The 54215-nt window shown below is 71.8% G+C and carries 46 protein-coding genes; 24 read left to right on the top strand and 22 right to left on the bottom strand.

What is annotated here, in order from left to right:
- From AC2CHE_RS17270 to AC2CHE_RS17260, 3 genes are all read right to left on the bottom strand, one after another.
- A partial coding sequence (locus AC2CHE_RS17270) for an ATP-dependent helicase (protein WP_484505911.1) occupies positions 1–2644 on the bottom strand: 2644 nt, incomplete at its 3' end.
- A gap of 217 nt (positions 2645–2861) precedes the next feature.
- Positions 2862–3407 (bottom strand): LOG family protein, encoded by a 546-nt coding sequence (locus AC2CHE_RS17265; RefSeq protein WP_484505910.1) that lies wholly within the window; start codon positions 3405–3407, stop codon positions 2862–2864.
- Between the two features lie 3 nt (positions 3408–3410).
- Positions 3411–4298 (bottom strand): LOG family protein, encoded by an 888-nt coding sequence (locus AC2CHE_RS17260; protein WP_484505909.1) that lies wholly within the window; start codon positions 4296–4298, stop codon positions 3411–3413.
- A gap of 139 nt (positions 4299–4437) precedes the next feature.
- Here AC2CHE_RS17260 and AC2CHE_RS17255 point away from each other — a divergent pair, with 139 nt between their 5' ends.
- Positions 4438–4590: a hypothetical protein gene (locus AC2CHE_RS17255; protein ID WP_281564620.1), complete on the top strand. Its 153-nt coding sequence runs from the start codon at positions 4438–4440 to the stop codon at positions 4588–4590.
- A gap of 42 nt (positions 4591–4632) precedes the next feature.
- Here the strand turns inward: AC2CHE_RS17255 and dapE are convergent, their stop codons facing one another.
- Complete coding sequence (gene dapE / locus AC2CHE_RS17250; protein ID WP_484505908.1) at positions 4633–5703, bottom strand: succinyl-diaminopimelate desuccinylase; 1071 nt, start codon at positions 5701–5703, stop codon at positions 4633–4635.
- A gap of 128 nt (positions 5704–5831) precedes the next feature.
- Here dapE and dapD point away from each other — a divergent pair, with 128 nt between their 5' ends.
- Positions 5832–6791, top strand: coding sequence for a 2,3,4,5-tetrahydropyridine-2,6-dicarboxylate N-succinyltransferase (gene dapD, locus AC2CHE_RS17245; protein ID WP_484505907.1), 960 nt, complete (start codon positions 5832–5834; stop codon positions 6789–6791).
- Between the two features lie 47 nt (positions 6792–6838).
- Here the strand turns inward: dapD and AC2CHE_RS17240 are convergent, their stop codons facing one another.
- The gene (locus tag AC2CHE_RS17240; protein WP_484505906.1) at positions 6839–10168 is read right to left on the bottom strand and encodes a S8 family serine peptidase; all 3330 of its coding nucleotides are present in this window, start codon (positions 10166–10168) and stop codon (positions 6839–6841) included.
- Positions 10169–10410: 242 nt separating this feature from the next.
- Here AC2CHE_RS17240 and AC2CHE_RS17235 point away from each other — a divergent pair, with 242 nt between their 5' ends.
- Positions 10411–13041: a hypothetical protein gene (locus tag AC2CHE_RS17235; RefSeq protein ID WP_484505905.1), complete on the top strand. Its 2631-nt coding sequence runs from the start codon at positions 10411–10413 to the stop codon at positions 13039–13041.
- On the opposite strand, the gene AC2CHE_RS17230 is transcribed toward AC2CHE_RS17235, so the two are convergent.
- The 5 genes from AC2CHE_RS17230 to fdxA all read right to left on the bottom strand — a co-directional run bounded on the left by AC2CHE_RS17230 (position 13018) and on the right by fdxA (position 16958).
- The gene (locus AC2CHE_RS17230) at positions 13018–13665 is read right to left on the bottom strand and encodes a nucleoside/nucleotide kinase family protein (RefSeq protein WP_484505904.1); all 648 of its coding nucleotides are present in this window, start codon (positions 13663–13665) and stop codon (positions 13018–13020) included. The two genes, AC2CHE_RS17235 and AC2CHE_RS17230, sit on opposite strands and share 24 nt — an antisense overlap.
- Positions 13665–14312 (bottom strand): SIMPL domain-containing protein, encoded by a 648-nt coding sequence (locus AC2CHE_RS17225; protein WP_484505903.1) that lies wholly within the window; start codon positions 14310–14312, stop codon positions 13665–13667. Before AC2CHE_RS17225 ends, AC2CHE_RS17230 begins: the two co-directional genes overlap by 1 nt.
- Positions 14313–14360: 48 nt before the next feature.
- Positions 14361–15371, bottom strand: coding sequence for a prephenate dehydrogenase (locus AC2CHE_RS17220; RefSeq protein WP_484505902.1), 1011 nt, complete (start codon positions 15369–15371; stop codon positions 14361–14363).
- A gap of 160 nt (positions 15372–15531) precedes the next feature.
- A complete protein-coding gene (gene dapC, locus AC2CHE_RS17215; RefSeq protein ID WP_484505915.1) occupies positions 15532–16635 on the bottom strand; it encodes a succinyldiaminopimelate transaminase in 1104 nt (367 codons plus the stop codon).
- Positions 16632–16958, bottom strand: a complete 327-nt coding sequence (gene fdxA / locus AC2CHE_RS17210) for a ferredoxin (protein ID WP_484505901.1) — start codon at positions 16956–16958, stop codon at positions 16632–16634. Before fdxA ends, dapC begins: the two co-directional genes overlap by 4 nt.
- A gap of 80 nt (positions 16959–17038) precedes the next feature.
- Here fdxA and AC2CHE_RS17205 point away from each other — a divergent pair, with 80 nt between their 5' ends.
- Entirely contained in the window at positions 17039–18046 is a 1008-nt protein-coding gene (locus AC2CHE_RS17205; protein WP_484505900.1) for a GNAT family N-acetyltransferase, read from the top strand.
- A gap of 9 nt (positions 18047–18055) precedes the next feature.
- Here AC2CHE_RS17205 and AC2CHE_RS17200 read toward each other — a convergent pair whose 3' ends face one another.
- The 3 genes from AC2CHE_RS17200 to mshB all read right to left on the bottom strand — a co-directional run bounded on the left by AC2CHE_RS17200 (position 18056) and on the right by mshB (position 20010).
- Complete coding sequence (locus AC2CHE_RS17200) at positions 18056–18520, bottom strand: hypothetical protein (RefSeq protein ID WP_484505899.1); 465 nt, start codon at positions 18518–18520, stop codon at positions 18056–18058.
- Between the two features lie 78 nt (positions 18521–18598).
- Positions 18599–19036, bottom strand: a complete 438-nt coding sequence (locus AC2CHE_RS17195; protein ID WP_484505914.1) for a hypothetical protein — start codon at positions 19034–19036, stop codon at positions 18599–18601.
- A gap of 14 nt (positions 19037–19050) precedes the next feature.
- Positions 19051–20010 (bottom strand): N-acetyl-1-D-myo-inositol-2-amino-2-deoxy-alpha-D-glucopyranoside deacetylase, encoded by a 960-nt coding sequence (gene mshB / locus AC2CHE_RS17190; RefSeq protein WP_484505898.1) that lies wholly within the window; start codon positions 20008–20010, stop codon positions 19051–19053.
- An 86-nt stretch (positions 20011–20096) separates the two neighbouring features.
- On the opposite strand from mshB, the gene AC2CHE_RS17185 reads away from it, so the two are divergent.
- From AC2CHE_RS17185 to AC2CHE_RS17155, 7 genes are all read left to right on the top strand, one after another.
- Entirely contained in the window at positions 20097–22244 is a 2148-nt protein-coding gene (locus tag AC2CHE_RS17185) for a S9 family peptidase (protein WP_484505897.1), read from the top strand.
- Positions 22245–22481: 237 nt separating this feature from the next.
- Complete coding sequence (locus AC2CHE_RS17180) at positions 22482–23918, top strand: TldD/PmbA family protein (RefSeq protein ID WP_484505896.1); 1437 nt, start codon at positions 22482–22484, stop codon at positions 23916–23918.
- A gap of 73 nt (positions 23919–23991) precedes the next feature.
- Positions 23992–25395, top strand: coding sequence for a TldD/PmbA family protein (locus AC2CHE_RS17175; RefSeq protein ID WP_484505895.1), 1404 nt, complete (start codon positions 23992–23994; stop codon positions 25393–25395).
- A 256-nt stretch (positions 25396–25651) separates the two neighbouring features.
- Positions 25652–26458 (top strand): hypothetical protein, encoded by an 807-nt coding sequence (locus AC2CHE_RS17170; protein WP_484505894.1) that lies wholly within the window; start codon positions 25652–25654, stop codon positions 26456–26458.
- 11 nt (positions 26459–26469) lie between these two features.
- On the top strand, positions 26470–28431 hold the full coding sequence (locus AC2CHE_RS17165; RefSeq protein WP_484505893.1) for a fumarate reductase/succinate dehydrogenase flavoprotein subunit: 1962 nt from the start codon (positions 26470–26472) through the stop codon (positions 28429–28431).
- A gap of 3 nt (positions 28432–28434) precedes the next feature.
- Positions 28435–29541, top strand: coding sequence for a succinate dehydrogenase/fumarate reductase iron-sulfur subunit (locus AC2CHE_RS17160; RefSeq protein ID WP_484505892.1), 1107 nt, complete (start codon positions 28435–28437; stop codon positions 29539–29541).
- A 197-nt stretch (positions 29542–29738) separates the two neighbouring features.
- A complete protein-coding gene (locus AC2CHE_RS17155; RefSeq protein WP_484505891.1) occupies positions 29739–30617 on the top strand; it encodes a hypothetical protein in 879 nt (292 codons plus the stop codon).
- A gap of 51 nt (positions 30618–30668) precedes the next feature.
- Here AC2CHE_RS17155 and AC2CHE_RS17150 read toward each other — a convergent pair whose 3' ends face one another.
- A complete protein-coding gene (locus AC2CHE_RS17150; protein WP_484505890.1) occupies positions 30669–31142 on the bottom strand; it encodes a (deoxy)nucleoside triphosphate pyrophosphohydrolase in 474 nt (157 codons plus the stop codon).
- Positions 31143–31325: 183 nt separating this feature from the next.
- On the opposite strand from AC2CHE_RS17150, the gene AC2CHE_RS17145 reads away from it, so the two are divergent.
- The 3 genes from AC2CHE_RS17145 to AC2CHE_RS17135 all read left to right on the top strand — a co-directional run bounded on the left by AC2CHE_RS17145 (position 31326) and on the right by AC2CHE_RS17135 (position 32458).
- Positions 31326–31631 (top strand): 4a-hydroxytetrahydrobiopterin dehydratase, encoded by a 306-nt coding sequence (locus tag AC2CHE_RS17145; protein ID WP_484505889.1) that lies wholly within the window; start codon positions 31326–31328, stop codon positions 31629–31631.
- Between the two features lie 39 nt (positions 31632–31670).
- Positions 31671–32033: a PH domain-containing protein gene (locus AC2CHE_RS17140; RefSeq protein WP_484505888.1), complete on the top strand. Its 363-nt coding sequence runs from the start codon at positions 31671–31673 to the stop codon at positions 32031–32033.
- 245 nt (positions 32034–32278) lie between these two features.
- Positions 32279–32458, top strand: a complete 180-nt coding sequence (locus AC2CHE_RS17135; RefSeq protein WP_484505887.1) for a hypothetical protein — start codon at positions 32279–32281, stop codon at positions 32456–32458.
- Between the two features lie 146 nt (positions 32459–32604).
- Here the strand turns inward: AC2CHE_RS17135 and ychF are convergent, their stop codons facing one another.
- Together ychF and AC2CHE_RS17125 are read right to left on the bottom strand one after the other, a co-directional pair.
- Entirely contained in the window at positions 32605–33690 is a 1086-nt protein-coding gene (ychF, locus tag AC2CHE_RS17130; RefSeq protein ID WP_484505886.1) for a redox-regulated ATPase YchF, read from the bottom strand.
- 100 nt (positions 33691–33790) lie between these two features.
- Entirely contained in the window at positions 33791–34273 is a 483-nt protein-coding gene (locus AC2CHE_RS17125; RefSeq protein WP_484505885.1) for a hypothetical protein, read from the bottom strand.
- A gap of 153 nt (positions 34274–34426) precedes the next feature.
- On the opposite strand from AC2CHE_RS17125, the gene AC2CHE_RS17120 reads away from it, so the two are divergent.
- From AC2CHE_RS17120 to valS, 5 genes are all read left to right on the top strand, one after another.
- Entirely contained in the window at positions 34427–35920 is a 1494-nt protein-coding gene (locus tag AC2CHE_RS17120; protein ID WP_484505884.1) for a DNA-3-methyladenine glycosylase 2 family protein, read from the top strand.
- Positions 35921–36010: 90 nt separating this feature from the next.
- Positions 36011–36535, top strand: a complete 525-nt coding sequence (locus AC2CHE_RS17115) for a methylated-DNA--[protein]-cysteine S-methyltransferase (protein WP_484505883.1) — start codon at positions 36011–36013, stop codon at positions 36533–36535.
- A 163-nt stretch (positions 36536–36698) separates the two neighbouring features.
- Positions 36699–38549 carry an ABC transporter ATP-binding protein gene (locus AC2CHE_RS17110; protein ID WP_484505882.1) on the top strand — a complete coding sequence of 617 codons (1851 nt, stop codon included), beginning with the start codon at positions 36699–36701 and terminating at the stop codon, positions 38547–38549.
- A complete protein-coding gene (locus tag AC2CHE_RS17105; protein WP_484505881.1) occupies positions 38546–40423 on the top strand; it encodes an ABC transporter ATP-binding protein in 1878 nt (625 codons plus the stop codon). The genes AC2CHE_RS17110 and AC2CHE_RS17105 overlap by 4 nt, the downstream gene beginning before the upstream one ends.
- Before the next feature lie 58 nt (positions 40424–40481).
- On the top strand, positions 40482–43046 hold the full coding sequence (gene valS / locus AC2CHE_RS17100) for a valine--tRNA ligase (protein ID WP_484505880.1): 2565 nt from the start codon (positions 40482–40484) through the stop codon (positions 43044–43046).
- Between the two features lie 119 nt (positions 43047–43165).
- On the opposite strand, the gene AC2CHE_RS17095 is transcribed toward valS, so the two are convergent.
- From AC2CHE_RS17095 to AC2CHE_RS17080, 4 genes are read right to left on the bottom strand one after another with little or no spacing between them, the layout of a single operon-like run.
- Positions 43166–43876 carry an ABC transporter permease gene (locus AC2CHE_RS17095; protein ID WP_484505879.1) on the bottom strand — a complete coding sequence of 237 codons (711 nt, stop codon included), beginning with the start codon at positions 43874–43876 and terminating at the stop codon, positions 43166–43168.
- Positions 43876–44817: an ABC transporter ATP-binding protein gene (locus AC2CHE_RS17090; RefSeq protein WP_484505913.1), complete on the bottom strand. Its 942-nt coding sequence runs from the start codon at positions 44815–44817 to the stop codon at positions 43876–43878. Before AC2CHE_RS17090 ends, AC2CHE_RS17095 begins: the two co-directional genes overlap by 1 nt.
- 2 nt (positions 44818–44819) lie before the next feature.
- Positions 44820–45701: an ABC transporter permease gene (locus AC2CHE_RS17085; RefSeq protein ID WP_484505878.1), complete on the bottom strand. Its 882-nt coding sequence runs from the start codon at positions 45699–45701 to the stop codon at positions 44820–44822.
- The gene (locus tag AC2CHE_RS17080; RefSeq protein WP_484505877.1) at positions 45694–46608 is read right to left on the bottom strand and encodes an ABC transporter ATP-binding protein; all 915 of its coding nucleotides are present in this window, start codon (positions 46606–46608) and stop codon (positions 45694–45696) included. Before AC2CHE_RS17080 ends, AC2CHE_RS17085 begins: the two co-directional genes overlap by 8 nt.
- 173 nt (positions 46609–46781) lie before the next feature.
- Between AC2CHE_RS17080 and AC2CHE_RS17075 the strand changes: the two genes are divergently transcribed.
- The 4 genes from AC2CHE_RS17075 (at position 46782) to galT (ending at position 50962) form a co-directional block, all read left to right on the top strand.
- Entirely contained in the window at positions 46782–47348 is a 567-nt protein-coding gene (locus tag AC2CHE_RS17075; RefSeq protein ID WP_484505876.1) for a DM13 domain-containing protein, read from the top strand.
- A 128-nt stretch (positions 47349–47476) separates the two neighbouring features.
- Positions 47477–49006 (top strand): adenylyl-sulfate kinase, encoded by a 1530-nt coding sequence (gene cysC, locus AC2CHE_RS17070; RefSeq protein WP_484505875.1) that lies wholly within the window; start codon positions 47477–47479, stop codon positions 49004–49006.
- A gap of 94 nt (positions 49007–49100) precedes the next feature.
- A complete protein-coding gene (locus tag AC2CHE_RS17065) occupies positions 49101–49889 on the top strand; it encodes a DeoR/GlpR family DNA-binding transcription regulator (protein ID WP_484505874.1) in 789 nt (262 codons plus the stop codon).
- Entirely contained in the window at positions 49886–50962 is a 1077-nt protein-coding gene (galT, locus tag AC2CHE_RS17060) for a galactose-1-phosphate uridylyltransferase (protein ID WP_484505873.1), read from the top strand. The genes AC2CHE_RS17065 and galT overlap by 4 nt, the downstream gene beginning before the upstream one ends.
- A 332-nt stretch (positions 50963–51294) precedes the next feature.
- Here galT and AC2CHE_RS17055 read toward each other — a convergent pair whose 3' ends face one another.
- Both AC2CHE_RS17055 and AC2CHE_RS17050 read right to left on the bottom strand, forming a co-directional pair.
- Positions 51295–52512, bottom strand: a complete 1218-nt coding sequence (locus tag AC2CHE_RS17055) for an NADP-dependent isocitrate dehydrogenase (RefSeq protein WP_484505872.1) — start codon at positions 52510–52512, stop codon at positions 51295–51297.
- A 182-nt stretch (positions 52513–52694) separates the two neighbouring features.
- A complete protein-coding gene (locus AC2CHE_RS17050) occupies positions 52695–53093 on the bottom strand; it encodes a VOC family protein (RefSeq protein ID WP_484505912.1) in 399 nt (132 codons plus the stop codon).
- 82 nt (positions 53094–53175) lie between these two features.
- Here AC2CHE_RS17050 and AC2CHE_RS17045 point away from each other — a divergent pair, with 82 nt between their 5' ends.
- Positions 53176–53961: a TetR/AcrR family transcriptional regulator gene (locus tag AC2CHE_RS17045; protein ID WP_484505871.1), complete on the top strand. Its 786-nt coding sequence runs from the start codon at positions 53176–53178 to the stop codon at positions 53959–53961.
- The last annotated feature ends 254 nt before the right edge of the window (positions 53962–54215 follow it).

Here is a 54215-nt window from a genome sequence, read left to right as displayed (position 1 = left end):
GGGCTAGCGGCGCCGCCGGATCGGCGACCGCGGTTCGCAGCTCCGCCACCAACGCGGGCAGCGTGAGCGCCCGGGGCGGCCGGCTCAACGGCAGCCGACGCGGCGCGGCGTGCCCGGCCTCGGTGGCATACGTCGGTTCGTCATCGTCCGGGACGCCCTCCGCCGGAGTGCCGGCGGGAAGCGGTTCGTTCGGCGGCGGGGGCGGCGGATCGGCGGCGCCGCCCGGGCCGTCGGTGGAGCCCAGCTCGTAGAGGAACCGGCTGGGTTGCTCCTCGTGGTCGTCGCCGCCCACCGACGCGGAGGCGACCGCGCTGACCAGCAGCCGCCGCCGAGCACGGGTCACCGCGACGTGGAACAGCCGCCGCTCCTCGTCGAGCAGCGCCGAGGTCTGCCCGACCACGACGGCCACCGCGGCAGCACCATCCCCTCGGCCGGCCAGCACGTCGACCAGGCGCTCCGAGCCGAGCAGGCTGCCGCGCAGTCGCAGGTCCGGCCAGACGCCCTCCTGCACCCCGGCCACCGCGACCAGGTCCCACTCGAGTCCTTTGGCCGCGTGCGCGGTGAGCAACCGTACGGCGTCGCCCCGGTCTGCCGTCGGTGCGAGCGTGTCGGCCGGCAGCTCCTGACCGAGCACGTGATCGAGGAAGACCTCGGTACGCGCGCCCGGCAGCCGATCGGTGAACCGGGCGGCGGCGTCGAAGAGGACCAGCACGGCGTCCAGGTCACGGTCGGCCGCCTCGGCCCGGCGACGCCGCGCGAGATCGCCCTCGCCGGCCACGGTCGGGCCTCGGGTCAGCGCGGCCGACCACAGCTCGGCCAGCCCACTGGCCCGCCAGACCGCCCAGAGAACCTCCTCGGCGGTGGCGGCCGGCCGGTCGGCCGCCTCCCGGGCGACGGCCAGCAATCCGGCCACCGTCTGCGCCGGCTCGGCCCACCGCCGTTCGACTCCGGCCAGCTCGGCCGGTTCGCGGAGCGCCTCGATGATCAGCTCTCCGGAGGGTCGGCGGTCGCCCCGGGCCAGGGCGAGGGCACGCAGACCCTGACGCAGCCGTCGCTCCGCCAGCGGGTCGGCGCGACCGAACGGCGAGTGCAGCAGCGCGACCGCGGCCTCCTCGTCGAGTCGCTCCGGCTCCAGGCCGCAGCGCAACAGGAGCAGCAGCGGCGCGACCGCCGGTTGCAGGTGCAGCGGAAGATCCTCACCGTGCACCACGGTCGGCACGCCGGCCGCGTGCAGCGCCCGACGCAGCCCGGGCAGCTGCCGGGCGGTGGAGCGGACCAGCACCGCCATCCGCGCCCACGGCACGCCGTCGAGCAGGTGCGCCTCCCGCAACGCGTGCGCCAACCACGCCGCCTCACTCGTGGTGGAGGAGAACGTGCGTACCTCCACCGTCCCCGGCGGAGCATCCGGCAGCGGTCGTAGCTGCCGGTGTGCGGCCGGTCCGCGCAGCCGTCGGGCCAGCCGGGTCGTGGCGGCCAGCAGCCGCTCGCCCGCGCGGTAGCTGGTGGTCAGCAGCACCTGTGCGGCCGGTGCGCCCGAGGCGGTGCGGAACCGGTGCGGGAAACTCGTCACGCCGCCCGGGTCGGACCCTCGGAACGCGTACGTGGACGAGTCGGGATCGGCGAAGGCGACCAGGGGAAGACCGCCGCCGGCCACCGTGTCCAGCAGCTCCAGCTGCGCGGGATCGGTGTCGGCCAGCTCGTCGACGTAGACGTACGCCAGCCGGCGCCGCTCGGCGGCGAGCAGCTCCGGATCGTCGCGCAGCATCCCGGTGGCAGCCCGGACCAGCTCCGCCGGGTCGTAGGCGACCGAGCCTCGGTTGGCCACGTCACGCAGGGCCAGCACGGCCACGTACTGCCGGAGGAACCGGGCGGCGGCCGGCCAGTCGGCGCGGCCGAGCCGCTCACCGAGCCGGGCCAGCTCGACCGGGCCCACCCCCCGCTCGGCGGCACGCATCAGCAGGTCGCGCAGTTGAGCGGCGAACGCCCGGGTACGCAGCGCCGGCCGCAGGTCCGCCGGCCAACCGACCTGGTCGTCGTCGGGCTCCGCGTCGGGCTCCGCACCGACGACGTCGAGCAGCTCGCGAATGATCAGATCCTGCTCCGGGCCGGTGAGCAGCCGGGGCGACGGTTCGCCGCGCTCGGCGGCGGCCCGCCGCAGCAGACCGAAGGCGTACGCGGGAAAGGTGCGCACCAGCGGCTCGCGCAGCACCCGCTGCCCGGTCGCGGCGATCCGCGCCTCGATCCGGTGCCGCAGATCGGCGGCACCACGTCGGCTGAAGGTGAGCACCAGGATCCGCTCCGGGTCGACTCCCTCGGTCACCCGGGCGGTGACCGCCTCGACGAGGGTCCGGGTCTTACCCGTGCCCGGCCCGCCCACCACGAGCATCGGACCGGCGGTGTGCGCGACGACCTCCGCCTGCCGCGGATCGACCTGCCCCGGCCCGACACGACCGGTCGCGGCCCGATCCGGGACCGCGTGATCCGGGGCAGCCCGGTCCGGTCCGGCGTGGCCAGGTCCAACCTGGTCGGGCGCAACCCGACTAGGCCGAGCCTGCGGATGAGCGGCGTCCGAGGGCGGGGCGACGGACGGGCCGCTCCCCTCGGTCGGCCCGGCGGGCCGACGCACCAACCGGTACGCCTGCATCCCGCCATCCCATCACGGCCCTGCGACACCGCCCGACCCGCCACACCTGCTCCGGTCGGTGTTCGGCGCTCGGGGTGCGGCAAGGTGGGGCTTTCGCCCGGCGGGAAGACCCGGTCGCCGCGTCCCGAAGCCGATCAGCCGCCAGGTCAGCCGGGGGCAGCGGGGTCGCCCAGCGGGGCGGCGGGCCTGCCAGCGGGCGCCGCCACGGCCCAGGCGGTCAGGTGAGGTGGGATTCGATCAGGTCCAGCGCACCGGGGACGGTGTCGACCGACCGCAGGAGGTCGAAGCCGGCGGGCTTGAGGAAGCTCTGGTCGGTCAGGTTCCGCAGCCACTCCAGCAGCGGGTCGTAGAAGCCGTCGGTGTCGACCAGCACCATCGGCTTGTGGTGCAGGGCGAGCGTCGCGGTGGTCCAGACCTCGAAGAGTTCGTCGAGCGTGCCGAGCCCGCCGGGCAGGGTCAGGAAGGCGTCCGACTTCTCGAGCATCAGAATCTTCCGACTGGCCATCGAGTCGGTGACCAGCAGTTCGTCGGAGGCGAGGTCGGCGACCTCCAGGTCGACCAGCGCCTGCGGGATCACGCCGACCGTACGACCTCCCGCGGCGCGTGCGCCGTTGACCAGCGCACCCATCATCCCGACGCAGCCCCCGCCGCTGACCAGCGTGTGCCCGCGCCGGGCGATTTCCGCACCGGTGTCGGCCGCCAGGTCCAACCAACGCTTGTCGAGTGTCCGGGAGGAGGCGCAGAAGACGCAGATCGCGGCCATCGGTCAGCGCCCCGCAGGGTCGTCGGTCGAACCGTCCGCCGTGGCGCGCCCGTTGACGGTGGCCGCCTCGTCGGCGGCGGCCTGCTGGTCGGCGGCGGCGCGGGCGACGGCTTCCTCGCGTACGGTCTCCTGCTCGGCGCTGAGGGCGGCCTCGGCCTCCACGATGTGCCGCACCGCCGCCGCGACATCGTCGGTGACGCAGATCAGCTCCAGATCGACCGGGCCGATCTTGCCTTCGGCGGCCATCGTGTCACGCAGCCAGTCGAGCAGCCCCTGCCAGTAGTCCGCGCCCATCAGCACCACCGGAAACCGGGTGACCTTCCCGGTCTGCACCAGGGTGAGCGCCTCGAAGAGTTCGTCCATGGTGCCGAACCCACCGGGCAGCACCACGAACGCCTGGGCGTACTTGACGAACATGGTCTTGCGGGCGAAGAAGTAGCGGAAGTCGATGGCCAGGTCGACCCACTCGTTGATGCCCTGCTCGAAGGGGAGTTCGATGCCGAGGCCGACGGAGTGGCCGCCGGCCTCGCTGGCCCCCCGGTTGACCGCCTCCATCACGCCCGGGCCGCCGCCGGTGATCACCGCGTAGCCGGCCCGGGCCAGCGCCGCGCCCAGCGCCTCGGCGAGCTGACACTCGGGGCTGTCCGGTTTGCTGCGCGCCGACCCGAAGACGCTGACCGCCGGCGGCAGGTCGGCGAGGGTGTCGAAGCCCTCCACGAACTCGGAGAGGATGCGCAGCGCCCGCCAGGCATCCTTCGTCTTCCAGTCGGCCCGCGCCCGGGAGTCCAGCAGGTGTTGATCTGCGGTACTATTGGTGATTGATTGGCGACGGAGTGTCACGGCGCCGCGATGCCGCTCCTGTTCTCGTTCGCGCCGGTTGCTCTGGTTCATGGAAGCAACCGTAGTGGAGTCCGGCCGGATAACCCGGCAAACACTTTGTGATCATGTGCAACCAAATCGCTTTCCCGTACGTCTTACTATTCACATACCGGGTATGCCCCGGCGCGCAGGCTTCGGGGGAGGAGACAGCGTGATCAGCAACAACGAACGGATCCGGATCCGCCGCCAGATGCAGCGGCGCATCCGCGACGTGGTGGCCGAGCGCCGCCGCACCCGCCTGCTCGACAAGCCACCCGAGCCGCCGGCCGATCCGGCTGCCGAGTCCCACCTGAGCGCCGTCTGACGTCCGAGCACCCACCCCCTCGCGAGGCCGACGCCGGGACGATCAGGCGGCAAGCCAGCGATGCAGCGTCGCCGCACCGTCGCGGATCTTGCTGATCTCGACGTGCTCGTCGGGGTGGTGGGCCAGGTTCGGATCACCCGGGCCGAAGTTGAGCGCCGGAATCCCCATCGCCGCGAACCGGGCCACGTCGGTCCAACCCAGCTTGCCGATGGGTGCGGCACCCACCGCCGCCACAAATTCCCGGGCGGGGGCGGCCTCCAGTCCGGGCAGCGCGCCGGCCGCACAGTCGGTCACGGTCAGCTCGTAGTCCGCGAAGACCTCGCGCAGGTGCGCCTCGGCCTCGGCCGGCGTACGGTCCGGCGCGAAGCGGTAGTTCACCTCGATCTCGCACCGGTCCGGCACCACGTTCCCGGCGACCCCGCCGTGGATGCGGGTCGCGTTCATGCCCTCCCGGTAATCACACCCGTCGATGGTCACCCGCCGGGCCTGATACGTCGACAGGCGGCGGAGCACCTCACCCGCACCATGCACCGCATTGATGCCGTGCCAGGAACGGGCCGAGTGGGCCCGAACCCCGGTGGTCACCACCACGGCCCGCATGGTGCCCTGGCAGCCGGCCTCGACGATGCCGTACGTCGGCTCCAACAGCAGCGCGAAGTCGGCCTCCAGCCAGTCCGGGTGCGCCTGCGCGACCAGGTGCAGGCCGTTGTACCTCGACTCGATCTCCTCGGCCTCGTAGAAGAAGTAGGTCACGTCGTAGCGTGGCTCGGGCAGGCTCGTCGCGAGATGCAGTGCGTAGGCGACCCCGGACTTCATGTCCGAGGTGCCGCAGCCGTACATCAGGTCGCCGCGCAGGGTCGACGGGAAGTTGTTGTTCAGCGGCACCGTGTCCAGGTGGCCGGCGAGCACCACCCGGGAGGCCCGCCCCAGGTCGGTACGGGCCATCACCGTGTTGCCGTACCGGTGGGTGGTCAGGTGCGGGACCGCCCGCAGAACCTCCTCGACGCAGTCGGCGATGGCCTTCTCGTTGAGGGACACGGACTCGATGTCGACCAGCACGCGGGTCAACGCCACCGGATCGGCGAGGACCTCGGGGGTAAGCGGGTTCTCCATGGTCCGCACGGTACCGTCACAACCGGCGACCGCGAGACGCGAGCCCTTCGGCGCAGCGCGAGGAGTGGGCCGGCGAGCCCCGCAGTCGCGAGCAGCAGCCAGCCCGCAGGCGAACGAGAGGTGAGTAAGTGACGTCCACACAATCCGCGTGGGGCATCGGCCTGGCCACCGTCACCGCCGAGGACCAGGTGCTTGACGCCTGGTACCCGACCGGCAAGCTGGGCCTCGGCGAGCTGCCGCTGGTCGCCGGTGAGGACAAGGCCGACGTGCTGGACCTGCCGCCCGGCGCGATCGGCGACCGGGCCCTGCCGGGTCTGCGTACCGTCCAGGTGGTCACCGTCATCGGCTCGCTGGACGATCCGATCAAGGACGCGGCGGACGCGTACCTGCGGCTGCACCTGCTCTCCCACCGCCTGGTGCGGCCCAACGAGATCAACCTCGACGGCATCTTCGGCAAGCTGGCCAACGTGGCCTGGACCACCGCCGGGCCGTGCCCACCGGAGCGGGTGGACGAGCTGCGCGTCGTCGAGCGGGCCGCCGGCCGCCACCTCGGGGTGTACGGGGTGGACAAGTTCCCGCGGATGACCGACTACGTGGTGCCCTCGGGGGTGCGGATCGCCGACGCCGACCGGGTCCGGCTCGGCGCACACCTCGCCGCCGGCACCACCGTCATGCACGAGGGCTTCGTCAACTTCAACGCCGGCACGCTCGGCGCCTCGATGGTCGAGGGGCGCATCGTGCAGGGCGTGGTGGTCGGTGACGGTTCGGACATCGGCGGCGGCGCCTCCATCATGGGCACCCTCTCCGGCGGCGGCACCGACAAGGTACGCATCGGCGAGCGCAGCCTGGTCGGCGCCAACGCCGGGGTCGGCATCTCACTCGGCGACGACTGTGTGGTCGAGGCGGGTTGCTACGTCACCGCCGCCTCGAAGATCAGCCTTCCGGACGGCCGGGTCGTCAAGGCCCGCGAACTCTCCGGCGTCGACGGGTTGCTGTTCTGGCGCAACTCGGTCTCCGGCGCGTTGGAGGCCCGCCCCCGCACCGGCCGGGGCATCAAACTGAACGCCGACCTGCACGCCAACGACTGAGCCTCCCGGTGGGGCGGGCGCGATGACGCCCGCCCCACCGGCACGGCTCACCGCAGGCGGTACGCCTGGATGATCCGCTGGGTGACGGTGTTGCCGTCGGTGTCGCGGGCGGTGGCCCGCAGCGACACGTGGCCGGTGCCGCGTGGGTGCTGCACGGTGGCCTGCCAGCCGCTAGCGACCTTGCGTAGCTTGGCGCGCTGCCAGCGCTCTCCGCCGTCGTAGGAGACGTCGACGGTCAGCGACGCCGTCTTCGCCGTCGGTGCGCCGGATTGGCGCTGCACCGCGACCGGAATCACGAAGGACCGGCCCGCCGCAGCCGCGTTCCGCTCGTCCAGTCGCGGCGCGAAGCGGATCGCCGAAGCGGGCAGGCGGAGCGGGTCGTCGCCGCGTACGTGCCGGGACCGGAAGGTCCAGGCGGTGGCGACCTCGGTACTCAGATCGGTGACGGTGCGCTTCGCGGAGGTCTCCAGCCGGTACCTGGCTGGCGCGGCCGGCACCTCGAACTGACCCCAGCCCGGGTCCGTGGTCTCGGCGACCAGCTTGCCGTTGCGGTACAGGGCGGTACGCGAGGCTTCCGTCAGCGAGCTACCCAGATGTCCGGCCGCGTCGCTGTGCAGCGGCACGGACAGGTTGATCAGGTCGCCCTGCCGGGTCAGGCCCTCGTCCGGCCAGCGCGGCACCGGGAACGACGGTCCGTGGGGTGCCCCGTTCCAGACCTCCCGGTAGTTGCGTCCGCCCCGGTACGCCGTCGGTTCCGAGAAGAGCACGGCGACCGGTTCGAGCCAGGACGAGTCATCGCTCCGCGTGCCGAACCACAGCTCGGTGCTCCAGCGCACCTGCCTGGTGTTGTAGTACTCGACCCGGTGGCCCGGCACCGCCACCGGCGGCCCGATCGCCCAGCCGCCCAGGTCGGGCTCGAACAGGGCGAAGGACATCCGGTCGGCGAGCGTGCCGGGATAGCCGTCCCGGAACGTCTGCTTGACGGTGGCCAGGTCACTGTCCCGGTAGTTCCGGGTCAACCCGGCAGGCATCCGACCCGGGACCATCTCGGCGAGGGCGTAGAGGTACGGGCTGCTGGCCGCCTCCAGGTCGGCGAACTGGCTGCTGAACACGGCGAAGAAGTGGTCTGCCGCAGTCCGCCCGCCGACCTGGCCGGTGAACAGCCCGCCGAAGTCGTCGGCTACCGCGCCGAACCCGGCCGACCCTTCGTCGAGCAGGAAGTTCGCGTCGACGGCGACGAGTGCCGGCGTCGCCGACCGGTCCGGCACGGTCATCCGCACCGGCTTCGCCGTGCGTGCGTCCACCACGACCTCGGCGTCCGACTCCACCACCAGCTCCGGCTGGGCCATCAGCACCAGTTCCTCGCCGGCCTCGTCGAACAGGAAGCTGGCCAACCCGTACCGCCCCTTCGGCACCCGCACCTCGGCGGTGCCGTCAGGGTCGGACACGAAGATGTCGGTGAAGTCGTCCAACCCGAGCAGGAAGCTCGCGTAGTCGTCCGGCACGGCACCCTCGCGGCTCAGGTGACGCAGGGTCAGCGTGTAGCTCTCCATCTCCTTGTGCACGGCCAGCGGGGTGACCGCCACCAGCTCGCCGGCGCGGGCGACCACCCGGCCGGTGTAGTGCCCGTCCGGGCTGTCGACACCGGTGTCGACCGTGACCGTGGCGGACGCGGAACCACCGGCCGGCACCTGGATCTGCTGCGCACCGAGCGTGAACACGCCGGCCGGCGCGGGTTCCCCGTCCGGTCCCGTGGCCTCGATGCTGAGATCCAGGGTGAGCGGCGCGGTTCCGGTGTTGCGCCAGGTCACCTCGCGCTGGATCGGTTCGTCGTCGTCGTGCGGCCACAGCGTCCGGCCGAACGAGACGCTCGCCGGCTCACTCACCACCGACTGGGTGATGGCACGCGCCACGTCGACCCGGCCAGCGCCCTGCTGGTACGCGGTCAGTTCCGGATGTGGTCGGGCCGAGGCCATCAGGGTGGCCTTGAGCCGCTGCGCCGTCGCGTCGGTGTGCTGCTGGGCGAGCAGCGCCGCCGCACCGGCGACGTGTGGTGCCGACATCGACGTGCCGGAGAGCGAGACGTACTGCTCGCCGACCGGCTCACCGAGCTGCGTGCCCTGCCCTCGGGCGGCGACGATGTCCACTCCCGGCGCGGTGATGTCCGGCTTGAGGGCGTCGTCACCGACCCGTGGGCCCCGGCTGGAGAAGTCGGCGAGCTGGTCGTCGCGGTCGACCGCGCCGACGGCGAGCGCGGCGTCGGCGCTGGCCGGCGAGCCGACCGTCCCGGCCCGTCCGGCGTTGCCGGCGGAGATCACGAAGAGGGCACCCGTCTGCTCGGTGAGCGTGTTCACCGCCTCCTCCAGCGGATCCACCTCCGGGGTGTCCGTACCGCCCAGGCTGAGGTTGACCACGTCGGCCTCGGCCTCGGTGGCGGCCCACTGCATGCCGGCCAGGATGGCCGACTCGGTGCAGCCGTACTCCTCGCAGACCTTGCCGGAGAGCAGGGTCGCGTCGGGTGCCACACCTCGGTTGCGGCCGTCCGAGGCGGCGCCGCTGCCCGCGATGATCGAGGCGACGTGGGTGCCGTGCCCCACGGTGTCACCCGGGTTCGTCTCCTCGGTGAAGTTCCTCGACTCGGCGACTCGGCCGGTGAGGTCCGGATGCGCGGCATCGACACCGGTGTCCAGCACCGCGACGCGTACCCCCTGGCCGGTGAAGCCGGCCTGGTGGGCGGCGGGCGCCCCGATCTGCGGCACGCTGTGTTCCAGCGTCAGCTGCCGCCGACCGTCGAGCCAGATCCGCTCGACACCCCCCGCCGCGTCGATCCGGGCGCCGCTGGCACCGGCGAGCGTGGCCCACAGCTGGCCCACGCGTTGCTTGTCCGCGCTGGCCGCGACGCCGGCGATGGCCGCCAGGTCGCGGGTAACTGTCACTCCTTCGGGCGCGCCGGCCCGTCGGGCGGTCGACCCGTAGGTCATGAGCAGGGGCAGTTCGTCGCGGTGCGCGTCGTCGTAGCCGGCGGCGATCAGCCCGGCCACGTCGAAGAGCCGGCGGTCGACCCGCCCGTCGCGGATCAACGGCAGGGCGTCCTGCGGCATCACCCAGAGTTGGTCCCGCTCCCGGCGGGTGACGAAACGGACGCCATCGCGTCCCTCAGCCGGGCGTACGCTCGCCCCGGTGGCGGTGACCGTGACCTGGTCGCCGGTGATCAGGGTGACGGTGGCGGGTCCACGGCCGGCGTCGGGTCGGCCGCTCGGGACAGGGGTGGGCGGGGCCACGGTCGGCGTCGCCGGTGCGGCCGTGACCGCCGCCGGTACGCCGAGCACCAGACCCAGCACGAGTCCGGTGGCGGTCAGTCTGCTCCTTCGTCGCAACTGAATCCTCCTCTGAAGCGTCTATATCGATGCAGGACACATCGACCTCCTTCAGGGTTGCGTACTGAGTATGCAAAAGGGAGTCAAGAATTCGACGAAGTTGAGTCCTCTCCGCGGCGGTGCCAGGCATGATCGGACGCATCGACAAGCCCTCCTAGCTGCACAGACACCGGCAGGACGAGTGGCATCCGGGGCACCGCATCGGGCACTGTAGGTGACAGGTGCGTCACCGGGAGGCTCACATGGGAGGCCGGATCCTCGAACTACGCGTGCACGGCGTGTCCAACACACCGCCCGCCGAGACGCTGGGCCTGACGGCCGAAACCGGGTGTGAGTCACCTCAGCCACGGCTCGTCGCCGGCGGCCCGGTCACCGGTTTCTACCGCTCCGGGACCGCCGCGCCGCTCGACCCGATCGCCGTCGAGGCGTACAGCTGGGGGCAGTTGACCTCCGGCGCGCGAACCGCCCGCGACGTGGAGCGGGCCCTGTGGACGCTGCTGCTCCCCTTCACCCTGGCCAACGTGGCACTGCACGCCCGGCCGGGCATACCGGCGGACCCCACCACCGAACGACTGGCCAGCCGCTCCGGAATGACAGCCTGGCTGATCAGGCTGTTCTGCCTGAGCCTGACCGGCACCCCGGTGCTGGCGATGACCGGCGTAGGCGTCGATCTCATCGGCTGGCAGTGCGTGGACGACGGCTGCCTGAGCCGGATTCCCGGCCCGTGGGAGTTCCTCGCCAGTTCCTGGTGGCAGCAGGGCGGCCGGGCGCTGGCCGTCGGCCTGACCGTGCCACTCGCCATGATCGGGGTGCTCGGCCTGGTCACCTGGCGGACCTACCAGTACGAGGCGGTGATGCCGGCCGACCCCACCACGAATCCTGCGGGACGCCGTACCCCGCCGCCAGCAGACACCGATGTTCCGGTCGGTCAGCCGGCACCCGAGCCACCGACCCTGCCCGACCCACCCGCCGGCCCTCCGACCAATCCCCTTCAGGACCCCACCTTCTGGTGTGGCGAGGGACAACTACGCCGCACGGCCGTACTGCACCTGTGCACCGGCGCGGTGGTGGCGGCGGCGGTCCCGCTCGGCACGGTCACGGTGCTCGACCCGCCGCACGGCGCACTGGCGGTGCTCACCTGGATGGCCGTGGCCGCCTTCATGACCGTCCTGACGGTCACGCTGGTGGCCACCGGTCGGCCCTTCCTGACCCGGCGCGACGGTGCCACACCGCTCGGCCGATGGAGCATCGCGGTCATCGTCCTCACCGCAATCGGTCTGGCCGGCACCTTCGCGGTGCTGCTGCTGCCCGACGCTGCCGCAGGCAGCCGGCTTGCCGAACTACGTCCGCCCGCCGGCTGCGACCTCGACCCCGCCCCGCCCGGATGCCGGACGGACCGGTCGCTGCCGGGCTTCGACCGGGTCATCGCCTGGCTGGGCACCGGTCAGCTGCTACTGCTCATCGCGATCGGCGCGACCGCCCGCTCCGGCCGGCGCGGCGGCGCCACACCGGCCGCCGCCGCGCTGCTGATCGCCGTCGGCACCGCCTGGTGCCACGGTTGGCTGCCTGCCGCACCACCGGCACCGGTGACGCTGTGGCAGTTCGCCCTACCGTTGCTCGCCCTCGCCGCGGTCGGCCTGCTGCTGCCCCGGACCCGCCCCAGCACGGTCAAACAACCCCTCGAACCGCACACCGACCTGGCCTGGCGCGGCCGGGCGCCCGCCGTCATCGCCGGCTTCGGCTGGTTGCTCGGCCTCGCGTACAGCGCCGGCGTGCTCTACTGGGTCGCCAACCGGCTCAACGGCGGAGACCCGTCCGTCGGCCGGTCCCTGGTGGTAACGCCAGTCCCGGTGGCCTGGGTCGGCCTGACCTTCGCCGCCGCGCTGCTGATCCTCGCTCTGGTCGCCGTCCGCGCCGCGGTGCTGTTCCACCGACTCCGCCGCCGAGAGTACGCCCAGCTCAGAGCCCGGGGCGGTCGGCTGTCCGCACACGACCTACGTCGCGCCCGTGACGTCAGCACCCACCAGGCGCTGCACCGGCTGGTCGGCGAACACGCACTTAGCCTGATCGGTTGGTACGCCGGCGCAATGGCCGTCGTCGCCGTGATGGGCTGCGCGGCCGTCCTCTCCGCGGCCCGCCCGCAGACCCTGACGACAGGCGCGACGACGGTGGTGATCAAGGCGGTGGGTGACACCGGCGACGCGCTGCTCGGTCTGCTTCCGGTGGCGGTGGCCGCCGTCGGCCTGCTCGTCTACCGCAAGGACAACATCCGCCGCTCGGTCGGCGTGGTGTGGGACGTGGGAACCTTCTGGCCGCGCGCCGCCCACCCCTTGGCGCCACCGAGCTACGCCGAGCGGGCGGTGCCCGAACTGCTCACCCGCACGGCCGGGCTGATCGCGCTCGCCGAACACGACCCGCGCCGGGTGGACGGCATCATCCTGTCCGGGCACAGCCAGGGCACGGTGATCTGCACCGCAGTCATCCTGCAGATGCCGACCCGGTGGCGGCGGCGGATCTGGTTCTTCTCCTACGGCTGCCAACTCACCCGCCTCTACGGCCGGATCTTCCCCGCCTACTTCGGGCCGGACCGGCTACCGGTGCTGGCCGCGGCGCTGACCCGCCCGGGCAGCGGAACCCGGTGGACGAACTTTTGGCGAGACACCGACCCCCTCGGTTGGCCGGTCACCGCCGGGGAACAGGACATCCCGGTGACCGACCCGGAGGCCCTGCATCCGAGCGACGGCGAAGTTGCCGACCCCCCGATCCGCAGCCACAGCGGCTACCCGGAGGCGGCCGAGTTCCAACGGGAGAGATCCCGGGTGGCCTGGCTGCTGCGCCGGGCGGTCCCGTCACCCCGGCAGAGGCTCGGCTAGGCGTACCACCAGGTCGGCGCGGTATGCGGTGTCGGCCACCAGCGCCGCGTTGGCCTCGTCGCTGCCCAGCGCCCAGGCTCGGGCGTCCTGCTCCGACCGGCCGTAGGCCATGTGCCGGGCGACCAGCCGCTGACGCCGCAGGTCGGCATCGAGGTCCAGGAACCACGCCTCGTGCAGCAGGGCGCGTACCTCGTCCCAGGGCCAGTTCGGGATCAACAGGTAGTTGCCGTCGGTGACCACCAGCCGGACCTCCGGCGGCACCTCGATCGCACCGGCGATCGGCTCCTCCAGGTCCCGACGGAACTGCGGCACCCAGACCGACGTCGGTTCCTTACGCCGCAGCCGACGCAGCAGGGAGACGTAGCCGTTGGCGTCGAAGGTGTCGAGCGAGCCCTTCCGCAACTCCCGGCCGAGCCGACGCAACTCGTCCTGAGCGAGGTGGAAGCCGTCCATCGGCACCAGCCGGGCGGCCGGGCCGACCGCCTCGACCACCTGTGCGGCCAGCGTGGACTTGCCGGCACCGGGTGCCCCGGTGATGCCGAGCAGTTGCCTCGGGCCGGCATCGGCCAGCCCCCGGGCCCGCTCCAGCAGCGCCTCGACCGACAGCACCTCTGCGACGGTCATCAGGACAGGACCGGCCGGCTGATCGTGAACCGGGCCCGCACGGCCGCGTGCACGCCCTGCGGCTGCGGATCGAGTTCCAGCTCCGGTGTGCCACCGGCCTCGGTGCCACCGGCGTCGAACGACATCCGAGCCATCATCGGTTGGGCCGTGCCGCCCTCGTCGGACAACTCGACCAGGTCGGTGACCTGAGCGCCGAGCGCCTCGGCGTACTCGCGGGCCCGCTGCAACGCGTCGCTGATCGCGGTGTGCCGGGCCTGCCGGTAGGCCGGGCTGTCGGGACGCAGCGACCACCACGGACCCGCCACCTCGACCTGATCCTGGTCGGCCAGGCGCAACATTAACTCGCCGAGGGCGGTGAAGTCGCTCACCGTCACCGTGGTGACCACCGAACCGTGCCAGGCCACGACCCGTTCCCCGGAGCGGCGGGTCTCGGGGCGCACCCGCAGCTCGCCGGTCTCGCGCCGGTCGATCGTCGGGCCGTACGAGTCGAGCAGGACCCGGATCGCCGCAGCCCGCTCAGCCAGCCGGGTCAACGCCGGCTCCCGCTCCCGGTCCCGGGCCAGCGCGGTCACGGTGAACCGGGCGAGTTCCGGCGCGACCTCACGATAAGCCTCGCCGCGCACGGTCACGACTGGTCCGTCCACCATGCCCTCACCCTACTGGCGAGCCCGTCGCCGCGCCCACCGATGAGCCGGTCAGGTCTGCGGGAGGTGAGCGACATAGGAGACGGCGCCGGCCACGGCCCGACACCCGCTCAGGTGGCCCCCGGCCGCTCCGATGCCGTGCAGCCAGGCCACCTCGGCCGGTTCCGTGCCCGGCGGAAACGACATGACCTGCTCGTCGTACGGGCGACCGGCCAGCTCGGCGCGGGCGGCACCGGCCTCGGCGTACCGGGCGGTGAGGGCGTCGACGTCGTCGGAGCGCAACGCACCGGCCAGCTCGTCGAGGAAGTCGGTGACCTGGGCCAGCGCGGCCAGCACCTGCTCGCGGTTGCCACGCAGCATGTTCCCGGTGCGGTGCGCCGGGGTGCCGGCGACCCGGGTGCCGTCCCGGAAGCTCCCGGCCGCCAGTGCCACGACCGCCTTCCGCCACGGCGACCGGTGCGCCGCACCGGCCAGCGCCCCGGCGAGCAGGTGCGGCACGTGCGAGGCGAGCGCCACCACGGCGTCGTGCCGGTCCGCCGCCATCGGCACCACCCGGGCGGCGAAGACGTCGGTGACCAGGGTGGCGAGGCGGCGGAAGGCGGCCAGCCCGTCGGGTGCGGGGCAGAGCACCCAGGCGGCGCCGGTGAACAGGTCCGGCAGCGCCGCCGCGAGCCCCGCCCGGTCGGTACCCGCCATCGGGTGTCCCGGCACGAACCGGCTGGTCAATCCCTGTTCTGCGGCGAACGCCGCCAGCCCGGCCTTCGTGCTGCCCACGTCGGTGAGCAGGCAGTCCTCGGAGGTGACGGCGGCAACCTCGACCAGGGTCGCGGGCAGCGTGGGCAGCGGTCCGCCGAGAAACACCACGTCCCGGCCGGCCACCGCGTCGACCAGCCGCTCCGCGGTCGGTACGCCGGCCAGCCGGGCCTGCCGGCGGGTCTGCTCGTCCGGATCCCAGCCGGTCACGTCAACGCCGACGGCGTGCAGTCGGAGGAGCACCGAACCACCGATCAGGCCGGTGCCGACCACCGCCGCCCGCAGCCGTGCGTCAGCCCTGAGCACCATCCGCGTACCTCGGCGTTCCCGTTGCGTCACGGAGCCGGCCGGCCCCGCGTCGTGCCTACCGGATCCCGCCGCACTGCCCCGATGGGCCGGCGACCCGCCCTGCGTCCGCGCCGAGGATATCGCCGGCCGAGGTCCGCCCCCGGGGCGGACCTCGTCGTGGTCAGGCCAGGCGGGCGGCGACCGCGCCGATCCGCTCGTCGGACTCGGTAAGCGCCGCCCGGACGTACCGCCGCCCGCCGGGACCGTAGAAGACACCGGCGGCGACCAGGATTCCCCGCCGGGCCAGCCAGTCGACGGTGGCCCAGCAGTCCTCGCCCCGGGTCAGCCACAGGTAGAGTCCCGCCTCGGAGTGCTCCACGGTGAAACCGGCGCCCACGAACGCCGCCCGCAGCGTCTCGCGCCGGGCACCGTACCGCTTCCGCTGCTCGTCGGCGTGCCGCTCGTCGCGCAGGGCCGCCACCATGGCCGCCTGCACCGGCGCCGGCACGATCATCCCCGCGTGCTTGCGGATCTTGAGCAGCTCGGCCACCAGGGCCGGGTCGCCGGCTACGAACCCGGCCCGGTAGCCGGCCAGGTTGGACCGCTTGGACAGCGAGTGCACCGCCAGCACGTTGTCGTACGAGCCGCCGCACACCTCGGGCGAAAGCACCGACACCGGCTCGGCGTCCCAGCCCAACGGCAGGTAGCACTCGTCGCTGGCCACCACCGCGCCGCGCTCACGCGCCCAGTCCACCACCTTGCGCAGGTGCGTGGCGGGCAGCACCCGGCCGGTCGGGTTGCCCGGCGAGTTCACCCAGACCAGGCGTACCCGCGACGTCGGACCGACGGCGGTCAGCGAGTCGGTGCGTACGGTCGTGGCCCCGGCCAGCCGAGCGCCGTCCTCGTAGGTCGGGTAGGCGATCGACGGGACCACCACGACGTCGCCGGGCCCCACCCCGAGCAGGGTGGGCAGCCAGGCCACCAGTTCCTTCGAGCCGATTGTCGGCAACACCCCGAACCCGTCCGGGCCGGCGCCACTGGCCCGCGACACCCAGCCCGCGATCGCGTCCCGCAGCGCCGGGGTGCCGGCGGTCAGCGGATAGCCGGGCGAGTCCGAGGCATCCGCCAGGGCCTGCCGGATCACCTGCGGCACCGGATCGACCGGCGTACCCATGGAGAGGTTGATCACGCCGTCCGGATGCGCCGCAGCCAGCGTGGCCGCGGCGTCAAGCGTGTCCCAGGTGAACTCGGGCAGCCGCGACGAGACCGGGGCGGGCCGGTTCAGTGGCCCTCGCCGCGGGGCGGCTGGGCGGCGACGAAGGTGGCGTCCTTCTCCACCTTGCCGATCTTCGAGGCCCCGCCGGGCGAGCCGAGCTCCTCGAAGAACTCGTAGTTGGCACCAGTGTAGTCCTTCCACTGCTCCGGGACGTCGTCCTCGTAGAAGATCGCCTCCACCGGGCAGACTGGCTCACAGGCGCCACAGTCGACGCACTCGTCGGGGTGGATGTAGAGCATCCGGTTGCCCTCGTAAATGCAGTCGACCGGGCATTCCTCGACGCACGCCTTGTCGAGCACATCCACGCACGGCTCGGCGATGATGTAGGTCACCGGTCTTCTCCTCCGCAAGACATGCCGCGATCACCCGCGACGGTTAAGAGCCTAGTATCTCGCCCGGGAGGAGGTCGATCGTGCTCCGAGAGCAAGACTTGGGACACCGAATCGTGGTGCGGCGTCGCGTCGGCGTGCGCGGTGGTCGGCCGGTGTACTCCGATGCCCTCGGTGAACTGGTCGAGCTGAGCGAGACGCATCTCACGCTGACCACCCGACAGGGGCGGCTGCGGGTGCCGATCTCCGAGGTGCACCGGGCCAAGCGGGTTCCGCCGGCCCGCCGGCCGACCGCCGCCGCCATGGTCGAGCTGGAACTCGCCGCCGACGAGGCGTGGCCGGCCCCCGTCCGGGCCCGGCTCGGTGACTGGCTGCTGCGGGATGCCGACGGCTGGACCGGCCGGGCCAACTCGGCGCTGCCGGTGGGCGATCCGGACCGTCCGCTGCCGGCCGCCGTGGACGCGGTCGAACGCTGGTACGCCGGCCACGGGCGGCCGGCCATGGTCAACACGCCGCTGCCGCTGGCCGCGCCGGTCGGCAGCGAACTCGACCGGCGCGGCTGGGGCAGCCGGCCACCGGTGCTGGTGCAGACGGCCCCGCTCGCCACCCTCAGCGCGGCGACACCGCCCGACGAGGGCTCCGCACCCGACAACCCCGGTGACCCGCCCGGCCGGGACGGCTCGGCCGGCCCGGTGGTCGAGTTGACCGCGACGCCGTCAACGGACTGGCTGGCCGTGGCCGCCGGCCGCAAGGGCGGGCTGCCGGACGCCGCCCGGCACGTTCTCACCGCCGTGGACCAGATCCGCTTCGCCCACGCGTACCTCGACGGCGCGCTCGTCGGGATCGGCCGGGGCACGGTCACCGGCCAGGGGCGCTGGCTCGGGTTGTGCCTGATCGAGGTGCTGCCCGCCGCACGCCGGCAGGGACTGGCCGTCCGGCTGATCCGAGCACTCGCCGACTGGGCCGCCGACACCGGTGCGACCGACGCGTTCCTCCAGGTCGAGCAGAGCAACACCGGCGCGGTCGCGCTCTACCGCAAGCTGGGTTTCACCACCCACCACACCTACCTGACCCGCGTCGCACCGCAGTGACCCCGCCCGTCAGCGGCGGACCACCCGGCGGGGCTTGGCCGCGGTGGTCTCGGCGTACCGTTGCAGGCTGCGCGAACGGTAGTCGCGACCGAGCGTGACCAGCAGCAGGTAGCCCAGCATCGTCCCGACGGTGGTCGCCACCAGGTAGAGACCGATCTGCGCGAAGAACGTCCCGCCGCCACCGGCGAACGGGTTGCCACCGACCAGCAGGGGCCCGATCAGCACGGTCAGCCCGACCGCGATGCCGATCGCGGCGGCCACCTCGCCGGCCCAGCGGGCCAACGGACGTCGCTCACCCCAGACGAAGGCGACACCGGCCAGCATCAGGCCGATCACCACGAACATCCCGAGCGACACCCGGTCGGCGACGCTGTCGTTGCCGTCGAAGCCGAACCGGATGACCAGCCGGGCGACCACGTTGACCGCGAACAGTGCGATCGCGAGCACACCTACCGCGCGCCACCGCTGTCCCATCACATGCCTCCCGCCGTACCGCCCGCCCGGATGGCGGGTCTCCTGGCAGGAATATCTACCACCCGTCGCTGGGCGACGTCAGTACCGTCCGGGCGTCGGGGCCGGCGCGAGGATCGACCGGAAGGCCATCACCGTGAAGGTCATCGCACCGCCCACCACCAGAGTGAGCCCTACCCAGTTGCCGACGAGCAGGACGTCGCCCTCGTTGGTCCGGTCGGCGGCGATCACCATGATGGCCACCCAGGGCAGCGCCGGCAGCGCCACCGCCCAGCGACGGCCGACGGTCTCGACGGCCAACCAGCTCAACGCGATGTTCGCGGCCACGGCCACGAGCACCGCGACGCCGACCAGGTACCCGCCGATCCGAAGCGGAGCGAGCAGCAACTCCAGCACCGCGCTCAGCATCGCCGCCAGGACGGCGAACATACCGCCGGCCACCCGCAGGCCGACGTCCAGCGGACGTCGCCACCTCCGGCGTGGTGGGGGCGGCTGCTGCTCCTGCGGGGCGACCGACATCGCGGCGGGCAGGGTCACCGGTGACCGGCCGGGGTGACCGGTCTACGGCCGGGACCGCCGAACACGTCCGGGCCGCCGGCCGCGTCCGGCGCTACCGCGTCCACCCCGGCGAACAGATCCGACTCCCAGCCGTACGGGCCGCTGCCCGCCCCCTTCTCCCCCAGCGCCAGGGTGAAGTACTCCACCCCCATGAACTCGGCGCCGAAGTTGCCGGCGATCGAGTACAGCCAGGAGGTGGCCGGGATCTGGGTGGCATGGGCGCGCATCGCCGCCTCCTTCGCGGCGTGCTGCTCGGTGGCGTCGATGCGGGCCGCGATCTCCTCGTCCGGCGTGCAGAACGGCAGCTCGGTGGCGTCGGCGATACCGGCGAAGGGGTTGTCCGACGCCTCCGCGAAGTGCGTCATGCCGGCCTCCAGCACGCTCTGCGGCATCGCCGTCCAGTAGACCTTCGCCGGTGCGAGTCCTTCGGCAGCGGCCAGCTCAACGGCCCGCATGGTCACCCGGTGTGCCTGGATGTGGTCGGGATGGCCGTAGAAGCCGTTGTCGTCGTACGTGATGACCACCTGCGGACGCACCTCCCGGATGATCTCCAGCAGATACCCGGCCGCCTCGTCCAGGTCGGCGCCCCAGAAGGCCCGGGGATGCTCGTTGGTCGACAGGCCCATCATCCCGGAGTCCCGGTAGCGGCCGGCTCCGCCGAGAAACCGGTGGTCGGTGACGCCCAGCTCGGCGCAGGCGGTGGCCAGCTCGGCGATCCGGTACCCGCCGAGCTGGTCGGCCTCGGCCGCGGCGAGCCCGGCCAGCTCCGGTACGTGGATCTCACCCTCCTCGCCCAGCGTGCAGGTCACCAGGGTGACGCGGGCACCCGTGGCCGCGTAGTAAGCCATCGTCGAGCCGGTGCCGATGGACTCGTCGTCGGGGTGCGCGTGGACCAGCAGCAGGCGGCGGTCAGGCAGCGTCGTCACGACGGTCACTCTAACCGGCAGTTCTCGCCTGCCGGCCCAGACGCGTCCGCGCAGGTCGCTCACATCGGGCTCGGTCCCGGCCTACGATTTGGCCTGTGGACTTTCCCGAGCTGGCCGCCCGCACCCGCAGGTTCAGCCACGGGGCGCCGCGGGCCGTCTCCGTGGCCGACGACGGTGCCCGGGTGGTGTTCCTACGCTCGGCCGGGCCGGAGGATCCGGCCGACGCGCTCTGGCTGCTGGACGTGGCGACCGGCACGGAACGGCTGGTCGCCGATCCGGGCACCCTGCTCGGCACCGATGCCGACCCTGACGCGCTGAGCCCGGGGGAACGCTCCCGGCGGGAGCGGCTGCGGTTGAGCGCCTCCGGCATCGGCTCGTACGCCCTCGACGCCGCCGGACGGGTCGCGGTGTTCGCGCTGGCGGGGCGGCTCTTCCGGGCAGACCTGGCGCATGGCGACGTGATCGAGGTGCCCGCCGTCGGGCCGGTGCTCGACCCCCGGCCGGACCCGAGCGGGCAGCGGCTGGCCTACGTGACCGACGCTGCCGAAGGGATGCGCCGGGGCGAGTTACGAGTGATCGACCCCGACGGTGCCGACACCATGCTGGCCGGCGAGGACTCCGGCGTGCTCTGGGGGCTGGCCGAGCACATCGCGGCGGAGGAGTTCGACCGGCACCGCGGCTACTGGTGGGCACCCGACGGTCGCTCGGTGCTCGCCGCCCGGGTGGACGAGTCCCGGCTGCCCCGCTGGCACCTGCACGATCCGGCGCAGCCGGGCAGCCCGCCGGTCAGCGTCCCGTACCCGGTGGCGGGTGGCCCGAACGCCGAGGTCAGCCTGCACCTGCTCGACCTCGACGGCGGCTGGGTCGACGTGCACTGGGACCGGGAGACCTACCCGTACCTGACCGCGGTGCACTGGGGTGAGGGCACCCCGCTGATCACCGTGCTGCGCCGCGCCCAGCAGCACGGGCTGGTGCTCGCGGTCGATCCGCGTACCGGGGAGACCCAGGTGCACGCCGAACTGGCCGACCCCCGCTGGGTCGAACCGATCCCGGGCACCCCCGTGCACCTGCCCGACGGCCGGGTGCTGGTCGGTGGCGAGCTGGCCCACGACGGGTACGACGCGCGCTGCCTGTTCGCCGACGGCGCCCTGCTCACCCCACCCTCGCTGTACGTGCGCCGGGTGGTCGGCCGGCTCGCCGCCAGCAACGGTCCGGCGGACCTGTTGGTCGAGGCGAGCGACGGCGAGCCGAGCGAACAGCACCTGTTCCGGGTCCGCACCTCCATCGGCGGCGGCGTGGACGCCCGCCGGTTGACCGGCGACGCCGGCTGGCACGTCGGAGCGGTCGGTGGCGGCGTGCTGGTCATCGGCAGCGCCTCGCTGGACCACCCGGGCGTCCGGTGGACGGTGCTGCACGGCGATCGCGAGGTGGCCACGTTGCGGTCGCTGGCCGCCACGCCCAGCTACTCCCCGCTGCCGTTGCTGGAACGGGTGACCGACCGTCGGCTTCCCTCGGCGGTGCTCTACCCGGACAACCACGTCACCGGCCGTCGGCTGCCGGTGCTGCTGGACGTCTACGGCGGTCCGGGGCACCAGGAGGTGGTGGCCGCGCGTTCGGCCTGGCTGGAGCGGCAGTGGTGGGCCGACGCCGGCTTCGCGGTGGTGGTCACCGACAACCGGGGTACGCCGGGCATCGCACCGTCCTACGAGAAGGCCATCCACCGGCGGGTGGCCGACGTGATCCTGCTCGACCAGGTGGAGGCGCTCACCGCGCTCGCCGACAAGCACCCGGACCTGGACCTGGACCGGGTGGCGGTGCGCGGCTGGTCGTTCGGTGGCTGGCTGGCCGGTCTGGCGGTGCTGCGGCATCCGGAGCTGTTCCGGTGCGGTATCGCCGGTGCGCCGGTCACCGACTGGGCCCTGTACGACACCGCGTACAGCGAGCGGTACCTGGGTCTGCCCGTCGACGGCGAGGACGTCTACGCGCATCATTCGCTGGTGGAACTGGCCGCCGAGCCGGTCACCGACCCGGCGCACGCCCGACCGCTGCTGCTGGTGCACGGCATGGTCGACGACAACGTGGTGGCGGCGCACACGCTGCGGCTGTCGGCGGCGTTGCTGGCCACCGGCCGGCCGCACGCGGTGCTGCCGCTGACCGGCGCCACCCACATGGCCACCGGCGGCCTCGCCGAACGCCTTCTCCGCCTGGAGCTCGACTTCCTGCGCACCCATCTCGGGGCGTGAGCCGCGGCTACGGTTCGACGTGGGTGCTCACCAGCGACGGGTGACCGAAGGCGCCCGGCACGAAGGCCCTGCCCCTCGGCGAGCCGGTGGCGGCGGGGGGATCACCGGCACGGCGCCCGCCTCAGGACCTGCTTCCCTGAGGTTGTCGGTCGGCTGGCCTAGGGTCGGGGCGATGAGCGAGCGCATCGTGTCCACCGTGGCGCCGTGCCTCGGGAAGCCCGGCGGTGAGGTGTGATGATGAGCGAGTTCGGGGCGGCCGAGGTGGCCGTGCAGGCCGCGCTGGACGCGGGCGCCCGCTACGCCGACGTCCGGGTGATGCACCGGCGCTACGAGTCGATGACCGCCCGCAACGGCGACATCGAGTCGCTGGCCCAGGACGAGAGCGTCGGCCTGGGCGTACGCGCGCTGGTGGGTTCGAGCTGGGGCTTCCACGCCGTACCGGAGCTGTCCGACCTGGCCGCCCGCGACGCCGGCCACCGGGCCGCGCGGACCGCGGCGGCCAGTGCGCTGGTTCCCGGCCCGCCCGTCGACCTGGTCGCGGTCACCCCGACCACGGCGAGCTGGTCCTCACCCTGCGAGGTCGACCCGCTCGGGGTCTCCCTCGCCGTCAAGGGTGACCTGCTGGTGTCGGCCACCAGCACGATGGCCGAGCACGGCGCCGACCTCGCCGAGGGGCTCTACCAGATCTGGGACACCGCGAAATGGTTCGTCTCCAGCGAGGGACACCGCATCGACCAGCGCATCCGCGAGTGCGGCGGTGGCATCTCGGCCACCTCCGTCGGTGCCGGTGAGACCCAACGCCGGTCCTGGCCGAGCTACCGCGGCCAGTACGGCACCACCGGCTGGGAACTTGTCGACTCGCTGGAGTTGGACGCGCACGCGGCACGGATCGCCGAGGAGTCGCGGGCGCTGCTGACCGCACCGCTCTGCCCCAGCGGCGAGACCGACCTGATCCTCGGCGGCGAGCAGCTGGCCCTGCAGATCCACGAGTCGGTCGGGCACGCCATCGAGTTGGACCGCATCCTGGGTTGGGAGGCGGCCTTCGCCGGCACCTCATGGTTGGATCTCGCACAGCTCGGCTCGCTGCGGTACGGCTCCGAGCTGATGAACATCACCATCGACCCGACCATCCCCGGTGCCCTGGGCAGCTTCGGCTACGACGACGAGGGCTCACCGGCGGTCAAGCGCGACGCGGTACGGGACGGCCGCTGGGTGGGCGTGCTGGCGGGCCGGGACTCGGCCGCCGTCGCGGGCCTCGATCACGGCGGCAGCGTACGCGCCGACGGGTGGGCGCGACTGCCGATGGTGCGGATGACGAACGTGGGCCTGGAACCGGGCCCGCACACCCTGGAGGAGATCGTCGCCGCCACCGACGAGGGGGTGCTCATGGACGTCAACAGGTCCTGGTCCATCGACGACAAGCGGCTCAACTTCCAGTTCGGCTGCGAGATCGGCTGGGAGATCCGCAACGGCCGGCGGGGGCGGATGCTGCGCAACCCGACGTACACCGGCATCGGCCCGCTGTTCTGGCGCTCGATGGACATGCTCTCCTCGGAAACGGTTCCGTGGGGCACCCCGAACTGCGGTAAGGGCCAGCCCGGCCAGATCGGGCACACCGGTCACCCGTCGGCACCGGCCCGCTTCCGCAACGTCCGGGTGGGGGTACGCGCGTGACCGAACACCCGCGGGCCACCCATCGACATGTCGTGGCGGCGCCGTCCGTCGTCACCATCCAGCGGGAGGCGGCGTGAGTGACCCGGCGAAGCCGGCCGATGGCACCGAGTTGGACATCGCCAGCCGCGTGGTGGACCTGGTCACCCGGCTGGCCGGGCCGGCCGCGCAGGCGGAGGTGACGGTGACCCGGGCCGAGTCGGCGTTGACCAGGTTCGCCAACTCGGCGATCCACCAGAATGTGGCCGGCTTCTCCGTGGACGTCCGACTTCGGGTCCACCTGGCCGGGCGTACCGCCGCCGGCAGCGGAAACGCGGTCACCGCCGACGGGTTGCGCGCGCTGGTGGAGCGGGTGTTGACGGCGGCCCGGTTCACTCCGCCGGATCCGGCCTGGCCGGGGCTCGCACCCGTGGCGCCGGTGGCGCCCTCGCCGGGGTGGGATCCGGCCACCGCCCACGCCGGACCGGATCAGCGGGCCGCCCTGGTCCGGGCGTTCGTCGACGCGGCCGCCGGGTTGGCGACCGCAGGCTACTGCCGCACCGGTCACCGCGTGGCGGCGTTCGCCAACTCGGCCGGCCACTTCGCGCGGGCACAGGCGGCCGAGGCCGCGATGGACGGCATCGCCCGGGCCGGCGGCGCGGACGGCACGGCCCGACAGCACGTCGACCGGGTCGCCGACCTCGACGGCACCGGCCTGGGACAGCGTGCCGCCGCGAAGGCGCGGGCGGCCGCTCACCCGGTCGAGCTCTCACCCGGGCGCTACCCGGTGGTGATGGAGCCGCCGGCCGTCGCGGACCTGCTGAAGAACCTCGCCTGGTACGGCTTCAACGGCCGGCGTTACGCCGAACGTCAGTCGTTCGCCGCACTCGGTACGGCCCAGTTCGATCGGGCGGTGACCCTGGTCGACGATCCGCTCGCGGCCTCGGGACTCCCGTTCGACCTGGAGGGTACGCCGAGCCGGGCACTGACCCTGGTGGACGCCGGCACCACCAGCGCCGTGGTCCACGACCGGCGCAGCGCCGCCGAGCTGGGTGTCGCCTCGACCGGGCACGCCTGGGCCGGCAGCGCCACCTTCGGCCCGATTCCCCGCAACCTACGCCTTGCCCCTGCCGACACGGCGGGCGCTGCCGACACGGCGGGCGCTGCGGTCGGCGATGCGGACACCGCCGCCCTGGTCTCCCGGATGGAGCGCGGCCTGCTGGTCAGCGACCTCTGGTACACCCGGGTCCTGGATCCGTTGAGCCTGGTCGTCACCGGTCTGACCCGCAACGGCCTGTGGCTGGTCGAGGGCGGTCGGGTCACCCGTGCGGTCCGCGACCTGCGCTTCACCGAGTCTTATCCGCGGGCGCTCGCGCCGGGTTCGGTCCTGGAGCTGGGTCGGCGCGCGGTACGCCTGCCGGACCGGTTGGACGGTGTCTGGTGGGAGGCGCCGTCGCTGCGGCTGGCCTCGTGGAACTTCACCGGCGGGGCGTCCGGTTGACCGTTTGTCGATCTTTTCCGGACGGCCGAATATTAATCACGGCGAGAGGCTTTCCAACGAGCGGGACACACGGGACACTGCCTTGCGCGGACGGCCCGGCTAGATCGGCGTAACGTGTGTCACTTAGCTGCTCCGGTACGCCGGTGCGGTCGTTGGTGTGCGCAGAACGCGGCAGGCGGTGCGGGTTCGCCCGTCCGCATGCCGCCCGGAAGTGTTCCGCCGCCCGTGACAGGGCCCCGTCAGGGAGACAACGCGAATGACATCATCGGCAACGAAACCGCGGGGTGCGCGCGCACGCGCCGCCATCGCGGCGAAGACGTTGCGGACGGACCGTTGGTGGTTTGCCCCGCTGATCACGGTCATCGGGCTCAGCGCGTGGGTAGCGTACGCGACGGTCCGGGTCTTCATGCACGACTTCTACTGGGTCGAGGATTACCAATACCTGACCCCGTTCTACTCGCCGTGCGTGACGGACCGGTGCCTGCCGGAGGCCGCCCACTTCGGGCGGTACCTGCCCGGCTGGTGGATCATCCCGGACGCCGCGTTCACCCTGCCGTTCCTGCTGCTGTTCCGACTCACCTGCTACTACTACCGCAAGGCGTACTACCGGTCGTTCTGGCTGTCGCCGCCGGCCTGCGCGGTGCCCGATGGTCACTCCTCCTACGGGGGTGAGACCCGGTTCCCGCTGATCGTGCAGAACTCGCACCGGTACTTCTTCTACTTCGCCGCGATCATCTCGTTGATCAACACCTGGGACGCGATCCTGGCCTTCCACAGCCCCGAGGGCTTCGGCTTCGGGCTGGGCAACCTGATCCTGCTCGGCAACGTGGTCATGCTCTGGGCGTACACGATCTCCTGCCACTCCTGCCGGCACATCATCGGCGGCCGACTGAAGAACTTCTCCAAGCATCCCGTCCGCTACCGGGCCTGGGGTTACATCTCCTGGCTCAACGTCCGGCACATGCAGCTCGCCTGGATCACGCTCGGCACGCTGGCCCTGACCGACTTCTACGTCATGGCCGTCAGCGCTGAGTGGATCTCCGACCTGCGGTTCATCAACTGAGGGCCCCTGACATGACGACCACTACCACTCGCATCGAACGACACCACTACGACGTCGTCGTGATCGGGGCCGGCGGCGCCGGCCTGCGGGCGGCGATCGAGGCGCGGCTGGCCGGCAAGAAGACCGCGATCATCTCGAAGTCGCTGTTCGGCAAGGCGCACACGGTGATGGCCGAGGGCGGCGCCGCCGCGGCCATGGGCAACGTGAACAGCCGGGACAGCTGGCAGGTCCACTTCCGGGACACCATGCGCGGCGGCAAGTTCCTGAACAACTTCCGGATGGCGGAGCTGCACGCCAAGGAGTCGCCGCAGCGGATCTGGGAACTGGAGACGTACGGCGCGCTGTTCGACCGCACCAAGGACGGCAAGATCTCGCAGCGCAACTTCGGCGGCCACGAGTACCCCCGACTGGCCCACGTCGGCGACCGGACGGGTCTGGAGCTGATCCGCACCCTCCAGCAGAAGATCGTCTCGTTGCAGCAGGAGGACAAGCGCGAGCACGGCTCGTACGACGCACGGATCAAGGTCTTCTCCGAGACCACCATCACCGAGCTGCTGGTGGACGGAGACCGGATCGCCGGCGCCTTCGGCTACTACCGGGAGTCCGGCGAGTTCGTCCTCTTCGAGGCGCCCGCCGTGGTGCTCGCCACCGGTGGCGTCGGCCGGTCCTACAAGGTCACCTCGAACTCCTGGGAGTACACCGGGGACGGCCACGCGCTGGCGCTGCGCACCGGAGCCACTCTGATCAACATGGAGTTCCTCCAGTTCCACCCGACCGGAATGGTCTGGCCGCCGTCGGTCAAGGGCATCCTGGTCACCGAGTCGGTCCGCGGCGACGGTGGCATCCTGAAGAACTCCGAGGGCAAGCGGTTCATGTTCGACTACGTCCCCGACGTCTTCCGCAAGCAGTACGCGGAGACGCCAGAGGAGGCGGACCGCTGGTACGACGACCCGGACAACAACCGGCGTCCGCCGGAGCTGCTGCCCCGCGACGAGGTCGCCCGGGCGATCAACAGCGAGGTCAAGGCCGGTCGGGGTACGCCGGCCGGCGGCGTCTACCTGGACATCGCCTCCCGGCTGCCGGCCAACGAGATCCGTCGTCGCCTGCCGTCGATGCACCACCAGTTCAAGGGACTGGCCGACGTCGACATCACCAAGGAGCCGATGGAGGTCGGTCCGACCTGTCACTACGTGATGGGCGGCGTGGAGGTCGACCCGGACAGCGGTGCCGCGTACGGCTCGGTGCGTGGGCTGTTCGCCGCCGGTGAGGTCTCCGGCGGCATGCACGGCTCCAACCGGCTGGGCGGCAACTCCCTGTCCGACCTGCTGGTCTTCGGCAAGCGGGCCGGCGGGCACGCGGCCACCTACGTCGACCAGCTGACCGGCCGCCCCCGGGTGGCGGTGACCGCGGTGGAGACGGCGGTGGAGACGGCCCTGGCACCGTTGCAGCGGGACACCGGCGAGAACCCGTACACCCTCCAGCAGGACCTCCAGGCGGTGATGGGGGATCTCGTCGGCATCATCCGGCGGGAGGCCGAGCTGGCGGACGCGCTGGCCCGCCTGGCGGAGCTGCGCGAGCGGGTGGCGAAGGTCAGCGCCGCGGGCGGCCGGCGGTACAACCCGGGCTGGCATCTCGCATTGGACCTGCGCAACATGCTCGTCGTCTCCGAGTGCACCGCGAAGGCGGCGCTGGAGCGTCGGGAGTCGCGCGGCGGCCACACCCGCGAGGACTTCCCCACCATGGATCCGCAGTGGCGACGGGTCAACCTGGTCTGCTCGCTGGTGGGTGACGCCGTCCGCCTGCAGCGCAAGCCGCTGCCGAAGATGCGCTCCGAGCTGGTCGACCTGTTCGACCGCGCCGAGTTGGCCAAGTACCTCACCGACGAGGAACTCACCGAGTTCGACGCCCTCGTCGCCGCCGATGCCGCTGCCACTGACGCGGCCACCGTCGCAGACGCCGAGAAGGAGCGCTGAGGAATGGGCACCCAAACGTCTGGAACGCCCGGCAAGCCGGGCACCAAGCGCCAGTTCCGGATCTGGCGGGGCGACGCCGACGGTGGCGACCTGCTGGACTACACGGTCGAGGTCAACGAGGGCGAGGTGGTCCTCGACGTGATCCACCGGCTGCAGGCCACCGACGCGCCCGACCTGGCCTGCCGGTGGAACTGCAAGGCCGGCAAGTGTGGCTCCTGCTCGATGGAGATCAACGGGATGCCCAAGCTCGGCTGCATGACCCGGATGTCGACGTTCGAGGAGAACGAGACGATCACGGTGACCCCGCTGCGGACGTTCCCGGTCATTCGGGACCTGGTCACCGACGTGTCGTTCAACTACGAGAAGGCGCGGGAGACGCCCGCCTTCGCGCCGCCGACCGATCTGGCCCCCGGCGACTACCGGATGCAGCAGGTCGACGTCGAGCGCTCGCAGGAGTTCCGCAAGTGCATCGAGTGTTTCCTGTGCCAGGACGTCTGCCACGTGATCCGGGACCACGACGAGAACAAGCAGGCGTTCTCGGGGCCCCGGTACTTCATCCGGGCCGCGGAGCTGGACATGCACCCGCTGGACACCAGAACCGACCGCAAGGACTACGCGCAGACCGAACAGGGCCTGGGCTTCTGCAACATCACCAAGTGCTGCACCGAGGTCTGCCCCGAGCACATCAAGATCACCGACAACGGGATCATCCCCATGAAGGAACGGGTCGTCGACCGCAGGTACGATCCACTTGTGTGGCTCGGTAGCAAGATCTTCCGGAGGGGTCAGGTGCCTCAGACCAGCGTGACCAGCGGACACTCCCCGGGCGCGGTGCGCTCCAGCGCTGCGGGCGGCGGTGTGCACTCACATGCCGGCGGCTCCCACGACGCCCAGGCCGAGGTGCAGGCCCAGCAGGGCGTCAACTGGGACCGCGAGGTGCCCCATCCGACCGCCCCGGCGGTCGACGCGAGCGGCAAGCTCCCCCTGACGGAGCTCACCTTCGACCGCGCGGCGGCTCCGTCGCCCTTCGGCGACGACGTCACCTTCCCGCTCCCTCCCGAGCACCTCAACTTCGCCCACCCCGACCAGGACAAACCCACCAACCCCTAACCCCCACCCCACCCCACCCCACCTTGCTTGCGTTGATCATGAGGTTAGCGGCAGTAATTGATCTCCACGATGCCGCTAACCTCATGATCGACAAGCGTTATCCACAGGGGCTGCGGTAGGCGGGGTCGGTCGCCGAGGCTTCGGGGGTGGATGGACGAGGGTGGATTCGGCGGGTCGCCGCGGGGCAGGACGGGCTCGTGTGCCGCGGGCAGGCGCTGGAGCATGGTTACACGCGGCATGAGGTCGACAATCTGGTCACCTCGGGGCGGTGGCAGTCGGTGGCGCGGGCCGTCTATCTGCCGCAGCCCCTCCGGGTGGTGGAGCCGTCCCGGCGCCAACTGGTCCGGGCCGCACTGCTCTCGCTGGGGCCAGCCGCCCATGCGGTCCACGAAAGCGCTGCCGAACTCCACGGCATAGCCGGCCTGCCGAGGTCCGACGAGATTCACGTCGGCCTGCCCGGAGCAGCCGCCAAGCGGGCCCGGGTCCGGCAACCCAACGTCGTGCTGCACCAACTGGAGCACCCGCCGAGGTCCCTGGTCGATCTGGGTGGGTTGCTGGCCACCGATGCCATCACCACAGTCAGCGACGTGATCCTGCGGGTTGAGCGGTACCCGGCCGTCTCGGCTCTGGACTCGGCGTTGAACGCAGGACTGCTGGTCGAGGACGACCTGGCGTCGATCGCGCACCGGATCCGCCGCCGGCGGGGCGCGATCGCGGCCCGCGGTTACCTCGCGGAGACGGATGGGCGCGCCCAGTCCCCACTGGAAACCCGCACCAGGCTGCGCTGTGTCGACGGCCGGGTACCGCCCGACGCGCTGCAACTGGAGATACGCGACGACGACGGATACCTGCTCGGCATCGGCGACCTCGGCTGGCGCGCGCCCCAGGTGATCGCGGAGGCCGACGGCGAAGGCCCGCACCGCCTCCCGGACGCAGTCTTCGCCGATCGCCGTCGCCAGAACCGCCTGACCAACGCCGGCTGGAAGATCCTCCGCTTCACCTGGCAGGACACCCTAGACCCGGCCTACATCCCCTGGGCCGTCCGCCAAGCCCTCGCCACCTCCCGCCCCCGTTGATCATGAGGTTAGCGGCATCGTGGAGATCAACTACTGCCGCTAACCTCATGATCAACGCGCCAGGGGCGGGGGTGGGGGTAGGGGTGGGTGGGGGGCTAGGAGGGGGCGGAGGGCGGCGACTATGGGGGTGTCGGCGGGGAGCCAGGTGACGGTGTCCAGGTCGGTGGCGGAGAGCCACCGCAGGGCGGAGTGTTCGAGGGCCCGGGGTTCGTCGTCGTGCAGGAGGCGCGCGGCATACACCTTGAGGACGGAACGACCGTGTGCCATCCGGACGTCACGGCCGACCCGCGCACCGACCTCCACGCGTACGGCCAACTCCTCGACGCACTCGCGGGCCAGCGCCGCCGTCTCACTCTCTCCCGGCTCCACCTTGCCCCCGGGGAACTCCCACATGCCCGCCACCTCGGGCGGGGCGGATCTGGCGCAGGCGAGCACCCGCCCGTCCCTGATGATGGCCGCGCCAACGATCACCTTCGGATCGCGCCGTACGGCGCGTCCGCCGCCGTTCGCCCGTTCGGTCCGCACGGGCGTCCAGAGTGCCAGATGAATCGGCGGTTTGGGTAGCTTGGTCATCCGTCAGGCCAGGAATCCCCGGAAGTGCGGGCGTGGACACACCCTCCGTGCGACGTAAGACTAGAGGCACCGACAAAGACACGGGGCGGCGACGATTTGGCCACAAGCCGGCAACGAAGCCTGGGAGGAGCGGTGATGCGGGCGCTGTTTGGCGGTCGGACGAAACATGACTACCTCAGCGACGCCCTCACCCTACTGTCCGGTTGGACGCGTGAGGGTGAGCAGATCCGGCGCACTCTCGTCATCGACGACACGCAACACGCGGCGCTGACCGAGCGGGTGAAGGTGGTCGCCGACGCGCTGCATCTGCGCCCGGAGATCAGCCGGCGCGCCGATCACACCCAGATCCGGGTCGGGCACGACAACGAGCCCCTCTCCGAGGGCGAGGTCCTGCTGGCCGCCCGCATCGAGGACGCCTACCGCACGGTCACCGAGAGCTGACGGTGCGTCCGCTGGCGGACGCTGCCTACCGTGGGCACCATGGCCAACGCGATCTATGACCGCAAGGAACAGTTCCAGCAGATCCAGAGCGGGCTGCTCGACGGGGAACAGATCATCGCCGTCTACGACGCCGTCGGCACCGGCACCGGGTTCATCGGGCTGACCGACCGACGCGTCATCATCCAGGACCGCTCGTTCGTCGGCAAGAAGTACGCGATCACCAGCATCCCGTACTCGAAGATCACCAGCGTGAGCGTGGTCAGCAACAAGTCGTGGGGCGGCTCGTTCTTCTCCACCGGCGCGATCGCCATCCACGTCGGTACGCACACCTACGAGGTGGAGTTCCGAGGCGACCAGAAGAGCCACCACGTGCACAACGTGATCCTGCACTACATCAGCTGACCACCTGTCGGGCCGCGCGGCGAATCAGCGCGTACTGCGTGCCCCGGTGAATTTCAGTTGCCGTCGGCCATCGATGCCGATTGACTCACGACCAGCCGAACGAAGGGAGCGACGACATGAGGCACACCGCGACGCCCAGGCAGCGAGTAGGCACCGTCAACCCCATCGAATCGAGGCTTCGTGCGTACGTGGGAATCATCGGACAAGGCGCCGTGCGGCGCCGGTAGCAACGACGGAGGCCGCTGATGTCGGTCTTCGACGATCCGGGACACTTCGGCCGGCTCTGGGCCGACACCTACGACCAGCCTGGCGGTCTACCCGATCCGGCACCGGCGGTGGACTTCCTCGCCGAACTGGCCGGCAGCGGCGGGCGCGGCGGCCAGACCGGCCGTAAGAAATGCGGCGCTGACAGCGCACAGGGCTGAACGAGGCGTGGTCAAGGGAAACCCCGTAAACCTCCGTCGATGACCGCGTCAAGCTACCCGATCCGGGTTATGCCGCGCAGAACGCCACCGGCTTATCGCGTGAGAGCCGCGGTGCTGTCGCCTCGCTGCGGTGCCCGCTGCCCGCCTCAGACGTTGAAGCGGAACTCGACCACGTCGCCGTCCTGCATGACGTACTCCTTGCCCTCGATGCGGACCTTGCCCGCCGCCTTCGCCGCAGCCATCGAACCGGCCTCGACCAGGGCGGCGTAGGAGACCACCTCGGCCTTGATGAAGCCGCGCTGGAAGTCGGAGTGGATCACCCCGGCGGCCTCCGGAGCGGTCGCGCCGATCGGCACGGTCCAGGCCCGCGCCTCCTTGGGGCCGGCGGTGAGGTACGTCTGGAGGCCGAGCGTGCGAAACCCTACCCGGACGAGTTGGTCCAGCCCCGGCTCGGCCTGCCCGATCGACTCCAGCAGCTCCCTGGCCTCCTCCTCGGGCAGGTCCACCAGCTCGGACTCGATCTTGGCATCCATGAAGACGGCCTCGGCGGGAGCCACCAGCGCCCGGAGTTCGTCGAGGAACTGGGCGTTGTTCAGCTCGGCCTCGTCGACGTTGAAGACGTAGAGGAACGGCTTGGTGGTGAGCAGGTGCAGCTCGCGCAGGTGCTCCAGCTCGATGTTGGCTGCTGCCGCACCGGCGTACAGGGTGGTGCCGTTGTCCAGCACCTCGACCGCGGCCTTAGCGGCGGCCACCGCGGCGGCCCGGTCCTTACGGAGCTTGGCCTCCTTCTCCAGCCGGGGCAGGGCCTTCTCCAGCGTCTGCAGGTCGGCCAGGATCAGCTCGGTGTTGATCGTCTCGATGTCGTCGGCCGGTGAGACCTTGCCGTCGACGTGCACCACGTTCGGGTCGGAGAACGCCCGCACGACCTGGCAGATCGCCGAGGCGTCACGGATGTTGGCCAGGAACGCGTTGCCCCGCCCCTGGCCCTTCGAGGCGCCCCGCACCAGGCCGGCGATGTCGACGAACGACACCGGGGCGGGGATCACCTTCTGCGAGCTGAAGATCTCGGCGAGCTTGTGCAGCCGCTCGTCCGGCAGCCCGACCACACCGACGTTGGGCTCGATGGTCGCGAACGGGTAGTTCGCGGCGAGCACGTCGTTCTTGGTCAGCGCGTTGAACAGGGTGCTCTTGCCGACGTTGGGCAGGCCGACGATGCCGATGGTGAGACTCACGACGAGCCAGCTTACGCCGGTACCGCCCGGCCGCCGGCAGGTAGGCCCGACCGGCCGTCAGCGCTCCGCCGGACCGGGTCGGCCCGACCCGGTCCGGGCGTTACGGGTCGTGTTGCGGCGCTCCCTGGCGCGGCACCAGCAGGTCGATCCGTAGCGCACCGGAGGCGAGCTCGGCGGCGGCGGCGAGTGGCAGCGTGAAACGGGCGTCGGCGGCGGGCGCGGCGTGTCGCGACTCACCGAGCATCCAGTGGATCTCGTCGGCCGTCCACCCCATGGCCGGTCGAGCGGCGATCTCCCGGAGCAGCCGCAGCGCGGCGCGGGTGTCGTCGTCATAGAAGCGCATGCACCAGTGGTGCACCCATATCCCGAGCGAGCGCACCCCGTCCTGGTCGAGCGAGCCGACCAGCCGGCCACAGGCGGTGTCGCCGAAGGCACGACCCGGATCGTCGGCGCGGTCCCGCTCGATGGCCCCGACCGCGGCCGGAGCTACGGCGCGCATCCGGCGATAGAAGCGCTGGACCACTGTCGGGTCGAGTGGTGGGGGCTCGTGTCCCGACGCCGCCCGCCCCGCCACGCTAACCATTGCCGCACCCTTCTGGAGTTGGTGGCCGCACGCTACCCACCACAACCGACAGTCCCCCTCCCCCCGCCCCACCCCCACCCCTTGCCGCGAGGCGGAGGGTGTGGTCCGAATTCCGCGAGCCGGGTGGGTGGGGGCGGGCGCATCATCGGTTACGTGGAACTCGACTTCGAACGGTGTTACCGGGCCGTCGACAGCCGTGACCAGCGGTTCGACGGCTGGTTCTATACCGGGGTGACCTCAACCGGGATCTACTGCCGGCCGTCCTGTCCGGCGATGACCCCGAAGCGACGCAACGTGCGTTTCTTCCCGTCGTCGGCGGCGGCCCAGCGGTCCGGGCTGCGCGCGTGCCGTCGCTGCCGCCCGGACGCCTCCCCCGGCTCACCTCAGTGGGACGTACGGGCCGACGTGGTCGGCCGGGCGATGCGACTGATCGCCGACGGCGTGGTAGATCGAGACGGGGTGCCGGGGCTGGCCGCCCGGCTGGGCTACACCGAACGGCACCTGCATCGGATGCTGCGGGCGGAACTCGGCGCGGGGCCGCTGGCACTGGCCCGGGCCCAGCGCGCGCAGACCGCCCGCACCCTGATCGAGACGACCGGGCTGGGCCTGGCCGAGATCGCGTTCGCCGCCGGGTTCGGCAGCGTCCGCCAGTTCAACGACACCGTACGCGCGGTCTACGGCGCACCGCCGTCGCAGTTGCGTAGCGGAAACGGCACGGCCGTCGGTGGTGCGGGCACGGTCACCCTGCGGCTGGCGTACCGGCCGCCGCTGCACGCCGTCGCGCTGCTTGATTTCCTCGCCCGGCGCACGCTGCCCGGCATCGACGAGGTGGTCGACGGGGCGTACCGGCGGGGGCTGCGGCTGCCGCACGGCCCCGGCGAGGCCACGCTCACCCCGGCGGCCGGTCACGTGACGGCGACGCTGCGCCTGACCGACCTGCGCGATCTGGCGCCCGCCGTGGCCCGCTGCCGACGGCTGCTCGACCTGGACGCGGATCCGGCCGCCGTCAACCAGACGCTCGCCGCCGACCCCGCGCTGGCCGCGACGGTGACGGCCGAGCCCGGGGTACGCGTCCCCCGCGCGGTGGACGGCTTCGAGATGGCCGTCCGCGCCATCGCCACCCAGCAGGTTTCCGTGGCCTCCGCCCGTACCACCCTCACCAACCTGCTCGCCCACACCGGCGCAGTTGATCAGGAAGTTCTGGTCTCGGAGAGCGCTTCCGGCCGGCGCGATGCTCTTGGTCGATGGGATGGGTCGCGGGGTGGGGCGCTGCGCGGGTTCGCGACCGTGGAGGAGGTGCTGGGGGTGCCGGATTCGGGGTTCCGGATGCCGGTGGGGCGGCGCGAAACGATCCGGGCGGTGGCGCGGGCGGTCGCAGCCGGTGAGCTTGACCTGGAGTCGGGTGGTGATCGGGAGGAGACGGTGCGGCGGCTGACCGCGATTCCTGGCGTCGGCGCCTGGACCGCGGGCTACCTGGCCATGCGCGCGCTCGGCGACCCCGACACGTTCCTCCCCACCGACCTCGCGCTACGTCGGGGCGCCGCCGCCCTCGGCCTCACCGACAGCCCCAAGATCCTCGACGGGTACGCCGTCCGCTGGCGCCCCTGGCGCTCGTACGCCGTGATCCGTCTCTGGCGGTCGGCGTGAGCCCGGCCGCCGGCTCCAGCCGAGTCCAACCGCCCGGCCCAGCCTGGGTCCACCGGGCAGGCCAGCATCGACCCAACCCTGGAGAGCCGCATGAGCAGTACGAACACCACGAGCAGCATGATCGACAGCACCGTCATCGACACCCCCGCCGGGCCGTTCACCGTTCTTGTCGGCCCGGACGGCGCGGTACGGGCGTCCGGGTTCACTCCGGACCCGGCGAACCTGCTGCCGCTGGTGCACCCCGGCCTGCGTGGTCAGCCTCGACACCGGCCGGACCTCGGTCCGGTCACCGCAGCCGTCACCGACTACCTCGACGGCAACCTGACCGCGGTCGACGACGTCCCGGTCGAACAGCACACCGGCGGGGCGTTCATGGAACATGCCTGGCAGGTGTTGCGCGACGTCAAACCGGGCGCACCGGTCACCTACACCGGGTACGCCGCCCTGGCCGGCCGCCCCACCGCGGTACGCGCCGCTGCGGCGGCCTGCGCCCGCAATGCCGCCGCGCTGTTCGTCCCCTGCCACCGGGTGCTGCGCACCGACGGCACGCTCGGCGGCTACCGCTGGGGGCTGCCGGTGAAACGCTGGCTCCTCGACCACGAACGACTCGGCTAGCAACGCACAATCGGCAACCATCACGGTGTGCAACGGCACTCGCCGGTCACCCGCCGACCAGAGCCAAAGGGGTGGGAGGTGGTAGGGCGGCGGGCGGCGACGGCGGCGCAGCTGACAGCAAGCCGACACCGACATCGCCGTCAGATGCGGCTACCGTCGGGTAGTGGCTGCGGGGAGCGGCGGCGGCCCGGCCGACCGGGGCGAGATCCGTCGACATCCCCTGCGCAACCTCTGGCGGCTGCGCCGCTACCTGCGTCCACACGCCTTCGAGTTCGGGTGGCTGATGCTGGCCGGGCTCGCCGCCACGGGTGCCGGCATCGCCGTACCTCTGGTGGCGCAACGGGTGGTCGACGGGCCGGTGGCCCGGCGTGACCTGACCGGTCTGTTCCTGCTGGCCGGGCTGGCACTGCTGCTCGGCCTGACCGAAGCCCTGCTGATCTTCATCCGGCGGTGGGTACAGTCGTCGTCCTCGTTGGCGATGGAGGCAGCCATCCGCAACGATGTCTACGCCCACCTGCAACGGCTCTCCGCCAGCTTCCACGACCGGTGGCCGTCCGGTCAGTTGCTCTCCCGGATCACCAGCGACCTGTCGGTGCTGCGCCGCTTTCTCTCCTTCGGCCTGTTCTTTCTCGTTCTCAACCTGGTCACCTACCTGGCCGTGGTGGTGCTGCTGATCCGGTTGCATCCCACACTGGGGATGCTGGTGGCCGCCAGCGCGGCGCCGCTGTTCCTGATCGCCCGCCGCTTCGGTCGGCACTACCATGTCGCGTCCCGCCGGATGCAGGACCAGCAGGGCGACGTGGCCACGCTGGTCGAGGAGACCGCTCAGGGGCTACGCACGATGAAGGCGTACGGGCGGGGGCCGCAACTGGTCGCCCGGTTCGCCGCCGGCACCGAGGCGCTGCACGACACCGGGATCGGCAAGGGACGGCTGCTCGCCCGCACCTCGGCGCTGCTCGACCTGGTGCCGAACCTGACTCTGGGCACGGTCCTGGTGGCCGGGACCGCCGCGGTCGCCGGCGGACGACTCACCATCGGTCAGCTCGTGGCCTTCGTCAGCCTTCAGTTGATGCTGATCTGGCCGGTGCAGTCGCTCGGCTGGATCATCGCCAACGGGCAGGAGGCGGCCACCGCCGCGGACCGGATCCAGGAGGTGCTGGACACCCGGCCGGCCATCGTGGAGCATCCGGTCGCCATCGCCCTGGAGCGCTCGACGGTGCGCGGTCGGCTCCGCTTCGAGGGAGTGGGCTTCCGTTATCCGGCAAGCCCGGTTCCGGTACTGCGCGGCCTCGATCTCACCGTCGAGCCCGGCGAGACCGTGGCCGTGGTCGGTGCCACCGGCAGCGGCAAGAGCACCCTGTTGTCCCTGGTACCTCGACTGCACGACGTCAGCGCCGGCCGTATCACCCTCGACGGGTACGACCTGCGGGGCCTGCGGCTGGCTTCGCTGCGCGGCCTGGTCGGGTTCGCCTTCGAGGAGCCGACGCTGTTCTCCATGTCGGTGTGGGAGAACCTCACCCTGGGCCGAGCCGACGCCGGCGAGGACGAGGTCCGGGCCGCGCTGACGCTGGCCCAGGCCGAGTTCGCGTACGACCTGCCGTGGGGGCTGCGTACCCGGCTCGGGGAGCAGGGCCTGTCGCTCTCCGGCGGCCAGCGGCAACGACTCGCCCTGGCCCGGGCGGTGCTGATCCGACCGGCCGTGCTCGTGCTCGACGACCCGCTCTCCGCGCTCGACGTGCACACCGAGGCGCTTGTGGAGTCGGCGCTCAAGCGGGTGCTGCGCGACACCACCGCGCTGCTGGTGGTGCACCGCCCGTCCACCATCGCCCTGGCCGACCGGGTGGCGTTGCTGGAGCACGGCCGGATCACCGCCGTCGGCACCCATGCCGCGCTGCTCGCCGACGTGCCCGCGTACCGTGGGCTGCTCTCCGCCGAGCCGACCGCGTCGACGACCGCCGGAACACCGACGTCGACCGATCCAGCGCCCGGTGGCTCTCCCCTGGTGCTCTCGTGACCGCCGCGTCGGCCGTGCCGGATCCACCGCCCGGAGCGGACCCGACTGACTGGCGGGGGGTGGCACCCGACCCGCACGCCGACCGCAGCCTCGCCGAGGACACCGATCCGGCGGCGGTGGCCCGGCTGCGGGCCCGCAGCCGGGCGCTGCTGGCGGACATGCTGCGCCCGCACCGGACCCGGCTGGGCACGGCGGTCGCGCTGCTGTTGACCCAGAACGCCGCGGCCATGTCCGGGCCGTACCTGGTCATGCTCGGCATCGACCGGGCGATCGAGCCGCTCCGGGCCGGCGAGCCCGGCCCGTTGATCACCGTGGCCGTGTCGTTCGCCGCTGCGGCCGGCATCGAGTACGCGGCCCGGCGTGGCTTCCTCAGCATCTCCGCCCGGATCGGCCAGGCCGTCCTGCTCGACCTGCGCCGCCGGGTGTACGCGCACTTCCTGCACCTGCCGGTGGCGTTCCACGAGCGCTACACGTCAGGACGGATGATCTCGCGCCTGACCAGTGACATCGACTCGATCGCCGAGCTGGTCGACGGGGGTGTCGAGAGCCTGGTGATGGCCGCCCTGACGATCGTCTCGGTGGCCGGCATCCTGCTCTGGCTGGACCTGCCGCTGGCGTCGGTGACGCTGCTCGCCTTTCCGCTGTTGTTCTGGCTGTCCCGCTGGTTCGCCCGGGCCTCGGCCTCCGCGTACCGGCGTACCCGGGAGGCGATGGCGCTGGTCATCGTCCATTTCGTCGAGTCGATGCGGGGTGTCCGGGCGGTGCAGGCGTACCGCCGCGAGGCACGCAACCAACACATCTTCGACTCGGTGAGCGACGACTACCGGCGCTCCAGCCGGCACGCGTTCCACCTGATCGCTACCTACTCACCGGGCATCAAATTGATCGGCAACGTCACCGTCGCGGTGGTGCTCTGCTATGGCGGTGCCCGGGTGCTGGGCGGCGACACCGGGGTCGGTGTGCTCGCGGCCTTCCTGCTCTACCTGCGCCGGTTCTTCGAGCCGATGCAGGAGCTGAGCCAGTTCTACAACTCCCTACAGTCGGCGACGGCGGCGTTGGAGAAGCTCGCCGGGGTGCTCGACGAGCGTCCCTCGGTCGCCGAACCGACCCGACCCGTGCCACTGCCCGACGGCGCGACTCGCGGCGCGGTCCGCTTCCACGCGGTGTCGTTCGGGTACCGCCCGGACTCGCCGATCCTCACCGGGCTGGACCTCACCGTCCCTGCCGGTCAGACCGTGGCCCTGATCGGGCCGACCGGCGCCGGCAAGTCCACCGTCGCCAAGCTGCTCGCCCGGTTCCACGACCCGGACACCGGCACGGTCACCCTCGGTGGTGTGGACCTGCGCGCGGTGGCCGACGCGGACCTGCGCCGGGCGATGGTGCTGGTCACCCAGGAGACGCACCTGTACGGCGGCACCATCGCGGACAACATCCGGTTCGGCCGTCCGGACGCCGACGACGAGGCCGTGGAGGCCGCCGCCCGGGCGATCGGCGCACACGACTTCATCGCGGCGCTGCCCGACGGGTACGCCACCGAGGTGCACCGGCGCGGCGGACGGCTCTCCGCCGGCCAGCGGCAGCTGGTCGCCTTCGCGCGGGCCTTCCTGGCCGACCCGGCGGTGCTGATCCTCGACGAGGCCACCTCCTCGCTTGACGTCCCGACCGAACGTCTGGTGCAGCGCGCGCTCGGCAGCATCCTGCGGGACCGGACCGCGCTGGTGATCGCGCACCGGCTCTCCACGGTGGAGACCGCCGACCGGGTGCTGGTCCTCGACCGGGGCCGGATTGTCGAGGACGGACCGCCGGCCGAGCTGATCGTCGGCGGGGGCCGGTACGCCGCCCTGCACCGCCAGTGGCGCGACTCGCTGCGCTGACCCGTTGGTGATCAGGTAATGGCGTGCCCACCACGGTCCCGGTGCCTACGATCTACGGATGGCTGATACGGCGGGAACGGCCCGCACCGGGGTCCCCGAGCGTCCGGGTCTGGACGGCATCGAGGAGACCTGGTCGCGCCGCTGGCAGGAGGAGGGCACGTACGCGTTCGACCGCTCGAAGGAGCGCTCGGACGTATACGCGATCGACACCCCGCCGCCGACCGTATCGGGCGAGCTGCACATGGGGCACGTCTTCTCGTACACGCACACCGACCTGGTCGCCCGGTTCCAACGGATGCGCGGCCGGACGGTCTTCTACCCGATCGGCTGGGACGACAACGGCCTGCCCACCGAGCGCCGGGTGCAGAACGTGTACGGGGTCCGGTGTGACCCCTCGCTGCCGTACGACCCGGACTGGGAGCCGCCGACCGGGCCCGTGGACGACGCCGCCCGGAAGAACCCGACCCCGATCTCCCGGCGCAATTTCATCGAGCTGTGCGAGCGGTTGACCGTCGCCGACGAGCAGGTCTTCGAGGCGTTGTGGCGGCGGCTCGGCCTGTCGGTGGACTGGTCGTTGATGTACACCACCATCGGCGCGGCGGCCCGCGCCACCTCCCAGCGGGCGTTCCTGCGCAACCTGGCCCGGGGCGAGGCGTACCAGGCCGAGGCGCCGACGCTCTGGGACGTCGGTTTCGCCACCGCCGTGGCGCAGGCCGAACTGGAGGACCGGGAACGCCCCGGCGCGTACCACCGGTTGCGCTTCCACGGACCCGGTGGGCGGGCGGTGCTGATCGACACCACCCGGCCGGAACTCCTGCCGGCCTGCGTCGCGCTGGTCTGCCACCCCGACGACGAGCGGTACGCGGACCTGGTCGGCACCTCCGTGCGTACCCCGGTGTTCGGGGTGGAGGTGCCGGTGCGCGCGCACCCGCTGGCGGACCCGGCCAAGGGCACCGGCATCGCGATGGTCTGCACCTTCGGCGATCTGACCGACGTGACCTGGTGGCGGGACCTGGCCCTGGACACCCGGGTGGTGATCGGCCGGGATGGCCGGCTGCTGCCGGAGCCACCCGCCGGGGTGCCCGCGCAGCCGTACGCGGCGCTGGCCGGGCAGACCGTCAACGGCGCCCGGCGGACGGTGGTGGAGCAGCTGACCGAGGCGGATGACCTGGTCGGTGAGCCGCGCCCGATCAGCCACCCGGTGAAGTTCTACGAGCGGGGCGACCGGCCCCTGGAGATCGTCTCGACCCGGCAGTGGTACCTGCGCAACGGTGGCCACGACACCGATCTGCGAGAGGAACTGCTGGCCCGTGGCCGGGAACTGCGCTGGGTGCCGGAGCACATGCGGCACCGCTACGAGCACTGGGTCGGCGGCCTCACCGGCGACTGGCTGGTCAGCCGGCAGCGCTACTTCGGGGTGCCGGTACCGGTGTGGTACCGGCTCGACGACGCTGGCGAACCGGACTGGACCCAGCCTCTCACGCCGGCGGAGTCCGCGCTGCCGATCGACCCGTCCGAGGACGCCCCGCCGGGGTACGACGAGTCGCAGCGCGGCGTGCCGGGCGGCTTCACCGGCGACCCGGACGTGCTGGACACCTGGGCCACCTCGTCGTTGACCCCGCAGATCGTCGGCGGCTGGGAACGGGACCCGGATCTGTACCGGCGGGTCTTCCCGATGGACCTGCGCCCGCAGGGGCACGACATCATCCGCACCTGGCTGTTCGCCACAGTGGTCCGGTCGCATCTGGAGCACGGCGTGCTGCCCTGGCGGACGGTGGAGCTGTCCGGCTGGATCCTCGACCCGGACCGCAAGAAGATGTCGAAGTCCAAGGGGAACGTGGTGACCCCGATGGCGCTGCTCGAACAGCACGGCTCGGACGCGGTGCGGTACTGGTCGGCCAGCGGCAAGCCCGGCACCGACCTGGCCTTCGACCCGGCCCAGATCCGGATCGGCCGACGGCTCGCCACCAAGCTGCTCAACGCGTCGAAGTTCGCGCTCGGGTCGGGTGCCGCCGACGCGCTGCGTGCCCCGGCCACCGAACCACTCGACCGGGCCATGCTCGCCGAACTGTCCGGGGTGGTGGCCATCGCGACAGCGGCGTTCGAGGCGTATGACCACACGGCCGCGTTGCAGGCCACCGAGTCGTTCTTCTGGCGGTTCTGCGACGACTACATCGAGTTGGTGAAGGAACGTGCCTACGGCAGCGGGGCCGGCGCGGACTCGGCCCGGGCTGCGCTGGCCACGGCGCTGTCGGCGCAGCTGCGGCTCTTCGCCCCGGTGCTGCCGTACGCGACCGAGGAGGTCTGGTCGTGGTGGCGGTACGGTTCGGTGCACCGCGCGCCGTGGCCGACCACGTACGAGGTGGGCCGGGCGATCCAGGGCGACGGTGATCCGCACCTGCTGCGGCTCGCCGCCGACGCGCTGGGGCAGGTCCGCCGGGCCAAGTCCGAGCGGAAGCTGTCGATGAAGGCGGAGGTGCCGCTGGCCGAGGCGCTCGGCCCGGCCGCGCTGCTCGACCAGCTCACGTTGGTCATCGACGACCTGCGCGCGGCGGGCCGGATCGACAAGCTCGACCTGCTCCCCGACCGCACTCCCGAGCTGGTCATCGCCTGCGCCTTCTGACCGCGCCGGGACCGCGCCCCGCTGGCACCCGGGCACCATCGGGGACGGTGCTGCCTCGACGGCGCGGGAGGCAGCACTTCCCCCGAAAGTGCTGCCTCCCGCGCCCGCCCGGGGGTGGGTCAGCTGGTTTCGCCGGCTACCGAGAAGGAGCGCAGGCGGTCGATGGCGAGGAAGGTGGCGGCGACGATGATCAGCGCGGTCATCACCGCCGCCACCGACACGGAGACGGTGGTGCCGAGCAGGTCGGTCGGGGCGAGCCGGTCGGCCAAAGCGATCACGTAGTGCTGGATCGACAGCACCCGGGTGCCGCTGACCACGTTGCTGAGCAGCCCTTCCCAGATCAGCACGTAGACCAGACCGAGCAGCACCGGTCGCCGGGTGAGCAGGCTGGCCACCATGAACAACGCCGTGTAGGCCAGCGCACCGACCGACGCGGCGACGGCGAGCGCCACGCCGAGGCGTACCGAATCGGCCAGCAGGCCCGCCGCGAACAGCGGGACCGCGACGGTGACCGCGGTGACGCCGGCCGCGACGGCCAGCTTCGGCAACACGATCTGCCAGCGCGGCAGTGGCGTGGTGAGCACGTGCACCACCGTGCCGTCGTCGATCTCGGCCCCGAGCACGCCGGTGCCGACGATCAGGGAGACCACCGGCAGCACCACGGCCAACCCGAGGCCGACAAGCACCGGTGGGCCCCAGTCGGTGGGTTCGACACCGAGCCCCCGGGAGAGCACGGCCAGCCCCACCAGCAGTACCGGAAGCGGAAGCAACAGCAGGAACCGGCGACGCCCGAACAGGCCACGCACGGTGATCCACGAGACAGTGGACATCAGGCCTCCACCAGGTAGGAGAAAACGCTCTCCAGGGACTCGTCCTCGGGTATCAGTTGCTGGACCCGGATGCCCCGGGCCAGAGCGACCTTCGGCAGCATCCGGGTGAAGGCGCCGTAGTCACCGGCGCGTACGGTCAGGCCGTCGCGCCCCAGCTCGACCCCGCTCACCGACGTCTCGGCCATCAAGGCGACGGCCAGCGCCCGTTCGTCGGTGGACCGGATGGTGAAGACGTGCGGCCGGTTGGTCATCAGCCGCCGGATGGTCCGGAAGTCACCGGAGGCGGCGAGCCGACCGGCGACCATCACCTGGACCGTGCCGGAGACCTGCTCGACCTCCTCCAGGATGTGTGAGCTGAACAGGATCGTCCGACCCGCGTCGCCGAGGGAGTGCAGCAACTCCATCATGTGCAACCGCTGGCGCGGGTCCATGCCGTTGAACGGCTCGTCCAGCAGCAGCACCTGCGGGTCGTGCACCAGCGCCGCCGCCACCCGGGTGCGCTGCCGCATGCCTTTGGAGTAGGTGCCGATGCGGCGGTCCTGGGCGTCGGCCATCTCCACCAGGTCGATGGCGCGGCGGGCCGCGGCCTGCGGATCCGGCAGCTTGTGCAGCTTCGCGGTGGCCAGCACGAACTCGTACGCGGTGAGGAAGCTGTGCACCGCCTCCCGCTCGCTGACCAGGCCGAGCCGGCGGTAGACCTCCGGGTTGCGCCAGGTGGGCCGACCGTCCAGGGTCACCGCGCCCCGGGACGGGGTGAGGAAGCCGGCCATCATGTGCAGCAGGGTGGTCTTGCCCGCCCCATTGGGGCCGAGCAGCCCGGTGACCCCGGGCCCGAGGCTCATGCTCACGTTGTTGACCGCGACCACGTTGCCGTACCAGCGGGAGACGCCGGCCAGGTCGAGGGTGCTGGTGGTGGCCGCCGGTGCGGCGGTGTCCGTCATGGTCATCGTGCGGCCACCTTCTTGTAGCGGGCCAGCAGCAGGGCGACGCAGCCCGCCACGAGCGCGACGGCGGCCAGCGCGTACACCGGGCCGAACGGCCCGAGGTCGAGGTCGGCGGTGTTGGCCTCGGTGATCAGCAGGTCGCGCATCGTCCAGAGGCCGACGCCCTCCACCAGGGTGGGCGGCGAGGCGATGCCGGCGAGCTGGTTCGCCGCCTGCGAGGGCAGGACCGTCAGGATGCCGACGATCGGCGTGGTCATCAGGAACACGGCCACGATTCCGCCGGCGGCGAAGGCGCGCTTGCCGGTGAGCGAGGCGATCAGCAGACCGACCGAGGCGAAGACCACCGCCCACAGTCCGGCGTAGAGCAGCCCGGGCAGCAGGTCGAGCAGTTCGTCCCAGACCGCGCCCATGTTGTCGGCGGTGAAGGCACCACCGAGGAACATCAGCAGTTGCGGCGCGCCGAGCAGCAGGAACAGCGCGGTCACCAAAGCCAGCAGCTTGGCCAGCGGGTAGTCGGCGTGCGGCAGGGGCCGGGAGAAGTACAGCGGCAGCACCCCACTGCGCATGTCCCGGGAGACCAGTTCGGGCGCGGCCACCGCGACGAAGAAGATGACCAGCCAGCTCATCGCGTCGGCGAACTGGGCGTACGTCATGATCACTTCGCCGATCTGGCTGCGGATCGCGGTCACCGCGGCGGCGACCAGCAGCACGATGCCGACCACCAGCCAGGGAAAGATCTTGGCTTTGGCGCTCCGACCCAGCCCGAAGGCGGTCCGCACGCCGTGCAGGTACAGCGCCCCGAAGACGTGTCGGCGACCGAGCCGGGGACCGGTGTAGCGCTGGTAGCCGATGTCGTGGATGACGCCGGTCGGCTCAGGCATGGCTGTTCTCCCTCCGGGCGAAGAGTTCGGCCACCCGGTGCCGGCGCTGGTCCAGCCGGTGCAGGGGCAGGTCCAGCTCGGCCACCGCACCGAGGATCAGGTCGTAGGTGCCCTGGTCGGCCAGCGGCACCAGCAGCAGCCTGCCTTCCCGGCCGACCGGCAGGTCGAGCGCGGCCAGCCGGGTCGCCAGCGCCTCGGTGCCCTCGCTGACCTCGACCGCGAGCACGTCGGTGGCCGAGGTCATGGCGGCGATGTGGTCGGCCCGCAGCAGCCGCCCGCCCTCGATGGCGACCAAAGTGTCGCAGATCCGCTCGACCTCGCCGAGCAGGTGTGAGCAGACCAGTACGGAGATGCCGAACTCGGTGCCGATCCGCTGCACCAGCGCGAGCATCGCGTCCCGCCCGGCCGGGTCGAGGCCGTTGGTGGGCTCGTCGAGCAGCAGCAGGTCGGGATCGTGCACCAGCGCCTGGGCGAGCTTGACCCGCTGCTTCATGCCGGTGGAGTAGCCGCCCACCGGCCGGTGGCGCTCCTCGTGCAGACCGACGTGGCGCAGCGCCTCGGAGGCCCGTTCCCGGGCGACCGTGCGCGGCAGGCCGCTGATCCGCCCCAGATGGGTGACCAGTTCGGCGGCGGAAAGGTCGGGCGGCAGGCAGTCGTGCTCGGGCATGTAGCCGACCCGGGCCCGCACCGCCGCCGGGTCGGTGGTCGGATCCAGGCCCAGCACCTGTATCCGGCCGCGGGTGGGAGTGAGCAGGCCGAGCAGCAGCTTGATCAGAGTCGACTTGCCGGCGCCGTTGGCGCCGACCAGACCGACGATCCCTGGTTCCACCGCGACCGTCAGATCGGACAGTGCGGTGACCCCGCCGCCGTAGACCTTCGTCAACGACTCGGTTGCGATCAGTGTCACGCCCGTAAGCCTAGAGCCGTGGGACAATGCACCGCGCTCCGGAAGCAACCCCCGTTTCCCTGATACCGGCGCCGATTTCCCCTAGGGAGATCCGCCGCCACCCGGGCAGTCGGTTCGCAGTTCGTAAGATTTGCCCGGCTGACAGGGCGCGAACAGCCACGACAGACTGGGACATGCTCATTCGCCGTCTGTTCCGCACCCCGCTCACCTGGGTCGCGATCACCGTGCTGGCCGCTGGTTCGGCGTTCGGCCTGTACTGGTTCCAGCCGTGGAAGCTGCTGACCGACGCCGAGGTGGCCGAGCGGCTCACCGTGGTCGCCACCCCGGCGACGTCCGCCGCACCAACCGGTTCGGCCACGGCGACCGCTTCCGCCTCCCCGGACGCCACGGCGGCGACCCTGGTCAGCTCCGGCGACTTCATCAGCCACGAACACGACACCAGCGGAAGCGCGCGGATCGTGCGCACCGGCGACGGGCAGCACCGGCTGGAGTTGGTCGGTCTGAACACCTCCAACGGCCCCGACCTGCGGGTGTGGCTGACCGACCAGCCGGTGATCGAAGGTCGGGACGGGTGGCACGTGTTCGACGACGGCCGCTGGGTCGAGTTGGGGCGGCTCAAGGGCAATCGCGGCAACCAGGGTTACGCGATTCCGGACGATGTCGAGCTGTCGGACCTGACCAGCGTCTCCATCTGGTGCAAGCGGTTCGCGGTCTCGTTCGGCGCGGCCACGCTGGGCTGAGCGGCCGAACGCGTACGACATCGCGAAGCGGCCCGTCGACAGCAGTGACACGGCGGGCATGGTGGCGCTCTCGACCGATCGGCGACCGGCTGCGAAACTGTGTGCCGGTCGCCGGAGTTGGGGGTCTGATGAGCAACGGGTGGGTGCTGCCCGACGAGGTGCTGCGGGAGGCTCCGGCGTACACGCCGCGTCCCGGTGAACTCGCTGATCTCGAGCTGCTGTTGATCGGTGCGTACGCGCCGCTGGCCGGCTTCATGACCCGGGCCGACCTGGTCTCGGTCAGTCGCCGGGGCCGGCTCGTCGACGGTGCCCCATGGCCGGTCGCCGTCCCGCTCCAGGTGCCCGCGACGGTGGTGCAGCAGCTCGACCTCGCCGACCCCGGCCGCCGGACGTTGGTGCTGACCGACAGCGAGGGCGCCCCGATGGCGGCCCTGGAGGTGACCGACGCCTGGACGATCCGCGACGGCGTGGCCGGGGTCGGCGGCACCGTACGCCGGCTGGGCTACGGCGCTCACGGTCCGTTCCAGCGGCTGCGGCGTACGCCCGAGGAGGTCCGCGCGTTGCTGCCGCCGGGCCGGGTGCTCGGGGTGGTCGCCGACCGGCCGCTGCACCGGCCGCAACTGGCGCAGATCGCACACGCCGTGCGCACCCTGAGCGCCCACTTGCTGATCATGATTCCGGTGGGCGAGGACGGCACCGGTGGACTGCCGCCGGAGGCGCTGGTCCGTAGCGTGTTCGCCGCCCGGGACCGGATGCCTCCGGCGACCCTGGTCGCCGTGCCGTTCTCCCGGCGACGCGACGAGATCAGTGACGCCCTGCTGCTGGCCCGGGTCTCCGCCGCGTACGGCGTCACCCACCTGCTGTCCACCGGCGAGATGCTCTCCGGGGCCGGGCTGCGGGTGCTGGTGCCCCGCGAGTTGGCCTACGACAATCGGGACGGCCAGTGGCGCTGGCGCGATGACATCCCGCCCCGCAACCGGCGGCTGGCGCTGAGCCAGGCAGAGATCGAAGACCTGCTGGACCGGGGTTTCCCGCTGCCCGAGTGGCACACCCCCCCGGCGGTGGCGAAGGAGCTGAGCCGGGTCCGGCCGCCCCGGCGGCACCGCGGCCTGGTGGTGTTCCTGACCGGGCTCTCCGGTTCCGGCAAGTCGACGGTCGCCCGGGGGCTCGCCGACGCGCTGCGCGAGCAGGGCGAACGTACCGTCACGCTGCTCGACGGTGACGTGGTTCGTCGCGAGCTGACCGCTGGGCTGGGCTTCAGCAAGGCCGACCGGGACACCAACGTGCGTCGGATCGGGTGGGTCGCCGCCGAGATCGCCCGGCACCACGGCATCGGCATCTGCTGCCCGATCGCCCCGTACGCCCAGGCCCGGGCGACCGCCCGGGAGATGGCGACGGCGGCGGGTGCCGGGTTCGTGCTGGTGCACGTCGCGACTCCGCTGGAGGTCTGCGAGAAACGCGACCGCAAGGGTCTGTATGCCCGGGCCCGGGCGGGACTGCTCACCGGGATGACCGGCGTCGACGACCCGTACGAGGAGCCGACCGACGCGGATCTGGTGTTGGACACCACCGATCTCACCGTCGACGAGGCGGTGCAGCGGGTCCTGCACCAGCTGACCGAGACCGGTTGGGTGGAGCCGCGCCTGCCCGCGCTCTGATATCGGGGCACCTTCCCTTCCGATGGTCGATCCTGAACGCTAGTGTTTGCTTCTGTTCAGATCTGTTCGCTCAGGTGAAGGTCGGGAGGGGTCGATGCTCGCGCGGCAGCGCCATGCGGCGATTCTCGACCGGGTCCGGGTGACCGGCGGCGTACGCGTCGGCGAGTTGGCCGCCGAGTTCGGCGTCTCCGACATGACCATCCGCCGCGACCTGGACCTGCTGCACGAACGTGGCCTGCTCGCCAAGGTGCACGGCGGCGCCACCGTCGTCGGCGCCACCGACGAGCCGGGCTTTCAGGCCAAGTCGGTACGCCAGCAGGCCGAGAAGGCGGCCATCGCCGCGCGTGCCGCGCAACTGGTCCGGCCCGGGGCGGCTGTCGCGCTCTCCGCCGGCACCACCACCGCGGAACTGGCCCGGCAGCTGCTCGACGTGCCGGCCCTGACCGTGGTGACCAACTCGCTGCCGGTGGCCGACATCCTGCACGAGCGGGGCCGCGCCGACCAGACGGTGGTGCTGACCGGTGGGGTGCGCACCCCCTCCGATGCCCTGGTCGGGCCGATGGCCGTCGGCGCTGTCCGCACCCTGCACCTGGATCTGCTCTTTCTCGGCGTGCACGGGATAACCGAGCGGACCGGTTTCACCACCCCGAACCTGACCGAGGCCGAGACGAACCGGGCCCTGGTCGCGGCGGCGGACCGGTTGGTGGTGCTCGCCGACCACACCAAGTGGGGCACGGTCGGCATCTCCGCCATCGCCGACCTGGGTACGGCCGACGTGCTGGTCACCGACGACCGGTTGGCACCGGAGGCCCGACGACTGCTCACCGACCGGGTCGGCGAGCTGATCGTCGTGCCGGTCACCGAAGGCGGGACATTGCGATGAGACGTACGGCGATCAGCCTGGCCGACGGCCGCGAACTGATCTACTTCGACGAGCGTGACGACGCCGTCCGCGACCAGCCGGACCGGCGCCCGTTGCCGCCGCCCCCACCCGCCTCCCAACTGCGCTACGACCCGCTCACCGACGAATGGGTGGCGCTGGCGGTGCACCGGCAGACCCGGACCTTCCTACCCCCGGCCGACCAGTGCCCGCTCTGCCCCTCGACGCCGGAGCGGCTCAGCGAGATTCCGGCCCCGGAGTACGCGGTCGCGGTCTTCGAGAACCGGTTTCCGGCGCTGAGCGGGCGGGTGGTTGCCGAACCGGCCGCGATCACCCCGTTCACCCCGGCCCGGCCCGGGCAGGGGCGCTGTGAGGTGGTCTGCTTCACCGACGACCACGACACCTCCTTCGCCGCGCTACCGCCGCGCCGGGTGCGTACCGTGCTGGACGCGCTGGCCGACCGGACCACGGCGCTCGGCGGACTGCCCGGCGTCGAGCAGGTCTTCTGCTTCGAGAACCGGGGGGTGGAGATCGGGGTGACGCTGCACCACCCGCACGGGCAGATCTACGCGTACCCGTTCGTCACCCCCCGGACCCGGTCACTGCTGGGCGCGGCCCGCCGGCACGCCGAGCGCACCGGGGGCGGCAATCTCTACGCCGACGTGCTGGCCGCCGAACGCGCCGCCGGCGAGCGGGTGGTGGCGACCAACCAGCACTGGACGGCGTACGTCCCGGCAGCGGCCCGGTGGCCGTTCGAGGTGCACATCGCGCCGCACCGGGCGGTGCCCGACCTGCCGGCGCTGACCGACGCGGAACGCGACTCGTTCGGACCGCTCTACCTGGATTTGCTGCGCCGCTTCGACGGGCTGTTCGACTCGCCCATGCCCTACATCGCCGCCTGGCACCAGGCGCCGGTCCGGATCGAGCGTGAGCTGGGGCATCTGCACCTGCAACTGTTCAGCGTCCGGCGGGCGGCAGACAAGCTGAAGTACCTGGCCGGCTCGGAGTCGGCCATGGGGGTCTTCATCAATGACATCGCCCCGGAGCGGGCCGCCGAGCTGCTGCGGGCGGTGTGACGGGCGGTCCACTCTCGGTCGCCGCGCCGGGCCGGAGCAACGGCCCGGGACAGCAGGGCGCGGGGGGCCCGGGACAGGGCCCCCCGCGGGGAAGGGACGGCTGGCTGTACACGACAGCCGGGAAGGCTGGCTGCTGGGCACGCGAGTCGCGCGGTGGCGACGGTCAACCTTCCAGGACGGGACTGGCATCTCGTCCACCCAGGTCAACGAGGCGCGCCGGACGCAGTGACGCCGATGGGCGCGTCCGGTCGCGACACGCCGCCGTAGCGGCACCGGATACACCGAGCCCGCCGGCGCTCGGGCCGGCGGGCTCGGTGGACTGCGGGTGAGACTCAGGCGGCCAGGCGGCGTGCCAGGTTCTCGTCGAGCGTGTTCATGAACTCGTCGGTGGTCTGCCACGGGGCGTCCCGCGAGATCAGCAGCGCGAGGTCCTTGGTCATCTGGCCGCTTTCGACGGTGTCGACGATGACCTGCTCCAGCGTGTTGGCGAACTCGCTGACCGCCGGGGTGCCGTCCAGCTTGCCCCGGTGGGCCAGGCCACGGGTCCAGGCGTAGATCGAGGCGATCGGGTTGGTCGAGGTCTTCTCGCCCTTCTGCCACTGCCGGTAGTGCCGGGTGACGGTGCCGTGCGCGGCCTCGGCCTCGACGGTGCGACCGTCGGGCGAGAGCAGGACCGAGGTCATCAGGCCGAGCGAGCCGAAGCCCTGCGCGACGGTGTCGGACTGCACGTCACCGTCGTAGTTCTTGCAGGCCCACACGTAGCCGCCCTCCCACTTGAGCGCGGCGGCGACCATGTCGTCGATGAGCCGGTGCTCGTAGGTGAGGCCGGCGGCGTCGAACTCGGCCTTGAACTCGTTCTCGAACACCTCGGCGAAGATGTCCTTGAACCGGCCGTCGTACGCCTTGAGGATGGTGTTCTTGGTGGACATGTAGACCGGGTAGTTGCGGTCCAGGCCGTAGCGGAACGAGGCCCGGGCGAAGTCCCGGATCGACTCGTCGAAGTTGTACATGCCCATCGCGATGCCGCCGCCGGGGAATTCGGCGACCTCCATCTCGACCGGCTGCGTGCCGTCGGCGGGCGTGTAGGTGATGGTCACCGTGCCCGGGCCCGGGACCACGAAGTCGGTGGCCTTGTACTGGTCGCCGTGGGCGTGCCGGCCGATGATGATCGGCTTGGTCCAGCCGGGGACGAGCCGCGGCACGTTGGACATGATGATCGGCTCACGGAAGACGACGCCGCCGAGGATGTTACGAATGGTGCCGTTCGGCGACCGCCACATCTTCTTCAGGCCGAACTCCTCGACCCGGGCCTCGTCCGGAGTGATGGTGGCGCACTTGACGCCTACGCCGTGCTGCTTGATGGCGTTCGCGGCGTCGACGGTCACCTGGTCGTCGGTGGCGTCGCGGTGCTGGATCGAGAGGTCGTAGTAGTGCAGGTCGACGTCGAGGTAGGGCAGGATCAGCTGCTCCCGGATCTGCTTCCAGATGATCCGGGTCATCTCGTCGCCGTCGAGCTCCACGACCGGGTTGTTTACCTTGATCTTCGCCATCGGCCGGCGCTCCTCTCAGGGGACATGCTCAAGCAGTACGAGCGTACTGGATCGGCTCGGACAAGGAACGCCGCGCCCACCGGTCGGCCCGTGCCGGCAAGCCGGCGGCACGGACGTGCGCTGGGTCCGGCGGAGCAATACCCCACCGGACCCAGCGCACACCAGCACGCGGATCGCCTGGTTCAGCCGGCGACCTCCGGCCCGTGCACCCACTGCACGAGTTGCAAAATCACCCCGTTGGGGTCGGTGACCTGGAAGAAGCGCTCACCCCATGGCTCGGTCTGGATCGGGGTGGCGATCGGCACACCGGCGGCGGTGAGCCGGCCGTACTCGGCATCGATGTCGTCCACCACGAAGGCGACGAGCACCCCCTCGGCCCGCTGCGTCCGCAGGCTCTCCGGCTGCAGGCTGGCCAACCCGGTACGCAGGAAGATCAGGTTGAACCCGACGTCCTCCCGGGCCAGCGAGACGAAGCCCTCGGCCGACATCTGCTCCTGAAATCCGAAGTGCTGCTGGACGAACGCGGCCGAGGCCGGCACGTCCTCGACGTTGAGCGAGATCGCCGACGCAGTGATGTGCACGTGCACCCCCGGTGCGGAGACGGTAACTACGTACATTGTACAACGTACTGCGTACGGTGTTTTTCCCTGCGAGGATCGGTGGGTGCCCGAACACCGCACCGGAGGCGGAGACCCCGCTCACACCCTGCGTCTGCTCTGGCGGCAGACCGACGATGCGCCTCGTCGTGGCCCCCGCCAGGGCCACTCACTTGACGACATCGTGCTGGCCGCGATCGAGCTGGCGGACGCCGAAGGGCTTGACGCGGTGACCATGCGGGCGCTCGCCCAGACTGTCGGCGTGGCACCGATGACCCTCTACACGTACGTCCCCGGCAAGGCCGAACTACTCGACCTGATGCTTGACGCCATCTACACCGGCATGTCCAGGCCGGACCGCTCCGGCGACCCGTGGCGGGCACGGGTGGCGGCGGTGGCGACGGACAACCGGGACCTCTTCACCGCTCACCCCTGGGCGGCCGAGATCGCCACCGGCCGCCCACCGCTCGGGCCGGGCCAGATGACGAAGTACGAGTACGAACTGCGCGCCTTCGACGGCACCGGGCTGGACGACGTGACCCGCGACGCCGCACTGACCTATGTCCTCGACTTCGTCCGGGCTGCCACCCGCTCGGCGACCGAGGCACGCTCCGCCCAGCAGGAGAGCGCCTGGACGGACGAACAGTGGTGGACGGCGAACGCACCCCTGTTGGCGCAGGTTCTCGACGAGCGACGGTTTCCGACCGCCGTCCGGGTCGGTGCTGCGGCCGGAGCGGCTCAGAACGCCGCGTACCACCCGGACCACGCGTACGAGTTCGGCCTGGCCCGGGTCCTCGACGGCCTCGCCACCCTGATCCTCCCCCACCGCCCCACCTCTGAACCGCCACAATGATCAAGAGGTTTGGGGGGGGGGGGGGGGGGGGGGGGGGGGGCCGCGGGGGGGGCGGGGCGCGGGGGGGGGGGGGGGGGGGGGGGGGGGGGGGGGGGGGTGGGGGGGCGGCGGCCCCCCCCCCCCCCCCCCCCCCCCCCCCCCCCCCCCCCCCCCCCCCCCCCCCCCCCCCCCCCCCCCCCACCGCTCGGGCCGGGCCAGATGACGAAGTACGAGTACGAACTGCGCGCCTTCGACGGCACCGGGCTGGACGACGT

It is taken from the genome of Micromonospora sp. ATLC16, from assembly GCF_057196645.1.
This window is presented reverse-complemented; position numbering and strand designations above follow the sequence as displayed.

Coding starts and splice junctions, on each gene's coding strand:
- AC2CHE_RS17265 (WP_484505910.1), bottom strand. CDS start 3,407: ATGGCCGCGATCTGCGTCTTCTGCGCCTCCTCCCGGACACTCGACAAG.
- AC2CHE_RS17260 (WP_484505909.1), bottom strand. CDS start 4,298: ATGAACCAGAGCAACCGGCGCGAACGAGAACAGGAGCGGCATCGCGGC.
- dapE (WP_484505908.1), bottom strand. CDS start 5,703: ATGGAGAACCCGCTTACCCCCGAGGTCCTCGCCGATCCGGTGGCGTTG.
- AC2CHE_RS17235 (WP_484505905.1), top strand. CDS start 10,411: ATGGGAGGCCGGATCCTCGAACTACGCGTGCACGGCGTGTCCAACACA.
- AC2CHE_RS17230 (WP_484505904.1), bottom strand. CDS start 13,665: ATGACCGTCGCAGAGGTGCTGTCGGTCGAGGCGCTGCTGGAGCGGGCC.
- AC2CHE_RS17225 (WP_484505903.1), bottom strand. CDS start 14,312: ATGGTGGACGGACCAGTCGTGACCGTGCGCGGCGAGGCTTATCGTGAG.
- AC2CHE_RS17220 (WP_484505902.1), bottom strand. CDS start 15,371: ATGGTGCTCAGGGCTGACGCACGGCTGCGGGCGGCGGTGGTCGGCACC.
- AC2CHE_RS17200 (WP_484505899.1), bottom strand. CDS start 18,520: ATGGGACAGCGGTGGCGCGCGGTAGGTGTGCTCGCGATCGCACTGTTC.
- AC2CHE_RS17195 (WP_484505914.1), bottom strand. CDS start 19,036: ATGTCGGTCGCCCCGCAGGAGCAGCAGCCGCCCCCACCACGCCGGAGG.
- AC2CHE_RS17180 (WP_484505896.1), top strand. CDS start 22,482: ATGAGCGAGTTCGGGGCGGCCGAGGTGGCCGTGCAGGCCGCGCTGGAC.
- AC2CHE_RS17170 (WP_484505894.1), top strand. CDS start 25,652: ATGACATCATCGGCAACGAAACCGCGGGGTGCGCGCGCACGCGCCGCC.
- AC2CHE_RS17165 (WP_484505893.1), top strand. CDS start 26,470: ATGACGACCACTACCACTCGCATCGAACGACACCACTACGACGTCGTC.
- AC2CHE_RS17160 (WP_484505892.1), top strand. CDS start 28,435: ATGGGCACCCAAACGTCTGGAACGCCCGGCAAGCCGGGCACCAAGCGC.
- AC2CHE_RS17145 (WP_484505889.1), top strand. CDS start 31,326: ATGCGGGCGCTGTTTGGCGGTCGGACGAAACATGACTACCTCAGCGAC.
- AC2CHE_RS17140 (WP_484505888.1), top strand. CDS start 31,671: ATGGCCAACGCGATCTATGACCGCAAGGAACAGTTCCAGCAGATCCAG.
- AC2CHE_RS17135 (WP_484505887.1), top strand. CDS start 32,279: ATGTCGGTCTTCGACGATCCGGGACACTTCGGCCGGCTCTGGGCCGAC.
- AC2CHE_RS17125 (WP_484505885.1), bottom strand. CDS start 34,273: ATGGTTAGCGTGGCGGGGCGGGCGGCGTCGGGACACGAGCCCCCACCA.
- AC2CHE_RS17115 (WP_484505883.1), top strand. CDS start 36,011: ATGAGCAGTACGAACACCACGAGCAGCATGATCGACAGCACCGTCATC.
- valS (WP_484505880.1), top strand. CDS start 40,482: ATGGCTGATACGGCGGGAACGGCCCGCACCGGGGTCCCCGAGCGTCCG.
- AC2CHE_RS17095 (WP_484505879.1), bottom strand. CDS start 43,876: ATGTCCACTGTCTCGTGGATCACCGTGCGTGGCCTGTTCGGGCGTCGC.
- AC2CHE_RS17090 (WP_484505913.1), bottom strand. CDS start 44,817: ATGACGGACACCGCCGCACCGGCGGCCACCACCAGCACCCTCGACCTG.
- AC2CHE_RS17085 (WP_484505878.1), bottom strand. CDS start 45,701: ATGCCTGAGCCGACCGGCGTCATCCACGACATCGGCTACCAGCGCTAC.
- AC2CHE_RS17075 (WP_484505876.1), top strand. CDS start 46,782: ATGCTCATTCGCCGTCTGTTCCGCACCCCGCTCACCTGGGTCGCGATC.
- cysC (WP_484505875.1), top strand. CDS start 47,477: ATGAGCAACGGGTGGGTGCTGCCCGACGAGGTGCTGCGGGAGGCTCCG.
- AC2CHE_RS17065 (WP_484505874.1), top strand. CDS start 49,101: ATGCTCGCGCGGCAGCGCCATGCGGCGATTCTCGACCGGGTCCGGGTG.
- galT (WP_484505873.1), top strand. CDS start 49,886: ATGAGACGTACGGCGATCAGCCTGGCCGACGGCCGCGAACTGATCTAC.
- AC2CHE_RS17055 (WP_484505872.1), bottom strand. CDS start 52,512: ATGGCGAAGATCAAGGTAAACAACCCGGTCGTGGAGCTCGACGGCGAC.